The following is a 54,680-nucleotide window of genomic DNA, read 5'->3' on the forward strand; positions in this document are numbered from 1 at the left end:
CAATCATAAACAACTCCTAACTCAGCTAACTTATTGGGTAAAACAGACAAAACATTAGTCTTAGCTAGGACAGCCCCATAAAAATAGTACATTGCCACACATGCCTGAAGCACGGCTTTGTATGTGTTTCACGTGAAACATTTTGGTAGGATTCTCGCTCTTTGTTTCACGTGAAACTGGCTTGCAATTCTTTCTTGCTCCTAGTATGAAAAAAAGAACTTCTCACAAGGAGCAGTAGCTTGTCCAGAATCATCGCTGTTGCCAACCAGAAAGGCGGTGTGGGAAAAACCACGACTTCCATCAACCTTTCTGCCTCACTGGCAGTCATGGAAAACCGTGTCCTCTTGGTGGATTGTGATCCTCAGGCAAATTCAACCAGTTCTCTGGGATTCGATCAACAAAAGTTGAGCTGCAATCTCTATACGGCACTGTGTGGAACTTCCACCCTGGAAAACACGTTGCTGCCCACGGCGATGCCCTACCTTTCGCTTATTCCCTCTACGACGGATCTTGTGGGCATAGAAATAGAACTTGTGGACAAAATGGCACGAGAATTTTATCTCGCCGATTTGCTGAATAAAATCACCGATCAGTATGACTATGTTATCCTTGATTGCCCGCCATCGCTCGGGCTTATCACCATCAACACACTTTGTGCGGCACACGAGATTCTCATTCCTCTCCAGTGTGAATTTTTTGCACTGGAAGGTATCGTCAAGCTCCTGCATACCTATGAACAGGTGCGCAAGCGCCTGAACAGGGAATTGCGGATACTTGGCGTTCTCCTTACCATGTACGATTCCCGCAATAAACTTGCGCGGCAGGTTAAGGCTGAAGCCGAACGCTGTTTTCCGCAGCATATGTTTGAGACTATCATTCCCCGCAATGTGAGGCTTTCGGAAGCGCCAAGCCACGGCAAGTCCATTCTGCATTACGACATCAAATCCAAAGGTGCGGAGGCCTATCTTAATCTGGCCCGTGAGGTCGTCAAAAAGACGGCGCAGATTTGACAGATTTGGCTTTCACCTTACGAGGTAGTTATGAATATTCCTGAACGCGGCCTTGGCCGGGGACTTGGTTCCCTGCTCAGCTCGATGTCCGAGATGCCTTCCGGAGATAAAGCGAAACTCGCGCTTAGTCAGCTTGTTCCCGGCAAGCACCAGCCTCGAAAATATTTTGATGAAGCAACGCTTAATGATCTTGCCGCCTCCATCAAAAAGCAAGGAGTTGTTCAGCCCCTGCTCGTCCGTCTGCTTCCAGGATTGCCTCAGCGCTACGAGATAGTGGCCGGAGAACGCCGCTGGCGTGCTGCTCGTATGGCAGGACTGACTGAAGTTCCGGTCATTATTACAGAATATACCGATAGAGAAGCCATGACCGTGGCCCTCATCGAAAATCTTCAACGGGAAAATCTTAATCCCCTGGAGGAGGCCGAAGCCTTTCATTCTCTTAAGGAAACATTCGGACTCAGTCAGGAAGAATTGGCCGAACAACTGGGAAAAAGCCGCTCTGCCGTGGCCAATGCGCTGCGTCTGCTTCAGCTCCCGACGGCCATGAAAGAAGGGCTGCTTCGCCAGGAGATCACCGCAGGACACGCTCGCGCACTACTCGCCGTTACCGATGCGAAGCTTCGGGAACAACTCTATAACGCGATTTCTACGCATCATCTGTCCGTGCGTGAGGCAGAAGCCGCAGCAGACACCATAAAGCGTACCGGTCGACTCCCGGAACGTCTGCTCCCCGCACCTCCTTCCCCAGCACCCCGTTTACCCCGTCCTCAGTTTTTGAGAGAGCTGCAAAAAAGACTTCGCACCTCCAGTGGTACGAGGGCGACTATTTCCGGAGACGGCAGCAAGGGGAAAATACAGATTCCCTATACATCACAGGAAGAGCTGGAACGTATTCTCCGTATGATGGGTATCTCTCAATAAACCTCTTACAGAAGCATGTGTTGATATTGACTCGTGACTAGAGTGAAGGCTCGGAAAAGATTGCCTGGTCAGTCATGGCAAACAAGATGCTGGCAAAGTCCTTCAGAGCACTTCACCAACGCTTTTGGGAGGGAGCTTCGCCTAAGTTCGTCTCCACGATACACCGCCCTTCAGTCAGAGCTGATCAGGGCAGCGTGTGGCTGTATCCGATCCGTCAAGGGCGCGGCGTGAGCGCCGCAGATAGCGAGCAGGGCGTGCGCAATCTGGCTTTGCCTGTTCAAGCATGGCTGCGGCCAGCTCTCGGGGCGGGCGGTTGCGGAGTCAATCGGTGGGGTAAGGGGCTGTAGGTTGAAACATCATGCTTCACACCAGCGTTTCCAGCTTATCGAGCAGGGCTTCGCTGAGGCCTCCACCGGACATGGGGGATCCGAAGAGCGTTTGCCGCTGATCCACGAGAAGTTCGCGCGGGAGCATTCCCGGAGCGGAATCCGCCAGCGTATCGGACAGCCTGCGGGCCAGAAGCCAGCTTCGCGCCCCCTGAGAAAAGAGCTGAAACGCACGTTGAAAGTCGGAACGAAGAGTTTTCCACAGTCTGAGACGGCGGTCATCCGGTTCCAGGCCAAGGGTCATGGACAGCGCGAGATTCAGACTGTTGAACTGTACGCCGGGAACGCCGGAGCGCCAACCCCATAGCCAGGAACTGCGGGGAAAGAGCAGCCCCAGTCCGGCGGCTAGCCGTATGAGCATTTTCAGCTCATCGCGCGCCTCAAGCAGGACGGGGTCTTCCCAAAGCACAGGCGTTGCTTCGGGGTGAAGGGCGGGCAGTTCCGTCTGTTCACAGGGGCAGCCCCACGCCCGCAGGATGTGAAGAAACCAGCGGTCTGCGGGATTGGTGTTTTCGCCATCCTCGCCTGGGGTTTCAAGATGACTGTAGCTCAGAAGCCAGCTTCCCCGGCCGGTCTGTCCGGCAATGGCACAAGGGTGTCCGTCCAGAAGCGAGGGACGCAGCGTGACATCATACAACGTCTTCCATTCGGCGAGAATGTCAGCAGGCATGGCGGAAAAGGGCATGTCGGCTACATAGAGATCCGGCCCTGCGGCGCGGTAGCGGGCCAGAACCTGCACGTCATCATGATTCTCAGGCTCGTCGAATCGGCCGGGCCACCATACCGGCAGAAGCGCCTTCCCGCCGGCCATCGCCGCAGGTATGAGGGGATGTTCCGAGGCTATCTCGCAGAGCAGACTGCCGGAGACAAGATGCTGGAGGCGGTCGGCCATATCCGCGCGCTTCCAGCCGCAGAGTTCCAGCCCGCCCTTTAAGGCCAGTCCCGCGCCGCCGCAGAAGCCGAGGTAATGCCCGCCCTCGTGAACGAAACGGCGTACGGACGCCATTCCAGCCTGTCCCAGGGCCTGGGCTTTGCGTCGGGCCGGGCCGCCTGGAACGATAAGCAACTTGCAAGACAAGCCGTTCTGGGCTATGTCTAAACCCTTGAGGACACGGAAGGGAACGCCCGTCGATGTCACGGCGTGCAGCAAAAGATAGCCCCATACATGGGAGGCATCCCAGAGAATGTCGATCATGTTTCCCTCCGTTTCCTATGCATACGCACAAGCCGCAGGTTCGGCAAGTACGGGAGGCCTGAAGGCGGCGCTTTCAGGGCGTCCCTTTTTCCCAAGTTATCGTATCTGGAGATCGTGATGCTGTCCAAAGCTTATGAACCGCAGGAAGTGGAAGCGCACTGGCGGAAGCACTGGGAAGAGAACAGGACATTCACCCCTGACATGTCTGCTCCCGGCGACCCTTATTCCATCGTCATTCCGCCGCCTAACGTGACGGGCATACTCCATATCGGCCACGCGTTGAACCAGACCCTGCAGGATATTCTCTGCCGCCACGCCCGCCAGAAGGGGAAGAAGGTTCTGTGGATTCCCGGCACCGACCATGCGGGCATCTCCACGCAGAACGTGGTGGAACGCGCCCTGGCAAAAGAGGGTAAGACTCGTCACGATCTGGGCCGTGAAGCCTTCATCGAGCGCGTGTGGCAGTGGAAGAAGGAATACGGCGCGCGCATTCTTGAGCAGATCAAGGAACTGGGCGCTTCCGTGGACTGGACCCGTGAAGCCTTCACCATGAACGACGACCTGGCCCGTGCGGTGCGCAAGGTCTTTGTACAGCTCTACAAGGAAGGGTTGATCTACAAGGGGAAGTATATCGTGAACTGGTGTCCGCGCTGCCATACTGCGCTGGCCGATGATGAAGTGGATCACATTGACAGCAAGGGTACGCTCTGGCATGTGCGCTATGACTTCGCCGACGGCTCCGGCTCCGTGACCATCGCCACCACCCGTCCCGAAACCATCCTGGGCGACACCGCCGTGTGCGTCCATCCCGAAGATGAGCGCTATGCCGGACTGGTAGGAAAAAAGCTCATCGTTCCCATCGTGAACCGCGAAGTCCCGCTCATCGCCGACCGCTATGTTGACCGCGAATTCGGCACAGGCTGCCTGAAGGTCACGCCCTGCCATGACCCCAATGACTGGAACCTGGGCCACACTCACGGGCTGGAATTCATTCAGGTCATCGACGACAACGGCAACATGTGCCTCGATCCCGTGTGCGGCCGTTACGCCGGCATGAGCCGCGAGGAATGCCGCAAAGCCATCGTGGAAGACCTGCGCGAAAGCGGCCAGCTTGTGGCGGAAGAACCGCTGGCGCACAGTGTGGGCTGCTGCTACCGCTGCAAGACCGTCATTGAGCCGTATGTGTCCACTCAGTGGTTTGTAGCTACCAGCAAACTGGCCCCGGCCGCTCGCGCCGTCGTGCCGGATGAAATCAGAATTTATCCCGAAAGCTGGGTCAAGACCTATTACAACTGGCTGGACAATATCCGCGACTGGTGCATCAGCCGCCAGATCTGGTGGGGGCATCGCATTCCGGCGTGGACCTGCCCTGAATGCGGCGAACTTATTGTTTCCGAGGAAGACCCCGTGTCCTGCCCCAAATGCGGCTGCACGAATCTGGAACAGGATCCTGACGTTCTGGATACCTGGTTCTCTTCCGCGCTCTGGCCTTTCTCCACAATGGGCTGGCCGGAAAACACCGAAGAGCTCAAAACCTTCTATCCCACGAATGTTCTGGTCACGGCCTTCGATATCCTGTTCTTCTGGGTGGCCCGCATGATTATGATGGGCCAGCACTTCATGGGGGAGGTTCCCTTCCGTGAAGTGTACATCCATGCTCTGGTGCGCGACGCACAGGGCCGCAAAATGTCCAAGTCTCTGGGCAACGGCATCAATCCGCTGGACATGATCCACAAATACGGCGCCGACGCTCTGCGCTTCACACTGGCCGCCTTCGCCGCCATGGGCCGCGACATACGCATGTCCGAGGAGCGCATCGAAGGCTATCGCCATTTCGTGAACAAGATCTGGAACGCCTCCCGCTTCGCCCTGATGAATCTCCCCGAAGATCGCGAACCCGTCAGTGTTGATCTTGGCACGGTGAAGGGGCTGTACCACCGCTGGATCCTCAACCGCCTCGAAGAAGTCAAGGCGGAAGAGGACGCTGCGCTTGAGAGCTATCGCTTCAACGACGCCGCCCAGTGCGTGTACAAGTTCCTGTGGAACGAGTTCTGCGACTGGTATCTGGAACTCATCAAGGCTGACATGCGCGAAGAAGGCCGGGGCAGGGAAGAGGCCCAGTTTGTGCTCTATACGGTGCTGAAGGAAATTCTGCTGCTCCTGCATCCCATGATTCCCTTCGTCACTGCGGAAGTCTGGAGCGCTCTGCCGGGACACGCAGGTTCAGATATTGCCACCCAGCTCTACCCTCCCGTCCGTGAGGAATGCCGCAAGCCCGGTGATTCCGATGACATGGTCTTCCTTCAGGAGACTATCAGTGCCATACGCACCATCCGTGCCGAACTGGACATCAAGCCTTCCTGCCGACTTTCCGTGGTACTGCGTCCGGCCTCTGAAGAGCAGGCCGCCCTGCTGGAACGCGGACGCGGCTTCTTTGAGCTGGCCCGTCTGGAAAAGCTCACCATCGACGCCGCGGCCCACGCGCCCAAGGCTTCGGCCAGCAACGTCGTGCGTGGCTGCGAAGTCATTGTCCTGCTGGACGGCGCGGTGGATTTTCAGGCGGAACTGGCCCGACTGGACAAGGAAATCGGCAAGGTGGACAAGGATCTTGCGGCTCTCAGCGGCAAACTGTCCAACGCCGGCTTCCTGAATCATGCCCCTGCCGAGCTGGTGGAATCCGAAAAGGCACGGCAGGCCGATCTGCTGGACAAGAAGGCCAAGATGCTCACCCTTCAGGCCCGCTTCAAGGAAGCCCTGGCATAAGAGGATATACTCCTGAACAGCAAAGGCCGGTGCGTGTGCGCCGGTCTTTTTCATGGCTACAGCATATTCACGGGGTCGAGGTCGAGGGAGATGCGCAGATCCCGCGGGAGCGGGGAGATGTCACGCAGGGCGAGGGAATAGGTCTGGCGTATGCTCTGCCAGTCCTGCGCCTTGATGAGGCACTGGAAGCGCAGGCGTCCCTGAAGCCGGGCGAGAGGGGCGGGCGCGGGGCCGAGGACGGTGAGTCCCGCCGTGCGTCCGTGGCGGCGCAGGGCAGCGGCAAAGGCCTGAACACGGCTTTGATCATCTTTGCGGTCGAAGGGGAAGCTCAGGCGCGTGAGGGCGAGTTTGACGAAGGGAGGGTAGAGGCGCTTCTGTCTCAGTTCCAGCTCGTGCGCGTAGAAGCCCTCGTAGTCCGCATTCTTGACGAAGTTCCAGCAGTAATGGCCGATATCCCGTGTCTGGATGAGGACGCGGCCCGGCTTTTCTCCGCGTCCGGCCCTTCCCGAAGACTGCACCAGAAGCTGAAACGTCCGTTCCGCCGAACGGTAGTCGGGCAGATTAAGCCCCATGTCACCATCGGCAACGATGACCAGCGTAACCTGCGGGAAATGGTGTCCCTTGGAGAGCATCTGCGTTCCCACCAGTACTTGTGCTTCCTGATGTGCGAAGGCGGAAAGTATCTCTTCCATGCGTCCCGTGCGGCTTGTGCTGTCTCTGTCCAGCCGCAGAACCCGTCCCCCGGGAGGCAGGACACCGGCCAGTTCCTGACTGGCGAGGGTCTCTTCCAGTTTTTCCGTCCCGTCTCCCATAGGCAGGAAATGGACGCCGCCGCAGCGCAAGCAGGGCGAGGGAAAGGGGCGCGTGTAGCCGCAGTAGTGGCAGACCATCTGCTCGCGCCGCTTGTGGTAGGTGAGGGCTATATCGCAGTTCGGGCAGCGGGCCACCGTACCGCAGTCTAGGCAGTAGAGCAGCGGAGAATAGCCGCGTCGGTTGAGCATGATGACGGCCTGTTCTCCGCGCTCCACGGTTTCCCGCAGGACGGCGAGGGCGCGTTCGGAAAGAAGCTGTGCGGCGGGACTGTTCTTGATGTCCACGAATTCGATTTCCGGCAGTGAGCCGCCGCCTGCACGGTGGGGGAGCCTTGCCAACGGGAAGACTCCCTGCTGTGCGGTGTAGAAGGTCTTGATGTCCGGCGTGGCCGAACCCAGCACCAGCAGGGCGCGATGACGGCGTGCGCGCTCCCAGGCTACTTCCTTGGCCTGATAGGGGAAGTGGTCTTCCTGCTTGAACGAACTGTCGTGCTCTTCGTCGAGAACTATGGCTCCCAGATGCGGCAACGGCAGGAAGACCGCCGAGCGCGTCCCCACGATGAGGCAGGGCTCACGGCGGCGGGCCAAGCTGCGGAAGGTACGTTCCCGCAGAGGCTGGTTCTGATAGCCGTGATAAAAGAAGACTGGCAGGTTCGGGAAGCGCTGCTTGGCATCCCGCCGCAGTTTGAGGGCGATGGCCACTTCCGGTGCCAGAAGGAGGGTTGAGCGCCCGCGCAGGAAGCAGGCGTGGGCGAGTTCCAGATACACGGCGGTCTTGCCGCTGCCCGTCACGCCGAAGAGCAGCCGGGCGAAGGGGACGTGTTCCCCGTGTTCGAGCCTGTCCAGAGCATCGAGGAAACCGTCCAGCGCGGCCTGCTGTTCGGGCGAGAGACGGAACGGAGTTTCCGGCGGCGGAAGCAGTTCTTCGTCGGATTCGGCTTCGTCTGTTCCAGAGCTTTCAGGACACAGTTTCACGAGTTTGGCGCGCACGAGAGAGGAGAGCGTGGCGGCACTTCCGGGGAGAGCTTCGCGCAGGCGGCGGCGGGACACAGATCCGTGCTGGAGCAGCCAGTCCAGCAGTTCCCGCTGTTTTGCGGCATTGGGGCGTACAGGCCACGGCGGGTCGCAGCAGAGTTCGCAATGCTCGCGTTCGGCGGCGTCCTCGGCCAGCATCAGGACTTCGGCACGTCCGGCCAGAAAGTCCGCCGCCAGAGCCTCGCGTTCTTCCTCAGGCATTGAAGGGATGTCCCGCAGCGCGAAAAGCCGGGGTTTGCGCCCTTTGCCGTCCTGCTCGGAGAGATACTGGCGGACGCGGATATTTGCGGTCACGCGCAGCCCTTTGGGCAGGAGGTTGCCCAGAATTTGTCCGGGAGAGGCGTATTGCCGGGCCGCAAGCTGGAGCACGGTTTCCATGTAGTCCCGAGAGAGCAGGGGAGTGAGTTCCAGCGGCCAGGTCAGAGGCCGCAGAACGATGTCCTCAGCGGCTCCTGCCAGCGCTCGCGAGTCGTCATCGGGAAAGACGGCCGTGATGACTCCAGCGCGGATGGCTCCGTTTCCCAGAGGGACGGCAACGCGCAGCCCCGGCGTCCAGAGTGCGTCTCCGAAGCTGGAAGGCGCGCTGTAGGTCAGCGTGGCATACGGGGGAGAACAGAGGGCGACACGGCAGAGCATGGTTCTGTCATAACCGGGGGCGGGCGTCCGCGCAAGGGCGCTTTTTGCGGGCTATCCCTTGAAGACGAAAAAGGCCCCGGCCACGATAAGTCCGAAACCGACGGCGTGGTTCCAGCTCAGACTTTCGCCGAGATAGATCGTGGAGAAGAGACCGAAAACGGTCAGGGAGACAACTTCCTGAATGGTCTTGAGTTCGGCGGCGGAAAAGTAGCCGTAGCCGATGCGGTTGGCCGGAACCTGAAGGCAGTATTCGAAAAAGGCAATGCCCCAGCTGATGATAATGGCCCCGATGAAGGTCAGGGAATGGTGGCGGAGATGTCCGTACCAGGCATAGGTCATGAAGATGTTCGAGCCGATGAGCAGCAGCACAGTGACGAGTGGCACGGGGAGATGAAAGGGCATGAAGCCTCCTTCCCGGCGGGACGGGAGGGATGAGAAGAAAAAAGGGGAGCGGAACTCCCCTTTTACGACATTTCGCCGGCAGTGTTCAGAGGTTGAATTCCTTGTGCAGGACGTTGACCGCCAGTTCAAGGTCGGCATCGTCCACGAGGCAGGAGATCTTCACTTCCGAGGTGCTGATCATGATCAGGTTGACTCCGGCCTTGTACAGGGCGTTGAACACGCGCCCGGCGGCTCCGCTGTGGTTGCGCATACCGACGCCCACCACGGAGACCTTGGAGATGTTCTGCGCGCTTTCGATGTGGCTGCATTCCACATTGGCCTTGCCGAGAGTGTCCAGCGTACGCTTGAGATCCTTGCGGGACACGGTGAACGCCATGTCGGTCACACCGTCACGGCTGGCGGTCTGGATGATCATGTCCACCACGATGCCGGCTTCACCGAGCGGAGAGAAGATGCTGGCGGCGATGCCGGGGCGGTCGCGCACGTCACAGAGAGTAACTCTGGCCTGATCCTTGTCGAAAGCGATGCCCGAAACGAGCACGGACTCCATCATACTGTCCTCCTTGGTGAGCAGCGTTCCGGGATCGTTCGAAAACGTGGAACGAACACGAACAGGAACATTGTATTTTTCAGCAATCTCCACGGAGCGGATCTGAAGCACCTTGGCACCCATGGAAGCCATTTCCAGCATTTCATCGTAGCTTATGCGATCGACCTTGTGCGCGTCCTTGCACAGGCGGGGATCCGTAGTGTAGACGCCGTCAACATCGGTGTAGATGTCGCAGAGTGTGCCTTCGCCCAGCGCCGCGGCCAGGGCAACGGCTGAAGTATCGGAACCGCCGCGGCCCAGCGTGGTGAGGCGCATGTCGCGGGTACGGCCCTGGAATCCGGCCACCACCAGTACGTCATAGGTTTCGAGAGCCTTGCGCAGAGATGCGGCGTCGATCTCGTCGATGCGGGCGTTGCCAAAGGCATCGTCGCTGATGAGCGGGATCTGGAAGCCGAGGAAGGAACGGGCCTTGATGCCCGCGTCCTTGAGGAGCATGGCGAACAGCGCCACAGATTCCTGTTCGCCGGTGGTGAGCAGAACATCCAGTTCTGCAAGGTCGGGTTCGTCCGACCACTGATAGGCCCGTTCCAGCAGACTGTTGGTCTGTCCATAGCGGGCGGAGAGGACCACGACTACCTTGTAGCCTTCTTCGTGGGCGGCGAGCACCTTGGCGCGCACCTTTTTCATGCACTCCAGGTCGGCAACGGAGGATCCTCCAAATTTTTGCACAAGAATACGCATACTTCTCATCCTTAACTCAGGGGAGAGTTCAGGTCTTGTCAGACGGAAAACGGTTTTCGAGCCGGGGCATGAGTTCGCGCAGAAGCTGCCGCGCACATTCCCCAGTGGCGTCAATGACAGCCAGCCGCCTACTTTTCCATGATTTTTCAGAATTGTCCAGATGTTCAGGGTTGCTATCTTCGCACGGGATCAGGTGCAGGTCGAGGCGTTCTCTGGCGTAGAGCGTTTCGGGCAGGCGTTCCGGCCATTCCAGAAGCAGAAGCGGATCGCCATCTTCCATGAGTTCGTCCATCTCTTCCATGAGGGATGTGCCTTCGGGCAGGCGGTAGAGGTCGGCGTGGAGCACGGCAGGACAGGTGGGATACACGTTGCACAGGGTGAAGCTTGGACTGGCCACTTCCGCAGATTCACTCCCCGGGAGGGCGCGCACAAAGCCGCGGGTGAGCGTGGTTTTTCCGCCGCCCAGTCCGGCGAAGAGGTACAGGCTGCGCACCGGAGAATCCTTCATGGCTTCGGCGAGCATGGCGCCAAGCGTCATGGTGTCTTCGGCACTTTCCAGAATCAGAGCCATGTGCCTTCTCCTTTCGAGCGTTCCATGTCTGCTAGTCCGGCAGAACCGAGGACGCAGGGCAGAGCGTCGGCGATATGTTGAGGCGTATTGCCGCGTTCGGGGAAGGCGTTCGCAAGGTGCATACCCGCAAAGGCGTGGCCCCACACGGCGAGGACGGTGGCCAGCGGCGCAGGCAGACCACGGGCCAGAAGCGCACCAATAAGTCCTGCGAGAACGTCACCGGAGCCGGCCACGGCAAGCTGCGGCACGTCCCAGGGGCTGATGACGGAAGGGCCTCCGGGGACGGCGATGAGCGTGCCCTTGCCCTTGAGTACCCAGACCGCCGGAGCCAGCGCGGAAAGGCGGCGCAGAGCGGCGAAGCGGTCAGCCTGGACATCCCCGGCGCTTATGCCGAGAAGCGCTGCGGCTTCGCCCGGATGGGGCGTGAGTACATCGCAGGGGCGCAGAGCCGCAAAGAGTTCCGGGCGGCGCGAGAGCGCGTACAGGGCATCGGCATCAATGACCGTGGGCGGGCGTTTTTCTGAAGCCGCGGGATCCAGTATTGCGGCGGCAAGTTCCTGCGTTTCCCCATCACGCCCCAGTCCCGGCCCGAAGACCACGGCTCGTGCGCCGCGCATGGCGTCACGCAGGGTTTCGGCGTGCCTTGCCTCCCAGCTTGGAGCCGGGCCGTTTTCCCCGGGCAGAGGATACGCGATGGCGGCGGGTTGAAGCACACGCAGCGCGCTGAGAACCGGTTCGGGAGCGGCCACTCCCACCAGTCCCGCTCCGGCGCGCAGTGCAGCCTGCGCCGCAAGGCAGGGCGCGCCCGTGTAGGCGGCACTGCCTCCTATAATGAGTACCCTTCCAGCCTCGCCCTTGTGCGCAGGGCCGGGATGGCGGCACACGGGAGGGGCGCTTTCGGGCGCAGGCGCACCGTGCCGGATGGTACAGGAGCCGTCGGGCCTGCGCTGAGCGGGCGCAATCCATGTGAGAAACGAGGGCGGAGCGGTGTGCTGTACGGCTGTGGGAATACCGATGGGGACGACTTCGAGAATGCCGGTGAAGGCTTCGGCCTCCGGGAGAAGCAGGCCCGGCTTGGCCGCCTGAAAGGTCACGGTGACATGGGCGCGCACGGCGTCAGGGCAGGGACGGCCCTGAAGAGCGTCCAGGCCGGAGGGAACATCAATGGCGAGCAGAAGGCGCGGAGAGAGCCGGTTGAGCCTTTCCACCAGACGGCGTTCCCGTTCTCTCAGAAGGCCGTGGAAGCCCGTGCCGAGCAGTCCGTCAACGATGATGTCCGGCTGGGAAGGGACGCGGCTGTCCCCGGCTTCCCAGGCATCGGAAGAAATTGCGGGCACTCCCAGGCGCAGGGCTGTGTTCAGCCAGAGGGCCGCGGCCCCGGTGTAGGCCTCGGGCGCCCGGGTACAGACCAGCACGGGGCGTGCCCCGGCGTCCAGAAGGTGGCGGGCCATGCAGAAGGCGTCGCCGCCGTTGTTTCCTCCTCCGGCCAGAAGCAGAACATCCAGCCCGGCAACGGAACCGGCGTGAAGGTACAAGACGCTCATGGCGGCACGGGCTGCGTTTTCCATGAGCGCTTCTTCAGGGATACCCAGCTGAATGGACGCGGCGTCCCATGCGGACATTTCTTCCGGTGCGGGTACAGGGATGAACATGTCTTGCTCCTTGTCAGGATTCCAGAATGACCACGGCTCCGGCGTGATCCCTTTCGTGAGAGATGGAGACGTGCCAGCGCACTGCGCCGAGTTTTCGGGCAGCGTCCAGCGCCGCGCCGTGGAAATTGAGTTCCGGGCGGCCTGAAGGCAGGGACAGAATTTCCACGTCCTGAAAGAATACGCCCTGTGAAAAGCCCGTGCCAAGAGCCTTTACCGCGGCTTCCTTGGCGGCGAAACGTCCCGCTGTGTAGGTCACTGCGGCTTCCAGCGAGGGCAGGGCGGCCAGTTCTTCCGGCGTGAGGATGCGGTGCAGAAAACGCTCTCCGAAGCGTTCCAGCGCGGAACGGACGCGGGCGAGGGAAGTGAGGTCAAAGCCGATGCCGACGATCATGGAGACTCCGTCAGTGCAAGAGGTTCCAGAGCATTTCGCAGGCCGTCACATAGAGAAAGACGGCGAAAAATTTGCGCAGGGCGGGCACGGACACCGTATGCGCCACGCGCACGCCGAGGGGAGCGAAAAAGACACTGGAACAGGCAATGCCCACTGTGGCGGGCAGGTGGATATAACCCAGCGCGTCTCCGGGCAGTCCGGGTTCTCCCCAGCCCACGGCGATGAAGCCGAGCGTTCCGGCCACGGCGATGGGCCAGCTCAGCGCTGCGGACGTCCCCACGGCCTGCCGCATGTCCACACCGCACCAGCGCAGAAAGGGAACAGACATACTCCCGCCGCCCAACCCGACAAGACTGGACACGCCCCCGATGGTGAAGCCCGCTCCGGCCAGCGCGCAGCGCCCCGGCATAGAGCTGCGGGGGCGGGGATAGAGGTCAAAGAGCATCTGCGTGGCAATGCAGAGCAGAAAGACCACGAAGAAGCCGCGCAGTCCGCCGGTAGACAGGCGCGAGGCCAGCCATGCGGCGCAGACCGAGCCGAGGACTATGGCCGGAGCCAGCCCCTTCACATAGTCCCAGCGGACACTGCCGCGGCGGGCGTGAGAACGGGTACTTGAAACGGCGGTGAACAGTATGCTGGAAAGCGACGTTCCGATGGCGAGGTGCATGATCATGCCGGGCGCAATGTCGCCATGCAGCCGGAAGATCATGTTGAGCAGGGGCACAACGACCAGCCCTCCGCCGATGCCGATAAGCCCTGACAGAAAGCCCGCCGTGGCGCCGCAAAGAAGATACAGGAAAAGGAGCGTGAGCATGGTGGCGGCCGGAACAGGCGTGTGTGGGGCGGCGGAAGCCGCCCCGTGCGTCATGCGAGGATATGGGGGCCGACGCTGTCTATGCCGGCGCAGCCCGTGAGGGCCAGAGCCGAGGTCAGACCGTTGCGGAGTTCCTCAATGTAGGAGACCACGCCTTCACGTCCGCCGCCAATGGCGGCAACGGAGAAGGGCCGCCCGATGAGTACGGCCTGGGCGCCCAGAGCAAGCATCTTGAGCACGTCCGTGCCGGAGCGGACGCCGCCGTCCACGAGGACGGGGATACGGCCGTTCACGGCAGCGGCGATGCCAGGCAGCACGTCCGCCGTGCCGGGGGTTCCGTCCAGAACGCGGCCGCCATGGTTGGATACCACCAGCGCGTCCACACCGGCGTCCACGGCGATGCGGGCGTCTTCCACCGTCATGACGCCTTTAATCATGAACTTCGTGCCGTGCTTGTGGACAAAGCCTGCAATATCGGCAAGTTCCGCGCCGCTTTTTGGGGAGATGGGATGCCCCTGAAGACGGAGTGTAATGAGTCCGGCTGCGTCCACGTCCATGCCCAGCACGGGGCAGCCCGTGGCGAGGGCGGCTTCCAGACGCGCCCAGAGAAAATCGCCTTCCCAGGGCTTGACGAAGGGAATGCCCTGACCATCGCTGGCGCGGATGGCGGCTGAGGCGCTTTCCAGAATGAGAGAGGAAACGCCGTCCCCGCCGCAGCCCACGATACCGGCCTGATGGCAGCCGCAGATGACGGCGTCGGCGTAGGCGGCTTCGTCCACGGGGTTCTGGGGCGGTGTTCCCATGTTGAAGGAGACGCCGCCGATGGGCGCGGCCAGCACGGGCAGGGCGAGCCTGAGTCCCAGCACTTCGGTTTCAGTGCTGGGCTGAGCGGCGTCATGCAGGCAGCGCATGGCGAGTTTTACCCGATCCAGAGCTTCGATATTGGCCCGGAAGGAAGAGCCGGTTCCGAGACCGCCCATGCCGGGGACGCGGCCGGAGCAGGTGCGTCCGTCGCAGCGGGGGCAGACGCTGCAATGGCCCTGCATACGTTCGCGGGCTACGGTTCTGAAGGTCTTTTCCATGAACGTGTTCTCCTGTGCGCGTGAGAGGCGAAGTCCGTCTTGTCAGGCGCGGTTGAGTTCGATTTCGGCGGACGCCTTTTCCACGGAGGCCTTGTAGCTTTCGCGTTCGGCCCTGATGAGTTCTGCCACCGCGGGATCGTGCAGAGCGAGGATCTGGGCGGCGAGCCACGCGGCGTTCTTGGCGCCGTCAATGGCTACCGTGGCCACGGGAAAGCCCGTGGGCATCTGGACGGTGGCGTAGAGAGCGTCCACGCCGTTCAGGGCGGAGCCGCCCATGGGAATGCCGATGACCGGCTTGATGGTGCGGGCGGCCACGGCTCCGGCCAGGTGCGCAGCCATGCCCGCGGCGCAGATGTAGACCTGGCAGCCGTCCTCTTCCAGCTCCCGCATGAGCTGTTCCGTGCGTTCTGGGGTACGGTGGGCGGAGGTCACGGTGTAGCGGTAGGAGATACCGAGTTTTTTCAGCACGTCGGCGCAGCCGTTGACCACGGGGGCGTCCGAGGCCGAGCCGATGAAGAGAGCAACCTGAGTCATGTCTGTCCTGCCTGATCTTGGAGGTGGAAGGAGGCCGGGCCTCCCGTGAAAAGGTGTCTTATGCCAGGCCGAGGCGCTTCAGGCCCTTGAGACCGATGTCGCGGCGGATCTGGCTGTTTTCCATGGAGAGCCGTGACATGCCGGCGTAGGCGCGGGCCTGGGCTTCCCGCAGGTCGTCTCCGAGGGCGGTGACGCAGAGCACGCGCCCGCCGTTCGCAAGGATGCGGCCCGCTTCGGCCTTTGTGCCTGCCTGAAAGACCTGCACTCCGTCCAGGGCTTCGGCGTCCGCAATGCCGGAGATGGGCATACCCTTGGGGTAGGAGCCGGGGTAGCCCCTGGCGGTGAGCACCACGCCCAGGGCAGAGCGCGTTTCGATGTTCAGGGAGATGTCGTCAAGACGGCCCTCGATGCAGGCCAGCATGATGTCCGCAAGGTCGTTCTTCAGGCGCATGAGCAGGGGCTGACATTCGGGGTCGCCGAAGCGCACGTTGTATTCCAGCACCTTGGGTCCGTCTTCGGTCATCATGAGACCAGCGTACAGTATGCCCTTGAAGGGCGTGCCTCGCCGTGCCATTTCTGCAAGAATGGGGCGCGTCACGACGTCGGCCAGGGCCTCAAGCCTGGAGTCGGGCACGACGGGTGCGGGGCTGTAGGCACCCATGCCGCCGGTATTCGGGCCTTTGTCGCCATCGAACACGGCCTTGTGATCCTGAGCCGAGGGCAGAGGCAGGGCGGTCTTGCCGTCGCAGAAGCTGAGCAGCGAGACTTCCTCGCCGCGCAGAAATTCTTCGATGACCACGGTCGTTCCGGCCTTGCCGAAGGCGTTGCCTTCAAACATGAGATCCAGAGCCTGACGCACTTCGGCATCGGTCATGGCCACAATGACGCCCTTGCCCGCGGCGAGGCCATCGGCCTTGACCACCAGCGGCGCGCCGTGTTCGGAAGCAAAGGCTTCGGCTGAGGCTCTGTCCGTGAACACGCCCGCGGCCGCCGTGGGCACACCCGCCGCGCGCATGACTTCCTTGGCAAAGGCCTTGCTGCCCTCCAGGCGGGCGCAGGCCGCGGAAGGCCCGAAGCAGGGTATGCCCGCTTCGGTCATGGCGTCCACAACGCCCAGCGTCAGGGGCAGTTCAGGGCCGGGAACAACGAGGTCAATGCGCTTTTCTCTGGCAAAGGCCAGCAGTCCGGGGATGTCGTCGTCCCGGATGGGGACGTTGACGGCGATGGCCGCCGTGCCGCCGTTGCCCGGGGCCACATAGAGTTCCTCCACGTCCGGACGCTGCTTCAGCTTCCAGGCCAGTGCGTGTTCGCGTCCGCCCGATCCGATGATAAGTATACGCATGATCGCTCCTAAGGTTTTGCCGGAGTCCGGCGGCCTTGACTACTTCATGAACAGCATTTCCTGATAGCTCGGCAGCGGCCAGAGGTCGTCGGCCACCAGCGTTTCCAGCTTGTCGGCCTGAGCGCGCAGAGCGTCCATGTCCGGCAGAATCACCTCAAGGCAGGTTTTCGCTGTCTTGAGCAGTGCGCTTTCTTCCGGCATCCATTCAACCTCTGCCATGTGCTCTTCCAGTGTGCGCAGACCGGCTTCAAACGATGCGATGACGGCAGCCAGTTCCTCCAGCGCGGTGCTGTCCGCGGGGACGGCGAGAGCACGGCAGGAGGCGATGGACGAGGCCAGCTCCTGACGGTAGCGCACGGCGGCGGGATAGATCTGGGTGCGGGCCATGTGCGCGGCGAGACTGGCTTCCGTGTGTATGGTCTTGATGTACTGTTCGAGCTGTATGTCCTCGCGGGCCTTGAGTTCCTGACGGGAGAAGATCTGATACTTCTCGCAGAGTTCCACCACTTCGGGAGAGGAGAACACGGGCACGGCGTCGGGCGTGGCGGGATAGTTCGGCAGGTGACGGCGTTCGGCCTCCCTCTGCCAGATTTCAGAATAGCCGTTGCCGTTGAAGATCACCGCGCTGTCTTCTTCCATGACGTGTTCGATGAACTTCTGCACGGCGGCTCCGAGCCTTGCCTGGTCGCCCTGCATATGTTCTTCAAGGAAGGTGGCCGCGTAGTCCAGAGATTCGGCCAGCATGGTATTCATCACAACCAGCGAGTCGGCCGCGGACATGGAGGAGCCGAGGGCGCGGAATTCGAAGCGGTTGCCCACGAAGGCGAAGGGGCTGGTGCGGTTGCGGTCGCCGGGGTCAGCGGGCAGGGGCGGAAGCGTGTCCACGCCCACGTTCATCATGCGCTTGCCCGTGGAGCCTGTGACGTGCCCCACGCGGAACTGTTCGAGAATGTCGGTGAGCTGGTCGCCGAGGAACAGGGACATGATGGCCGGCGGCGCTTCGTTCGCACCCAGACGGCGGTCGTTGGATGCGGAGCTGACCACGGCGCGCAGGAAGCCGGCGTGCCGGTGCAGCGCGCGGATGACAGCGCAGAGGAAGACCAGGAACTGGGCGTTTTCGTGGGGGTTGTCGCCCGGGGCGAAGAGGTTGCCCACTTCGGGGCTGCCGATGGAGTAGTTGAGGTGCTTGCCCGAACCGTTGATGCAGTCGAAAGGCTTTTCGTGCAGCAGGCAGGACATGCCGTGACGCCGGGCGGTCTTGCGCAGCACCGTCATGACGAGCTGGTTGTGGTCGCAGGACAGGTTGCCGGTTTCGTAGGTGGGGGCGATTTCGTACTGGCTGGGGGCCACTTCGTTGTGGCGGGTCTTCACGGGCACGCCGAGGCGGTAGAGTTGGCGTTCCACATCGGCCATGAATGCCAGTACGCGGCTGGGGATGACACCGTAATACTGGTCTTCAAACTCCTGTCCCTTGGGCGGATGCGCCCCGAAGAGCGCACGTCCGGCGATGAGCAGGTCGGGGCGGGCCGAAACGAAGGTGCCGTCGATGAGGAAGTATTCCTGCTCCAGTCCGCCGCTGGACAGAATGGGCATGGTGGGTTCCACCCCGAACAGGCGCAGTACGCGGGAAGCCTGCTGACTGAGCGCCTGCGTGGAGCGTAGGATGGGGGTCTTCTTGTCGAGGGCTATGCCCGTCCAGGACAGAAACACCGTGGGAATGCACAGCACCATGCCCGAAGGAATTTCCATGAGGTAGGCGGGGCTGGTCACGTCCCAGGCCGTATAGCCGCGGGCTTCAAAGGTGGAACGCAATCCGCCGGATGGGAAGCTGGAACCGTCGGCCTCGCCCTGCACCAGTGCGCTGCCGCTGAATTCCGCCAGTGCGCCGCCTTTGCCGTCGGGTTCGAGGAAGCTGTCGTGCTTTTCCGCGGTGAGTCCGGTCAGGGGATAGAAGACGTGGGTATAGTGGTCGGCCCCGCGTTCTATGGCCCAGGCCTTCATGGCGTTGGCCACGGCGTCGGCCACGGCGGGGTCGAGCCTCATGCCCAGATCGATGGTCTTGCGCAGGGATTTGTAGACGGCCTTGGGCAGGTAGCGGCGCATGGCCTTGTCATCGAAGACGTTGCAGCCGAAATACGTTGTGGGATCGGTGGGAGAGCCGTCGTCCGGGCGTCCTGCGGAAAGTTCGGCGTTGCGCCGGTGGGTAGCCACGGAAAGGACGGCGTGGCTGCGTGCGTTGGCAGAGGGCATGGATACTCCTTGAAGCGGAAGCGGCGGGTGATCGGGGGCTGGGCCTCGTGCCGGGGAGAGGGCCAGCGCGGAACATACGGAAATTCGGTCAGTTTATGGCGGTCACGGTCAGGGCAAAGGTGAGGTTTTTTCCGGCCAGCGGGTGATTGGCGTCGAGCACGATGTTCTTGTCGTTGATTTCAGCCACGCGGACTTCCAGTTCGCCCTGGTCGGTGGCGACGTGCAGGAGCATTCCCAGTTCGGGCTTGACGGCTGCGGGTACGCGCTCCAGAGGAACGGGGAAGAGCAGCTCCTCGTGATGAGGCCCGTAGGCTTCATCGGCGGGAATGGTCACGCTGAAGGAATCGCCGGTTTCATGTCCCATGACGGCCTTGTCAAAGCCGGGGATGACCTGGCCGGAACCCACCTTGAAGGAGAGGGGGCTGCCTTCGCGGGAGCGGTCGAATTCCGAGCCGTCGTCCAGCGTACCTATGTAGTGCACGGAAACGGTGTCGCCTTGTTTGATGGGCATGAGAGAACCTCATGGGCTGTAAGGTTTAGGGAGCGGTCATGAGAGAACGCGTGGCAGGGGCCGGAAGCGTGTTCTTTCATTGACGCCGCCGTCATGGGAAGATACGGTAACACAGAGACGCTTCAACTCCAAGTCTATTTCTTCATCCATTCCGGCCCGGGTGCTCAGGTCGTTGTGCAGGGCGGCCGTGTGCCGGGCGCATACCTCAGGCGGGGGCAGAATGCCGGATTCTCCACAAGAACGCGACAGACCGGGCCAGATAAGCCTTTTGGGAACGGCCAGTACCATGGGGCTGCACATGGTCTCCGGCCCTGTCGTGGGCGGAGGCCTGGGCTGGCTTGTGGATCACTGGCTGGGTTCGTGGCCGGTAGGCTCGGGCATAGGGCTGCTTCTGGGCATGGCGGCGGGCTTCCGCAACGTGTGGATCGATGCCCGCTACTTGGCCAGAGTGAACGCCGAAGCCGACGCCGAGGCCCGTGAAAGGGAGGCTCAGACGGCCCGCCCCAAGTCCGTGCAGAAGCCGCGCCGTTCGCTGGTTCCCGACAGTGCATCCCTCAGAGAGCAGGAACGGAGCGCAGAGGCGGCAGAAGAGGACGCGCTTCGGGAAGACGAGGACCTTGCGGCGCTTCTGGCCTCGCTTCAGGCGGGCACGGCCGCACCGGCGGAGAGCCGTGCCGCGGGCGCGAAGGACGGCGGGCAAGATGTTCGTTCTTGAACGGATCGAGCGTCATCTCTGGCGGCGGGGCTTTGTTCAGGCGCCTCTGCGCCGGGCCATGCGAAATCTTTTTTGTTTTTCCTGGGCGCTGTTTTTTGCGGGGCTGCTTCTCCTGCCTGTGACGGACACGGTTTTTTGGACTGGGGGTGCTGCGCTTCTATCCTGCTGGAATTTTTATACTCTTTCCAGATTTGTCCAAAACTCGCTGCCCGCTTCCCTGCCCGCAGAAGACAAAAACGGGGCGCGGACGGCGCAGGTTTTGAAAAAGGCTTTGCGCCTCAGGTCGTATTTGAGACTTTTCATTACTGGAATTTTAATGTATATATCGCTGGTTGCGTTCCATGCTGATCCGGCTGCGCTTGCCGCAGGTCTGTCGGCGTCGATCGTTATCATACCGATTTCCTTGGTGTTTCGGCATTAGTCATGCGGAACATCTCCGCTTGAGGAGGCTTATTATGGCAGCGTCAGGTCTGGCTCATCCCCTGCTTCTTTCGACCGTTCTCCACATGGATCAGATTTCGGTCGGCGGTATGACCATCGATACGAAATATGTGTTCTTCACCTGGCTGGGCATGGCCATACTTCTGGCTGCCGGACTGTTCCTGCGCAGGAATCTGTCCATGGTTCCCGGAAGGGTTCAGCTCTTCTTTGAAGCACTGGTGGACGGGCTGGAAACGTTCATTGTAAACAACATGGGCGAAAAGGGCCGCCGTTTCGTGCCTCTTCTGGCGGCGATCTTCATCTATGTGCTTACCATGAACCTGCTGGGCCTTGTGCCCGGCTGCGACGCGCCCACGGCCAACCTGAACACCACCATATCCGTTGCGCTCTGCGTCTTCATTTACTATAACTACATAGGGCTTCGCACCTGGGGAGCCGGGTACATCCACCACTTCACGGGTTCGACCAAGGCGCTCATCCCGCTGATGTTTCCCATTGAAATCATTTCGCACCTGGCCCGCCCGCTGTCCATGTCTCTGCGTCTTTTCGGCAACATCTTCGGCGAGGAAATGACGCTCATCATCTTCTTCGGCTTCGGAACCAGCCTCTATGTGGGCGTACTCATCGGCACCGTGCCGCTGTACTTCCTGTTCCTGCTGGGCAAGGTGCTTCAGGCGTTCATTTTGTTCATCCTGTCCATGATTTATATTCAGGGCGCCATGGAACACGCCCATTAATTCGGACTCACTATCCTGGGGGAATGGCCCGTCGGGCCTCAACACTATACCAAACGGAGTTCTGCTATGCGTAAGACCCTTCTTACCACTCTGACCACGCTTATGTTCCTGGCCATGGCCACCATCGCCTTTGCTGCTGATGGTGACGCTGCAAGCGGCTTCGGCCTCGCTGCCGCCGGCATCACTCTGGGTATCGGCCTTGCCGCCGCCGGCGGCGGTATCGGTCAGGGCCTCGCCATCCGCGGCGCCTGCGAAGGCACCGCCCGCAACCCTGATGCCTCCGGCAAGATCTCTCAGGCTCTTATCCTGGGTCTGGCCTTCGTCGAATCCCTGGTCATCTACGCGCTGCTCGTGGCTCTGATCCTGCTCTTTGTGAAGATGTAAGTTTCTTTTTCATTAAGGGTGGACGAGGCAAGCCTCGTCCGCCTTCCATGTTTTCAGGCAAAGCCATGAATCAGCCTCCCAAGTACGAACATATCCCCCGCGCTACCATCCAGCGCCTGGCCACCTATCTGCAAGTCCTTGAAGCTATGGACAAGGACGGAGTCCAGGTCATTTCTTCGGAACCTCTGGCGAGGGTGTGCGATGTGAACGCCTCGCAGGTGCGCAAGGATCTGGCCTATTTCGGCGAATTTGGCGTGCGCGGCGTTGGCTACTATGTTTCCTACCTGCGGGACATCATCAAGGGTTGCCTGTATGCGGATCTCAAGTGGAAGGCCGCGCTTGTGGGCGTAGGCAATATGGGCCGCGCCCTGCTCAACTATCCCGAATTTCGGAGTAACAACTTCAACATCGTGGGAGCGTTCGACTGCGATCCCTTCAAAATCGGTGAAAGGCTCTACGGGCTTGAAGTCTACTGCACCAAGTCGCTCATGGAAAAAGTCCCGGAACTGGGCATTGAGATCGGCATCATCACCGTGCCCCCGGAACGTGCCCAGCGCGCGGCCACACAGCTTGTGGACGCGGGCATCAAGGGCATACTGAACTACTCGGCGGCGCGTATTTCCGTCCCCGACCACGTGTTTGTGGAATACATCAACTTTTTCCATCAGGTCTATTCACTGACGTTCAATATCGTCTCGCAGAAGCGCTGAAGCCTGCGCGCGGCAGTTCATCGGCCCCCGCTCTAGGTTTTTTTGTTCTCTGAATTTTTTTTGCCCTCTCGGGGATTTTTTCCTTTCTTTCCTGCTTTTCTCTCCCACGCTTGCGCCTCCGCTCCACGGTGTCAAAAATTTTTTCAGGCATTGTGCCGGTACAGCTCCTCCCTTCCAGGGTTACGACGCAGATTCCGAGAGGGGTGCAACGGCAAGCCCGGGAAGGCTTGACGCCTGCACCTTTATGGTGGTGTGTATCTTCTTGGGAGTCCGCATAATTCCCCGGCGGTCTAGACGGGGAAAAGACACTGCCGCCGGAAACGCCGAAAAAGGACGAGAAAAAGCGAGGCAAAACGCAGGAACGTCAGAAGGGGCGCGGCAACGGGATCGGTAAGCTGCCGCAGCAGAAGGCAGACCTGAGAAAAAGCGGGAGGTGAGGTGTAAAGTCCTCCTTCCATGCCGCGGAGAGAAGTGTTTGCCGTTTTCTTTGCGCTATTACCTGAGCTTCCTTTTTTGTTACGCGCGGAAAAGAGGAGCGCACAAGTTCCGCCTTCTTAAAAAATAACTTCCTTCCCCACCATGCGGAAGAAATGTGCGCTGTGCGACCGCGAAACATCAGGCGGCTCTCCCCTATGGCTTCCCCCGATGGCTTCACGTGGCGGCTCCACTTTTCGGAAAGGCGGGGTGTCTTTGCCTCTTGGAAACATCAGGCTGGGGTTTCACTGGCGGCGACCGAAAAAATAAAAAAATTTGCACGAAATCTCAAAATTTAACGCTTTATTTACATTTCAATTATATTTTCTTATGATTTGAGGGGTGAAAGTTCGGTCATGGAAAAAGAGGGATTTTCCATGTGTTCATCTTTAACCAACTTTTTGTCAGAGGAATGAGACAATGAAAAAGCTTACTACGCTTCTTTTGGCCGCCGGACTTGTGTTTGCCGCGTCCGCTCCTGCTTCCGCCGTGGATGTCAAGGTGGACGGCGCCTACACCTTCGACTATCAGATTGGTGAAAAGCTCGCCAAGAAGGGTGCTGACAACAACTTTGACGGCGCTGGACAGCGTCTGCGTCTGGGCCTGAGCCTTGCCGCTTCCGAGAACCTGTCCGGCTATATCCAGTTCCAGGACGATCAGGTCTGGGGCGCTTCCCCCAATAAGCATGGCGACATGGAAATCCGTCTGCGCCAGGCCTACATCGACTGGATCATCCCTCAGACCAGCGTCAAGGTGCGCATGGGCCGTCAGCAGCTCGGTCTGCCTACGGATGCCATCGGCAACTGGAACGCCATCATGACCACCCCCTGGGGCGGCCGTGACGCCATCACCCTTTCCGCTCCCGTGGCCGATTTCATGAACGTCACCGCTTTTTGGAACCGCGTGGACGCCGATGGCGTTGCCGGTGAAGACGTGTCCGTGCCCAATACCGATGCCTTCGGTGCTGTGGTTGACCTGAAGTTCGACGGCCTGACCGTGTCTCCCTATGTCATGTACGCCAACATGGACAAGGGTGTGGCTGCTGACGGGGATACTATTACTGGTATTGATAAGGACGCCGACCTTAGCAAGAGCGTTAAGGATAAGGACGTTACCTACAACGCTGCGCAGAACACCTATGGCGGCAACGGTGCGAAGGACACTGCCACGACGTGGACCGGTGACGGAGACGCCCATCAGGATCAATATGACGCCAACGCCTACTGGGTGGGCTTCAGCTCCACGCTGAGCTATTTCGATCCCTTCACCCTGAAGCTGTCCGCTGCCTACGGTGCCAAGAACTACGAAGGCGATGGCGCTCCCGAGACCCGTCAGGGCTGGTATGTGCAGGGCAAGGCTTCCTACAAGACCGCCTACGGCACTCCCGTGCTGGGCGCTTGGTACGCCTCCGGTGACGATGCCAATGACTATGGACGTCAGGGCTGGATCCCCACGCTGGGCGGACGTTTCGGCGCTACCCACCTGGTGAACCCCGCCACCGCCGCGGCCGTGGCTTCCATGCCTGGTCAGCGTAACAACGTTGCCGGCACCTGGGGCATTCAGGCCGGTATCGAGAACGTGTCCTTCCTGCAGGATCTCTCCCATACCTTCCTCGTGACCATGTACAAGGGTACCAACAGCGCCGGCAATACCTTTGCACAGTCCAAGGTCGCCTGGGAATACCTGACCTACGAAGACACCCTGGTTGAATTCGACCTGCTCAATACCTACAAGATCTACAAGAACCTGAGCGCCACCCTCGAACTCGGCTACATCATCGCCGACATCGACGAAGCTGCTCATGGTGACCAGAAGTATGAGAGCGGCGCCTGGCGTACCGGCCTCACTTTCGTGTACTCCTTCTAATCCCATGCGGGCTTAGCCCGCCTGGAATGCCTTTTGGGGACTCCCGCAAGGGAGTCCCCCTTTTAGTTAATACGCTGGAGTAGGCTGGGAAGAAGTTGCCACCTATAGCCAGGTCCACCTGAAGAGAGAGTTTACGGAACAGGCTTCCATCGGCTTTGCCGTTTTGCCTATTATGTCCACCACGTCTTTCCCCATAAGAGAGGGACTGCAAACCTCAAGGGAATCTTTGCTAAAAACGCCCTGCCGGAAAGCGTGGCTTTCCAGGGCAAAACGCCCCGTCCCTGCCCCATGTTTTCTGGGCGCTGGCCTTGTTCGGCAAACGTGGAACGCGGGCGTACAGCGTGCTTTGCGTCTCAGATGGCTTTCGACCGGCTCCGCTTGACAAGAACGGGCGGCGAACTCTAGGTTTTGAAAAAGGCGGAGGCGCTGCTTTCGGGCTTTCGCAGAGTTTTCGGTCCGCATGGGCGGCTGCTCTTGGCCGGAACGGAGGAGAACAACCATGACACAGAAATTTTCAGAGCCGCGTACCATCGGCATCGTGGGCGGGCTTGGCCCCTTTGCCGGTGTGGATCTCGTGCGCAAGATCATCAGGTGGACGAAGGCCAGCAGGGATCAGGAACATTTGCCGCTGATGCTCTACTCCTTCCCCGGCTGGATACCCGACCGCTCCGGTTTTCTCTTGGACCGCAGCCTGCCGAACCCGGGCGAGGCCATCGGCGAGATCATGGCGAGGCTTGCCCAAAGCGGCGCCGAGGTCATCGGTATGCCCTGCAACACGGCGCACAGCCCCCTTATTCTCGGGCCGGCGTTGGAACGCCTGCGGGCTTCCGGGCCGGAGGTGGAGTTTGTTTCCATCATCGAAAGCGCGGTGGCCCATGTGAACAAACTCTGCCCGCAGGGCGGACGTATCGGCCTCATGGGAACGCTGGGAACCATGCGCACACGCCTTTATCAGGACGCACTGGAAAAGGCCGGACACCAGCCCGTCACGCTTGACGATGCGGGCTGCGCCCTGATCCAGCAGGCCATCAGCGATCAGAACTTCGGCGTCAAGGCCTGCTCCGACCCCGTGACGCCCAAGGCCCGGCAGCTCCTTCTGGACGCCGCCCGCCGCCTTATCGAGGAAAAGCAGGTGTCGGCAGTGCTTCTGGGCTGTACGGAGATTCCCGTGGCCATCACCGAAGCCGTGTTGTGGGATACTCCCGTGGTGGACGTGACCACGGTTCTGGCGCAGGAACTCATCCGCGCAAGCTGCCCGGAACGCCTCCGCGAACGCCTTGAGGCGTAGGGTAAAGAGGATAAGAGGGGGCAAAGCCCTCCGTTGACAGTCTTCCTTGACACAAGGAGTCTTGGGGAGCAAACTTAGGAAAAATTTCTCGAACTCCTCAGGCTAGTGTCATGCTCTTACGACGTGTTTTTCCTGCCGCCCTCGCCGGTCTGGCGCTGCTCTGTTCGGCACAGACTTCCTGCGCCCTGCCTGAAAGCAGCGTTGCCCAGTCTCCCGTGCCGGAGCTGCCCGCGCCCAGGCTCGCGCCTGCGAAAGGCCCCGCGGTCAACCTCTGTCCCACGGTCATGTCTCTGGGGGAAAACGTGTCCGGCATCGCCCGGGAACAGCTCGGTGTGCGCTACCGCAGGGGCGGCTCGTCTCCGCGTTCGGGGTTCGACTGCTCCGGCTTCGTGTACTGGGTCTTTGCCAGGCACGGCGTTCGGGTTCCCCGGGATTCGGTACGGCAGTCCTCCGCCGGGCATAAGGTGGAGAAAAAGGATCTGCTTCCCGGAGACATTCTCGTCTTCCGTATTCCCCGCACTCCCAACGGACGGCACACCGCCATCTATATCGGCAAGGGGCGTTTCATCCACAGCCCTACCTCTGGTTCCCGTGTGCGTGTTGAATCCCTCAGTGACAGCTACTGGCGGAAGCACTACTACACCGCCCGCCGTGTACTCAAGGCCCCGCCGTGCGAACTCGACATCTACTCCGACCCGAACTATGTAAACTCTCAGCTCCTCACCGGAGACATCTCCGCCTCTCCCGAAGGCCCTACCTCCCGCTGAATGCCGTCCTTTCCCCCTGCCGCCGCTCCAGCACCGCCGTATTTTATCCACAGCAGCGTCTCCCTTCCTACCGGATAGAAAACGAGCAGGCTCCGTTTCCAAAAGCGGCCCTTCAAGGACTAGATTGAGAAGGAAAACGCGCCTGCATTTAATGAAAAAAGCACAGCGCTGCCCCGTCCTTTCTCATGTCAAAGAAAAGGCTTTTACAGGCCCATGGCTACAGCCTTGCGCAGCACTTCTTCCATTCTTACCTGCCAGCCTTTGCCTCCGCTGCGGAAGTGTTCCACCAGGTCGGCGTCAAATCTGGCGGTGAACTGTATCTTTGGGCGCACCGACTTGGGGCGGCCGCGGCGCGGTGAAAGCAGTGCGTCCACCGTTTCCGGCGGAAACAGCTCAGCGAGGGCTTCACGTCCCACCTTGCCGCGGAAGGGCACAGTGCTGCCGGACGGCGGCACAGTATCGGGATCGGACAGGGCCGCTGCCGTGATTTCCTCATCGGTCATGTCCCGGCCGGCTCCGGGAAGGCGCGGAAGTTCCGCTAGTTCCTCGGGGGAATAAGCGGCCACGTCTCTGCCGTTCTCTTTAGAGCGTCTCATACCTTTCCTCCTCGCGGCTGTTTGCTTTTCGGCAGCTGATAACACGCATGTTCCGGCCCCGCGGCGTGAACACGAGACACATAAGACGGGCGTCATCGCGCGGGACAAGGGCTGCATAGCGAGGTTCGCCGTAGTCACGGCGCGTATCCGGCTCGATATGGGCACGGCTCCAGTCAAGCCTGTCCACGTCGGCAAAGTCTTCGCCGTGCTTTTCCAGATTGATTCTGCGCTTGTTTTCGTCCCACTCGTACTGCATGAATTTTTATAACAACAAAAATAAGAAACGCCAATATTTGTCGTTACAAAAAGGAGTGGCGGGGAGTGCTGGCAAAGGCGGCGTCTTTGGCCGATGCTGCCTGCGGACATGGTTATGCCGCCGGAGTGGTGGTAGCCCGTGATGCGGCGGAGGCGCACGAAGCGCACACTTCGCCGATGGTCTTAGTGTTGTTCATGGCGGGTTCTTCCTTTTTTTCTCATCCGCTGGCGTGTTTTCAAGCGCTTCCCGTGCGGACAGAGGTTCCACGCCAATGAAACGAGCCGCCTCCGTTTCCGGAAGCGGCCCGTCAAAGACTGGACTGAGAAGGAAAACAGCGCCTACATTTCAGGAGGCAGTTCGTTGAGCTGGGCCTGAGTGAAGACCGGCCCGTCCAGGCAGACGTACTTGCCGCCCAGGTTGCAGCGCCCGCAGATGCCGATGCCGCACTTCATGCGCCGTTCCAGGGTGGTCACGATGTTCTCGTCCTTGAAGCCGAGTTCACGGAAGGCCGCCAGCGTGAACTTGATCATGATGGGCGGCCCGCAGAGCACGGCGATGGAGTTGTCCGGGCTGGGAGCCAGCTCCTTGAGTACCGTGGGGATCATGCCGACCCTGTGGGGCCAGTTCGGAGCCTCGCGGTCAATGGTCAGCGTGGTGTGCAGGACATCGCTTTCCAGCCAGGCCGGAAGATCGGCTTTGTATGCCATATCTTCAGGGGACTTAGCGCCGTACAGCAGACTGAGCTTGCCGTAGTCGGAGGCATGTTCCATGACGTGCAGCATGATGGTGCGGATGGGAGCCATGCCGATGCCGCCGCCCACGAAAACGATGTTTTTGCCTTTCCACTGCTCACAGGGGAAGGAATTGCCCAAGGGAGCGCGGACGCCCACCTGGTCTCCCGGGTGGAGCTTGTGTATGGCCGAAGTCACTTCGCCGGCTCTCATGACGGAGAACTGGATGTACTCGCGGCAGGAAGGCGGCGTATTGATGACGAACGTGGACTCGCCCACGCCGAACACGGAAAGCTGCCCCACCTGACCGGGCCGGTAGGTAAAGCGCTCCCACGCTTCCTCGTTGTCAAAGCGCACACGGAAGGACTTGATGGTCGGGGATTCCGTGATCACTTCCAGAACGGTAGCGACTTCAGGCAGGTAAGGATTCTTGCTGCAGCCGCAGGTATGTTCGCTCATAGTCTCTCCTTACCTCTTTTTGGACTTGCTCTTGGCCGGAGTTTTTGGGGCAGCGGGCGCATCAGCGGGAGCCTTCGGTGTCTCCGCAGTTTTTTCCGCAGGAGCCGCCGGCGCTTCGGCGGGCTTTTTTCCCTCCATGCCTTCCATCGCCGCCGTCACCATATGCCGGATATCCAGGGAGACCGGACAGCTGATCACGCAGCGGCCGCAGCCCACGCAGGAGAAGAAGCCGTCGTAGCGTTCGGGATAGAAGCTGAACTTGTGGCTGACGCGGTTGCGCATACGCTGGCTTTTGTCCGGGCGGGGATTGTGTCCGCTGGTTTCCAGCGTGAACAGCGGCGTCATGCAGGAATCCCAGCTCCGCAGACGGCGTCCATTCAGCTGCGAGCCTTCATCGGTGATGGTGAAGCACTGGCAGGTGGGGCAGAGATAGGTGCAGGCCCCGCAGGACAGGCACTTCACGGTCTCACGCGTCCAGAAGGCCGTGTCCGTGAAACGGGCGGCAATTTTGGCGGCTGCCTCACTGAGATTGGGCGCCGGGGCCAGCGCTTCTGCGGTTGCCTTATGTGCCGCAGCCACAGCCTCGGCCTTGTCCGAGCCGTCGGCAAAGGCCGCGCCTTCCACAAGAGCCTTGCCTTTTTCCGTCAGAATATCCAGGACAAAGCCGCCTTCCACGGCCGTAAACAGGATGTCCGAGCCTTCGCCGTCAGCGGGATGGCTCCCCACCCAGTGGCAGAAGCAGGTGGCGAACACGGACGGACAGGCCTGCGTCACGATGGTTGTGGCCTCGCGGCGTGCGCCGTAATAGGGATCCTTGAACGGGCCGTGCAGATACGGACGGTCGAGAACTACAAAGCCGCGGGCGTCGCAGGGACGGCAGCCGAAGAGGACGGTAGGTTCTGCCTTGCAGGGATTCTCCACTGTGGTCGTGACCTTGGAGGGATCCTGTTCGTCTTTCACGGATTTGAAGGCGACCAGTGTCTCGCACTGGGGCAGAACGGCCTGCTTGGGCGACGAGGTGGAACGGCGGAGAAGCGCGTTCACTCCGGCGGCAGAGAGCTGTTCGGCCGTTCTGGGGCGATAGACCACGGAAGGGCCTTCCTGGCAGGGAACCAGCACGCGCTGGCCGGAAGCCAGACCTGCGAGCCAGGCGGTCAACTCGGCGGGTGTTGCGAAAAGGAGACTGCTCATGCCAGATCACGCTCCTTGATAGTCGTTTCTTCCACCTGATAGGTGAGCAGCGGCGGCGTGGCGTTCACATCGAGACCGGCGCCGTAGCTGAAGATCTTCTGAATGGTGCGTCCGAACTGCTGCTTGAGCGCAAATACGGGGATGTCCATGGGGCAGGCTCGTTCGCATTCCGTGCAGCCCGTGCAGCGCCCGGCCAGATGCTGGGCGTGGATGAGCTGGAAGAACAGCTTCTGCTGTACGGTGTCTTCCTGCGTGACCCATTCGGGATCGCGGGAATCGGACACGCAGTGGTCACGGCAGACACACATGGGGCAGGCACCCCGGCAGGCATGGCAGGCGATGCAGCGTTCCATCTGGCCTTTCCAGAAACCCATGCGCTCTTCAAGAGACAGGGAATCGAGGAAACGCAGTCCGGGCAGGCGGCCATCCTGGGGGGCTTCAGGCTCAGTGGTGGGAGTGCCCGCAAACGCATCGGAGATCACGGCGTTGGGTTTGGTACAGAGGCGGCACTTGTCCTGGGCGACTTCGGCCATCGTCATTTCAATGGTCTGGCCTCCGGCCGTGACCGTGATCTTGTTGCCGCGGCAGGCACAGCTCTCAATGGCCGCGCCTTCGGGGAGCTTCGCCAGAATGCGGGACAGGTTCACGGTGCCGTTGCAGCCCATGCCGAAAATCTGCACTTCGTCGCGGGAGATCAGCCCTTCGGAGAGCAGTTCCACCACGCCCTTGCTGTCGCAACCCTTGACCACCACGCCAATCTTGCGGCCCTTGTACTGAGGCAGGAACACGGCGAGGTTCTGGACGTTGAAGGGGCCCCAGATCAGGGAATCCACTTCTTCGGGGGTAGTCATGAACACAGGCTCGGCATGGATGGCGTCAAAGCCCTTCTTCCAGCCCAGCACTCCTTCCAGCCCCTGAGCGAGGGCGTCCTTGATGGCCTGTTTCAGTTCGGGCAGCGCGGGGTGTTCGCCGCAGCCCAGAGGCCGCAGGGACTCCAGCAGCTCCACAGGCATGTCGTAGCGCGCGGGCACGTCTTCCCACCTGGGAGCCGGGCCAAGGGCGTGGATGCGGGCCGTGAAGTTGGTCACGACATCCTTCCAGCGCTGGCCTTCGGATGCCGACACCCAAGTATATTCGAAGCGTTCGGGGTCGATGCCGATGACGGGCAGGAACTGCTTGAGCAGTTCGAGGCGGCGGCGGGCGTAGAAGTTGCCGGAGGAATAGTGGCAGTCACGCGGATGGCAGCCGGAAACCAGCACACCATCGGCCCCGTTCATCAGTGCTTTGAGCACGAAGAGCGGGTTCACGCGGCCGGAACAGGGGACGCGGATGATGCGCAGGTCGGTAGGCTGTACGGCGCGGGCGGTACCGGCCGTGTCGGCGCCGCCGTAAGAGCACCAGTTACAAAGGAAACCGACGATACGGAGCTCTTTGCCGGCTAACACTGACATAGGGCATTCACCTCCGCGAGGATCTGATTGTCCGTGAAGTGGGCTACCTGAATGGCACCCTGCGGGCAGGTGGCCGTGCAGAGGCCGCAGCCCTGGCACACGGTCTCGATGACGTGGGCCTTCTTCGCTCCGCGCACGTCCACTTCTTCAATGGCCTGATAGGGGCAGACCTTGATGCACTTGCCGCAGCCCACACAGCGCTTGATATCCACCAGAGAGATCTGGGGATCGTTTTCGAGCTTAGGCTTGGAGAACAGCGCCATGACCTTGGCGGCGGCTGCGCTGCCCTGCGCCACGGAAGCGGGAATGTCCTTGGCTCCCTGGCACACGCCGGCGAGGTAGACACCGGCCGTGTTGGTCTCCACGGGGCGCAGCTTCACATGGCTTTCCATGAAGAAACCGAAGTGGTCATAGGAAATGCGCAGGATCTCGGCGAGGTGGCCCGCGCCGTGGGAGCCTTCCACGCCGACGGCCAGAACGACCATGTCGGCGTCTACTTCCACCTGTTTTCCGAGCAGCGTATCAGCCCCGCGCACGATATAGCCGACCTTGCCGTCGGGACGAACCGTGGGCTGGATGGCGGAAACGCGGCCGCGGACGTACTGGACGCCGTACTCTTCCTGAGCGCGGCGGGTGAACTCATCGTACATCTTGCCCGGAGCGCGGATATCCATATAGAAGACGTAGGCTTCGGCATCGGGCAGATGATCCTTGGTCATGATGGCCTGTTTCGCCGTGTACATGCAGCAGAAGCCGGAACAGTACGGGCGGCCGATGGAGCAGTCACGCGAGCCAACGCACTGGATGAATACGATGTTCCTGGGTTCCATGCCGTCGGAGGGGCGATGGATATGCCCGGCCGTGGGGCCGGAAGCGGACATCATGCGCTCGTACTGAAGGCTGGTGATGACATCGGGATAGGTTCCGCCGCCGTATTCCTTGAGCACGGTCCAGTCCATGAGGTCATAGCCGGTGGCCGCGATGACGGCACCCACCTTTTCCTCAACGATCTCGTCCGCCATGTCGTATACAATGGCCCCCGTGGGGCAGACCTTGGCGCAGACGCCGCACTTGCCTTCCTTAATCTTGCGGCAGTAGTCCGGATTGATGGTGGCCTTCTTGGGAATGGCCTGCGGGAAGGGAATGTTGATGGCCCGGCAGGTGCTGATGTTCTCGTTGAAGGCATCGGGCACGTTCTTCGTGGGGCACTTCTCGGTGCAGGTTCCGCAGCCCGTGCACTTGTCCCAGTCAACGTAGGTGGCGCGCCTGCGGATCTTCACGGTGAAGTTGCCCACGAAGCCGGAAATACTCTCCACTTCGGAATGGGCGTAAAGCGTGATGTTGGGGTTCTGGGCCACGTCCACCATCTTGGGAGCCAGCACGCAGCTTGAACAGTCGATGGTGGGGAAGGTTTTGTCCAGTTTGGCCATCTTGCCGCCGATGGTGCTCTCACGTTCGACCATAACCACGCCGATGCCGGCGTCCGCAGCGTCCAGCGCCGCCTGAATACCGGCCACGCCGCCGCCGATGACCAGCACGCGCTTGGTCACGTCGAACTGTTTGGCGTAGAGCGGCGCATCGCGGCGCAGCTTCTCCACGGCCAGACGCACCAGCTCGGCCGCCTTGTTGGTGTTGGCTTCACGGTCGCGGCCGATCCAGGAGACGTGCTCGCGGATATTGGCCATTTCAAACATGTAGCGGTTCAGTCCGGCGCGTTCCACCGTGCGGCGGAAGGTAGGCTCGTGCATACGCGGAGAGCAGGAAGCCACCACCACGCCGTCCAGTCCATGCTTCTTGATGGCCTGAACGATGTTTTCCTGTCCGGGTTCCGAACAGGTGTACATGGTATCTTCGGCGAACACGACATCGGGGTAGGTCAGCGCGATCCTGGCGACGGCTGCGGTGTCCACCGTGGCTTCGATATTGCTGCCGCAGTGACAGACGAATACACCGATTTTCATGATGCGGCTCCTGCGGTCTTCAGGGCTTCCGCCATGCGGGCTTCACGCCGCGCGGCGATCTTGTCCAGAAGGGGATAGGGATTGACTGCCAGCTTGTCCAGACGCATGGCCTCCCTGGAGAGGCCAAAGGCGTAGGCGATCATCTGGGTGTAATAGAACACGGGCAGGCCGAAGAAGGCTTTTCCGGAGATGCGGGCCGCCTGACGCTGGCGCAGATCCAGATTCATGTGGCAGAGGGGGCAGGCCGTGATCACGGCCTCGGCTCCCACGGCACGCGCGGTATCGAGGATGCGGCCGCTGAGCGAACCCGGGATATTCACGTCCGGGATACCCATGGCCGCACCGCAGCACTCCGTCTTCAGTGCAAAGGGCAGGACTTCGGCGCCCAGAGCCTTCATGACGTTGTCAAGAGAAACGGGGTTCTCCGGATCGTCGAACTGCGCTACCTTTGCGGGACGGCTGAGCAGGCAGCCGTAGTAGGTGACCACCTTGAGGCCTTCCAGCGGGTAGGTGACACGCCGGGCGATGGCGTCCACGCCCACGTTCTCCACGATGGCCTGAAGTACGGAGTACGTCTCCATAAGATCGGCCCCGCCGTCTGCATTGGCCGGAGTGGGAGCGTCAAGAAGTTCATCGGTCTTGGCCTTGAACTCGGCGTTCTGCATACGCCAGCGGGCCATCTTGAGATTGGAGGAGCAGCTCGGGCAGGGGGAAATCACGCAGTCCGCGCCCGTTTTGGCGGCCTGAAGCAGGTTGCGCGCGGACAGGGCGGCGGAAAGTTCGTGGCTTACGGAATGGGCAGGCGTGGAACCGCAGCAGTTCCAGTCCTCAATCTCCACGAGATCCATGTTCAGCGCATTGCACACGGCGCGGGTGGAGGCTTCGTACTCCACGGAAGTGCCGTGCCCTGAGCAGCCGGGATAGTAGGCGTATTTCATGGCTCAGCTCCTCTTTTCCGCGTAGCGCTTGAAAATGCGGGCGACTTCTTCACGGCCGTGGATCACGGAAGGCACGAAGGGCATCTTGTTTTTTCTGAGCGCCATCGGAGCAATTTCCAGATTGCCCCAGCCGCGCAGCGTGCGGGCCATGTAGTCGGCCATGACGCCGAGTTCGTACGAGCGGCCTGTATATTTCACGGTATCGAGGAAGGCCTTCCAGAAGGACTCGATGGGACGATCCTGCACCCAGCCCTCACGCCGGGCCATCATGCGCAGTGTCTCCATGACGGCAGCCACGTCGATGTCGTTCGGGCAGCGGGCACTGCACGTCGAGCACGACAGGCACAGCCACAGCGAGCGGTTCTTCAGAGCCTCTTCCTTGAGGCCGAGCTGCACGGCGCGCATGATCTGACTGACCTGCCGGTCATAGACCTGAGCGCCGGGACAGCCTGCCGTACAGTTGCCGCACTGGTAGCACAGCGACAGGTTCTGGCCGCTTTCTTTCTCGACCTGGCGCTTGAACGCCGGATCGCGGGCTTTATCAAGCCTGATAGTATTCATAAAAGACTCCCCTTGAAGAATCCGCGGCAAAAGAACGACACGAACCTGACAAAAGCGCAGCGCCGCGGGATTTTTCAGTATCGCATACAAGGGACGGCATATATCCCTTTAGTTTAAAGTTCAGTACATCATACTTCCGGCGGCAAGTCCAGCGTTTCCGGCGGTACGCGCCCGAAAAGAAGGAGTTTCGGCCGATCGGCGGGAAAGGCGTCGTGAAGCCGCGGAGACACCCTTTCCATGCGGTTGAAAACCGAGGATGTTTTTGGAGTTGATACCGCTGGCAAAATCTATGGAATGAAGGAAATGGTTGACGGGGATGAGACACTTTTGTTGTTCATCTTACTTCCTTTATGGTTTGAGACCTCGGCCTTTAGGCCGATATAGCCCCACCCCGCCCTGAAGGGCTTTGCTACATTATTGCTCAGAAAGATAGGCGTATGCTTTCTTATTTCCAGACGTCCCGGGCGTGGGATTGGGCATGAGCACGGACAAGCAGCCAAAGTCCGGCGGCCAGAAGCGGCAGGCACAGAAGCTGCCCCATCGTCAGCCAGCCGCCAAGAAGGTAGCCGAGCTGAGCGTCAGGCACACGGAAGAATTCCACAAAAATACGGCTCACGGCGTAGAGCACGCCAAAAAGACCGGCCACCGCGCCCCGGGGCCGGGGCTTCGACGAATATATCCAAAGGATGAGGAAGGTGCACACGCCTTCGAGTCCGGCTTCATAGAGCTGGGAAGGATGGCGGGGGAGCGGGCCGCCGCCGGGGAAGACCATGCCCAGGGAAAGTTCCGTGACCTTGCCCCAGAGTTCGCCGTTGATAAAATTGCCGATGCGTCCGAAAAACAGTCCGGTGGGGACGAGCGGCGCCACGAAGTCCAGAATGTCCACCAGTCCGCGGCCATGACGGCGTCCCCAGATCAGGCTGGCAGTGACCACGCCCAACAGTCCGCCATGGAAGGACATGCCGCCGTTCCAGACACGCAGGATTTCCAGGGGGTCACGCAGGTAGACCGAAAAGTCGTAGAACAGCACATAACCAAGCCGCGCCCCCAGAATGACGCCGAGCATCACCCAGACAACGAAATCGTCCACCTGCTCCTTCGTCCAGGAACTCCACGGGCGGGACGCACGCTGGCGGCCGAGCAGCCAGCCTGCGAGAAAGGCAAAGACGTACATCAACCCGTACCAGTGAAGCTGGACGGGACCAATGGACAGGGCAACGGGGTCTATGGACGGGTACTGCATGTTCTTTCCTCTGACCGCGCCTTCTAGCATAAAAGCCCTTTTCCCGCCAGAGGGGCGAACTCTCCCCACAAGGCGGAAAAACAGCTTTACGCGGCAGAACCTCTGGGGTACATCCACGGATATCCCCTCTCGTTTGGAGCCACGGCATGATCGCGAAAAAAAAGACCTTTCCGGCTCTGTCCGCGGGAATCTGCCTCGCGGGACTGCTCTTCTGCCTCTGGGTGCTGTTTTCCGGCGGCGAGGCACTCTGCCTCACGAATGGCTGTACGCTGTTCCAGGATCTCCAGATAGCCGGAGTGTCCCTTTGGCATCTTGGCGCCGTGCTGTTCGCTCTACTGCTCCTGTGCTGCCTCGCCCGTCTTATGCCCGCAGCCCGGCTCCTGGCTCTGGCGGCCGTACTCGCCGACACGGTTCTGCTTGGCATTATGCTCTTCACCGCCCCCTGCGTGAACTGCCTCCTTGTGGGGCTGCTCATCGCCCTTGCCTGCCTGAGCCTGCACCGCAGCACCCCCCGCCGCCCCGCACTGCTCTGGCTCTGGCTGCTCCTTTTCCTGTTCAGTCTCGGCAGCGTTGTCCACGACCTTGCCGAACCGTGGTCACCGCAGGCAGAAGGTCCTGCGTCCGTCCACATCTACTTTTCTCCGAGCTGTCAGGCCTGCCGTACACTGACCGCGCAGGCGGAACGCCTGAACCAGGCGCGCTGGTATCCCGTGCCGGAAAACCGCCGCGACATCTGGGTAATCCGCACCATGCTGGAAAAGATGAACGGCGGTATGCCTCTGGCGCAGGCCGCAGCCGAAGCCCTTGCAGCCGTACCCGAAGGCCCGGCTTTTGACGAAGCTCGGGAATACCGCCTCGGACTGCTGCGCCCGGAACTTCTGCTGCTCCAGTTCCGGCTATGGAAAAATCAGGCCCATGTGCTCGCCTCTGGTTCAAAACGCCTGCCGTTCCTGGAATTTGCAGGTCTGCCTGTGGCGCTTCTTCCGCGGGAGGAACATGTGTCCCAGGCCCTTCCCAAAGAGCATGAGCGCTCCGCACTGCCCTCTGGTCTCGATCTGGATGTGGCCGGTTTCTGCGGCGGCGAAGAGTCCTGTGCCGATCCTGCTCCCGCCAGGCCGCAGGGCGGACTCCACGAACTTCTGGACGAGAGCGGGCTTTACCGCCCCTAGAGGATGCGCCTTTTGCGGGAATGCGTCCTGCTACGGCCGAAAAAGGCCGCTTTTCTCGAGCGGCGTACTTGAAGCTTGCAGAAAATTAAGCTAGTGTTTACAAACATACAGCCCGATCCTGCGGGCATATGTTTCCCATCGCTTCGCTCCGCAGGCTTTTTTTCGTTTGAACCGGCCTCCGTACGGCCCAAAACGCAGGCGTACATGAACATTACGGAACTGTGCAGCAGCCGGAAGCAGGCCCTCGTTGAACGCTGGGTCAACAGCTTCTTCGCCAGCTATCCTCTGGACAGCAAGGGCTTTCTGCGTACCCGGCGCGACCGCTTCGCGAATCCCGTCGGCGAGACCACCCGCATGGCTGCGGAGGTGCTCTTTGACGCCGCGGCCGGAGCGGACGCTGATCCGAACACGGTCAGGCAGGCACTGCACGATCTCCTCTGGATACGCGCCGTGCAGGACATGCCGCCCTCCAAGGCTGTGGGTGCGCTGTACCTGCTCAAGGACGAGCTGCGCAGAGACGTGCTTCCTGCCTGGCTGGATGCGGTCTCCGAACGGAAACAGGCTTTGAGCGAATACCTTGCCGTGGAATCCCGGATTGATACGCTGGGACTCATGGCGCTGGACATGTACTCGGATGCCCGCGAGCGCGTGTTCAGGATCCGCGTGGAAGAAATCAAGCACAGTCAGTCACAGCTCATTCGACTGGCCGGGCTTCGGAGGGAGCAGGCCGTGCCCGCTCCTGAAACTGAAAATCGAGGGGTAGAGGAATGACCATCGCATTTGCGGCCACTCTGCTCATCCTTTGCGTGGGATGGGCGGGGTCAGCACTTGGCCTGCAGTACCTGTTCGGCGTGATCTTACCGCTGGTGGCAGGCGCTGTGTTCATCATCGGTTTCATCTGGAAGATCGTCCGCTGGGCCAAGTCGCCCGTGCCGTTCGCCATCCCCACGGTGGCAGGACAGCAGCGTTCCCTGGACTGGATCAAACCCAGCCGCCTGGAATGCCCCTGGACCACCCCGGCCGTCGCCGGGCGCATGGTTCTGGAAGCGTTCACCTTCCGTTCCCTGTTCCGCAATACCAGAGCGGAGCGCACCACCATCGGCGGCACGCCGCGTGTCACCTATTTTTCCAATAAATGGCTGTGGGTTTTCGCACTGCTGTTCCATTACAGTATGCTGGTGATCATCATCCGTCACGCCCGCTTCTTCCTCGACCCCGTACCGGCCTGCATCGCCGTCGTGGAATTTCTGGACGGCGTGTTCCAGGTGGGTGCTCCCCGCTTCTACATGACCGATGCCTTCATCCTCGGTGCGCTGGCCTTCCTGTTCCTGCGCCGCGCCCTTTCCGAGCGCCTGCGCTATATCTCCCTGCCTGCCGACTACTTTGCCCTGTTCCTGCTCATCGCCATTGCCGGTTCCGGCATCTGTATGCGCTACATCAGCAAGGTGGATGTCAATCAGGTCAAGGAAGTGCTCATGGGTCTTGCCACCCTTCAGCCCGTGGATCCCACCGGCATCGGTTCCATCTTCTTCGTCCATGTGACGCTGGTCAGCGCGCTGCTCATCTACTTCCCCTTCTCCAAGCTGATGCACATGGGCGGCGTCTTCATGAGTCCCACACGCAACATGAAGTGCAACACCCGTGAAGAACGGCATGTGAACCCCTGGAATCCGCCCAAGCACTATCACACCTATGCCGAATACGAAGACGATTTCCGCGACGCCATGGTGGAAGCCGGCATCCCTGTAGACAAGCAGCCCGAAACCACGGCGGAAGCCTAAGGAGTTACTGGTCATGGCAAAAATGCCCACACCCGAAGAATTGCTGGCGGCCACGCCCGCTGCCTTCCCCAAGGATGGCTGGATGGACACCAAGCCGGATTACCATCCCGGCAGCTTCTGCTACCCCGCCAAGACGGATATTTTGAAGGGCCTCGGTTTCGAGCGCGCCCACGACTGGGCCCCCGACAATGAAGACTGGGAACTGCCCAGCAACTGGGAACAGATCCTGTACAATTCTCTTCAGGACGCTCTGAACAAACACCGCTCCCTCAAGGTGTTCATGGATTGCTGTGTACGCTGCGGCGCCTGCGCCGACAAGTGCCACTTCTTCATCGGCACCAACGATCCCAAGAACATGCCCGTGCTGCGCGCCGAGCTGCTCCGTTCCGTCTACCGCAAGGACTTCACCACGGCGGGACGGCTCCTCGGCAAGCTCGCAGGGGCACGCACGCTGGACAAGAACGTCATCAAGGAATGGTTCATCTACTTCTACCAGTGCACGGAGTGCCGCCGCTGCTCGCTGTTCTGTCCCTACGGCATCGACACCGCTGAAATCACCGTCATCGTGCGTCAGATGCTGCTTGACCTCGGCATCGGCATCCACTGGATCATGAACTCCGTATCCGACTGTAACCGCACGGGTAACCACCTGGGTATCCAGCCCCACTCCATGCGCGAAATCGTGGAGTTCCTGTGTGACGACGTCGAGACCATCACCGGCATCCGCGTTGATCCGCCGTGGAATGAGAAGGGGCATGAAGTCATCTTCATCACGCCCTCCGGCGACTATTTCGCCGACCCCGGCATCTACACCTTCATGGGCTATCTCATGCTCTTCCATGAGATTGGACTGGACTACACCCTGTCCACCTACGCTTCCGAAGGCGGCAACTTCGGCTCATTCGTCTCCTTCGACCTTGCCAAGCGCCTCAACGCCAAGATGTATGCCGAGGCCGAACGCCTGGGCTGCAAGTGGATCCTCGGCGGTGAATGCGGCCACATGTGGCGCGTGGTGAACCAGTACATGGCCACTTACAACGGGCCGACGCCTCCCAAGATGGAACAGCCTGTGTCGCCCATCACCGGCACGGTGTTCAAGAACGCCGCTGCCACCAAGATGGTACACATCGCCGAGTTCACCGCCGACCTCATCAAGCACAACAAGCTGAACCTGCGGCCACAGCGCAACGACCACATCATCACGACCTGGCACGACTCCTGCAACCCTGCCCGCGCCATGGGCATCTTTGAAGAACCGCGCTATGTGCTGAAGAATGTGTGCAACCATTTCGTGGAAATGCCCGAACACACCATCCGTGAAGAAACCTTCTGCTGCGGTTCCGGCTCCGGTCTGAACGCGGAGGAAATCATGGATCAGCGTCTGTGCGGCGGATTCCCCCGTGCCAACGCCCTGCGCTATGTACACGACACGAAGGATGTCAACTGGATGGCCTGCATGTGCGCCCTCGACCGCGCAGCCCTGCCTCCGCTGGTGGACTACTGGGTTCCCGGCGTCACGGTCAGCGGACTGCACGAACTTGTGGCCAACGCTCTGGTGATGAAGGGCGAGATTCCCCGCACCATGGATCTGCGTCAGGAAGATCTGCCCTTCCCCGATGAAGACCCTGCCGCCTCGGAGGAAGCATAAATGTTTAATGCGAAATATGTCATCCCCGGCATCATCGTCTTTGCCGGGCTGTTCACCGCGCCTTTCTGGATCAATATGCTTTCCCCGAAGCACGAAAAGGTCGTCGTGGAGCTGCCTGCTCACCCCGTTACCTTCTTCGGCGAAGAGCGCTCCCAGTGTATCGAGCCTCGCGAATGGATGGCCGCCAACCACATGGAACTGCTCATTGAGTGGCGCGACTCCGCCCTGCGTGAGAACAAGCGCATCTACACCGCCACGGACGGGAAAAAATGGGAGACCAGCCTTCAGAACACCTGTATGGCCTGCCACAGCAACAAGACCGAGTTCTGCGACAAGTGCCACGATGCCAACAGCGTGAATCCGTACTGCTGGGATTGCCACGTCATACCCCAGGGGAACAACAATGAATTCTAGTAGACGCTATTTTCTCAAGGTCGCCAGCCTTTCCACCTTCGCCCTCGCTGCAGGCGCGGCCGGGACGAAAGCCGCCGGCGCCGAGTATGAGGCCTATCCCGAAGGTCTGAAGGCCAAACGCTGGGCCATGGTCATCGACACCCGCCGCTTCCAGAATCCCGAATCCATGCGGCCCATCATCGAAGCCTGTCACAAGGCGCACAACGTGCCCACCATTCCCGGACCCAAGGAAGTGAAATGGATCTGGGACGACACCTTCGAACACGCCTTCGCCGATGACCCCTCGCCGCTTCTGCCCCGCGGCATCGAGGAACGCCGCTTCTTCCTGATGTGCAACCACTGCACCAACCCCTCCTGTGTGCGTGTGTGTCCCGCCGGGGCTACCTACACCACCCAGGGCGGCCTCGTGGCCATCGACTATCACCGCTGCGTGGGCTGCCGCTTCTGCATGGCCGCCTGCCCCTACGGTTCCCGCAGCTTCAACTTCCAGGATCCCCGCCCCTTCATCAAGGAGCTGAACGCGGCCTACCCCACCCGTATGCGCGGCGTGGTGGAGAAATGCACCTTCTGCGCCGAACGCCTGGAAAAAGGACTCATGCCTGCCTGCGTTGAGGCCTCAAACGGCGCCATCCTGTTCGGCGACCTCAATGATCCGGACTCCGTGGTTCGTCAGGCTCTGGCCAGGAACTTCAGCATCCGCCGCAAGCCCAGTCTGGGCACTGATCCCGGCGTGTACTACATTATCTAGGAGGAGGCCATGCTCGAAAAAGTTCTCAAGGGGTCGCCCAAGTATTATCTGTGGCTCCTCTTCCTGCTGGCAGTCATCGGCTACGCCTTTATTGTCTATGTGTTCCAGCTCATTTACGGACTTCAGCTCACCGGTCTGACCCGCAACACCTCCTGGGGCTTCTACATCGCCCAGTTCACCTATCTGGTGGGTGTTGCCGCAGCAGCCGTGATGCTTGTTCTGCCCGCAACGTTCCATCACTACCATCCCTATCACCGCGTCATTGTCTTCGCCGAATTTCTGGCCATCGGCGCGGTGATCATGTGTATGCTCTTCATCGTGGTGGATATGGGGCAGCCGCAGCGCGTGCTCAACGTCATTCTGCACCCCACGCCGAACTCCGTGATGTTCTGGGACTGCACCGTGCTCTGCGGCTATCTGCTGCTGAACGCCGTCATCGGCTGGACGTCGCTGGAACATGAAAGCCGCCATGTGCCTGTGCCGGGCTGGGTCAAGGTCCTGGTGGTCATCTCCATCTTCTGGGCCTTCTCCATCCACACCGTGACCGCCTTCCTGTACGCCGGTCTGCCCGGCCGCCACTACTGGCTGTCTGCCATCATGGCCGCCCGCTTCCTGGCTTCCGCCTTCTGCGCGGGACCCTCACTGCTGCTCCTGGGGCTGCTGCTCCTGAAGCGGCTTACCGGCTTCGACCCCGGCAAGGCCGTGGTCAAGTCCCTGTCCATCACCATCGCGTACGCCATGGGCCTGAACATGTTCTTCTACGTTCTGGAACTGTTCACCGCGTTCTACAGCGGCATCCCCGGCCACGCCCATCCCATCGTGTTCATCTTCCAGGGACACGAAGGCCTGAGTGTCTGGGTGAACGGCTGGATGTGGACGGCGGTGGCACTTGCCTTCATCAGCATTTTCCTGCTGGCAATTCCCAAGTTCCGCAACAACCTGAAGATTCTGCCCTGGGCTCTGGTCATGCTGATCATCGCCTCCTGGATCGACAAGGGGCTTGGACTGCTCATCGGCGGCTTCGCTCCCACGCCCTATGAGACCTATGAAGTCTACACGCCGACGTTCTGGGAAGTCTCCGTGGGGCTCGGCATCTTCGCCGTCGGCGCACTCGTGATCTCCATACTCTGGAAGATTGCCCTCGAAATGAAACGCGAAGGCGGCGAACCGTTCGCGCTTCCCGAATAGGTTTCCCGTTCTTCCTTTCCCATCAGCAGGCGCCCGGCGGAAACTCTCCGCCGGGCGTTTCCTTCAGGGCGTAGAAGCAGAACCCGAAAGCGCGTCTCAGCCCACAGGCTGAACGCCGCCTTGACGCCGCGGGAGCCACCGCGTATAAAAAGGATAAGGAAAAACCGCGTCCCGCAGAGCCTCTTCAACAAGGACATTCTCATGGCGCTCCACATCATCGACCATCCCCTCGTCCGGCACAAGCTGGGGCTGCTCCGCAAGGAAAGCACGTCCACCAGCGAATTTCGTATGCTCTCCAAAGAGATTGCACGTCTGCTCGCCTACGAAGCCACCAAGAACCTGCCTACGGAAAAGAAGACCGTCATGGGCTGGGCCGGGCCGGTGGAGGTGGATCGCATCTCGGGCAAGAAGATCACCATCGTGCCCATACTGCGCGCCGGACTGGGACTCATGGACGGCGTGCTGGACATGATCCCCGGGGCCAGAATCAGCGTACTCGGCTTGTACCGTAATGAAAAAACGCTGGAGCCGGTGGAATACTACAAAAAACTGGCCAAAGGAATGGAACAGCGCATGGCCATCGTCCTTGACCCCATGCTGGCCACGGGCGGTTCCCTCATCGCCGCGCTGGACATACTCAAGCAGAGCGGCTGCCGGAATATCTGCTCCATCAACCTGGTGGCTGCGCCCGAAGGCGTCAAGGCCGTCATGGACAAACATCCGGACGTGGAGCTTTACGCCGCGGCTCTCGACAATCATCTCAACGAAAACGGCTACATCATCCCCGGCCTCGGCGATGCCGGAGACCGTATTTTCGGCACCAAGTAAGCTGCGGTTTTTCCGGCAGACGGCAGCAGTCTGAAAGAAGCAGGAGGCAGAACACCTCCGGCAGGGGCACGGCATGGCGCGCTATTCATCCCTCATCAGCAACAGGCACATGGTGGCCGTCCGCTTCAGTTCCATGGGCGACGTAGCGCTCACCACAGGGGTGCTTCTCGACTGGCACAAGAAGCATGAAACCATGTTCACAGTGGTGACGCGTGCGGCATTTGCCCCCCTTTTCGACCATCACCCCGCGGTTCAGGAAGTCATCGGGCTGCTGCCGGAAGAGCTGAGCGGGCAGGTGCAGGCTCAGGTCTTTCATGCGCTTGTCCTCAAGTACAAGGATTCTCCGCTGCTGGATCTGCACCGCAATCTCCGCTCGGCCATGCTGGCACGGAGCTGGCGGGACGCCATCATCTGCTATAAAAAAATGTCCGTGGCGCGCCGGCTCTTTCTCTGGAGCCGCGGCCGCCTGTACGGTGAGGCCCTGCGCGCCCTGAACGTGCCCCAGCGCTACGCCATCGGCCTGTACAACGAAAAGGAAGTTCCGCCCGCCGAAGAACTTCGCCCCCGCATCTTCCTTTCCTCCGAGGAACGAGAACGGGCGGCTTCCGCACTGGCTTCTCTGCACGCCTCAGGGCCGCTGGTGGCTTTGCATCCCTTCGCCACGCACACCGCAAAGACCTGGTCCATGGAAATCTGGCTCCGCTTCGCCGCCCTGCTGGACGCCGCAGGCATTCCCTTTTTCTGGGTGGGGCTGGGCGAGGGACTTCCCGCCGCGGAGAATGGCCGCAGCTTCATCGGCAAGACAGATCTGCGGCAGCTCTGCGGGCTTTTGGAACAGGCCGCCGTCCTCGTCACGGGGGATTCAGGACCCATGCACCTGGCCACCGCCGTGGGAACGCCCGTGCTGGCGCTGTTCGGCCCAACCTGCAGGGAATGGGGCTTTTTCCCGTCCGGGCCAAAAGATACCGTGATTCAGCTCGATATGCCCTGCCGCCCCTGTTCACTTCACGGGGCAGGGACATGCTCCCGGGGCAGTGTCTGTATGACGGGCATACTCCCGGAACAGGTCCTGGAAACGCTTAAAACCATGCTCTGAGGCTTTCTCCCGGCATTCGTACGGTTCTTTTTAGGCGTTCACGAACTATGTGATTTTTTTGTCATTTTAGAGGGCGGCGCATTTCTCTCTGTTGACCTGTCTTTATCACCATGCTATGGTAAGAAAAGCTCCTTTCAGAGGAGACGCGCTCTCCGCCCCGTGCCGGTGCGGCCCGCGTTTTTCTGAAAGCCGTTCGGCAATCCGCCGGAATCCTGCCGCGCCATGGTTCCGCCGTGACCAGGTCTTTCATATCTGTGCCAGGAGGCTCGTATATGCAAATCTCCATCGGACTGGGGAAGGAAAGCGTCGAAGAACGCCTCGAACTTCACGGCGTATCACGCCGCGACTTCCTCAAATTCTGTTCCAGTGCGGCCATCGCCATGGGCATGGGTCCGGCCTTCGCGCCCGCCATCGCCAAGGCGCTCACGGCTCCCGGCCGTCCCGCCGTCATCTATCTGCACGATGCGGAATGTACCGGCTGCACCGAAGCTCTGCTGCGCTCCAGCAAGCCCTACATCGACGAGATCATCCTCGACACAATTTCCATCGATTACCAGGAGACCATCATGGCCGCTGCCGGTGAAGCCGCTGAAGAAGCGCTGCATCAGGCCATGAAGAACCCCAATGGCTACCTCTGTATCGTGGAAGGCGCCATCCCCACGGCCATGGACGGACTCTACGGCACCATAGGCGGGCGCACCATGTACGAGATCAACAAGGAAGTGCTCCCCGGAGCCAAGGCCGTCATCGCCTACGGTACCTGCGCCAGCTTCGGCGGCGTTCCTGCGGCAGCACCCAATCCCACGGCCTGCAAGGGCGTTAACGACTGCTTCGCCGATCTCGGCATCAAGGCCATCAACATCCCCGGCTGCCCGCCCAATCCGCTCAACCTCATCGGTGCGATTGCGGCCATACTTGCGGGAACGAAACTGGAACTGGACGCGCTGAACCGTCCCAGGGCCTTCTTCGGACACACCATCCATGAACAGTGCGAGCGTCTGCCGCACTTTGAGGCCGGAGAGTTCGCCCCCTCCTTTGACTCTGAAGAAGCCCGTCACGGCTGGTGTCTGTACAAACTGGGCTGCAAGGGGCCGACGACGTATAACAACTGCCCCAAGGCCCGATTCAACGACGTGAGCTGGCCGGTGGCCGCAGGCCACCCCTGTATCGGCTGTTCCGAACCGAATTTCTGGGACAACATGACCCCCTTCTATAAAAACTGACGAGAACCACCATGAGCGAAAAAACTACTCCCCAAAGTTCGTATACCGGGCCCATCGTGGTGGACCCTCTCACCCGTATCGAAGGCCATCTGCGTATTGAGGTCGAGGTCGAGAACGGGCGCGTCAAGGATGCCCGCAGCTGTTCCACTCTGTTCCGCGGGCTTGAGACCATTCTCAAGGGGCGCGATCCCCGCGATGCCCAGTTCTTCACCGGGCGTACCTGTGGCGTGTGTACCTACACCCATTCCCTGGCGTCTACCCGTGCTCTGGAAGACGCCATGCAGATCGAGATTCCCCGCAACGCTTCGCTGATCCGCAATCTCGTGCTGGGTATGCAGAACATTCACGACCACGTCGTGCATTTCTACCACCTCCATGCCCTGGACTTCGTGGATGTCGCCGCCGCACTTCAGGCGGATCCGGCCAAGGCCGCTAAACTCAACGCCACCATTTCGCCGCGCCCCACAAGCGAGGAAGAGCTGCGCGCCGTTCAGGCCAAGGTCAAAGCTCTCGTCGAGAGCGGACAGCTCGGGCCCTTCACCAATGCGTACTTCCTCGGCGGGCATCCGGCCTACTATCTGGATCCCGAAGCCAACCTTGTTGCCACGGCGCACTACTTGCAGGCTCTGCGCGTACAGATGGATATCGCACGCGCCACGGCTGTTTTCGGCGGCAAGAACCCGCATCCCCAGTTCCTCATCGCCGGAGGCGTCACCTGCTACAACGCCCTGCGGTCTGATGTCATCGCCTCCTTCACCGAACTGTACAAAAAGGCCAAAGACTTCGTGGAACAAGTCTACATCCCCGATTTGCTCCTCGTGGCCGGAGCGTACAAGGATTGGGCCTCCATCGGCGGCGGACTGGCCGACTACATGGACTTCGGCGAATTTCCCGTCAGGGAACGCGATATTGAAGCGCGCTGGCTCAAGCCCGGCGTTATCTACAACCGCGACCTTGCCCACCCCCTGCTCTTCGACCACACCAAAATTGCCGAGCATGTGCGTCACAGCTGGTATGAAGGTGACCAGGCCCGCTATCCCTATCAGGGCGCAACGCAGCCCCAGTTCACCCAGATGGGCGACACCGACCGCTACTCCTGGATGAAGGCTCCCCGTTACGATGGTCACGCCGTGGAGACCGGCCCCCTGGCCCAGATGCTCCTTGCCTATGCTCAAGGTAATGAACTTGTCAAAGCCACTGTGGATACAGTGCTCAAGGCCCTGAACGTCGGCCCTGAAGCGCTGTTCTCCACGTTGGGGCGTACCGCCGCCCGCGGCGTGGAGACTCTCGTCGTGGCCCATGGCGTTGGCGAATGGATAAAGGAACTGGAAGACAACCTGGCCAGGGGTGACAACAAAATCTGCGTCAATGCCGAAGTTCCCAGGAGCGCAGAAGGAGTGGGCTTTGTCCACGCGCCGCGCGGCGGCCTGTCCCACTGGATTGTCATCGAAAATGGCAAGATTGCCAATTTCCAGCTTGTGGTGCCTTCGACCTGGAACCTTGGTCCCCGCTGCGCCGAAGGCAAGCTGAGTGCGGTGGAAGCCTCACTTATCGGAACGCCCGTGGCCGACCCCAAGCGCCCTGTGGAAATTCTGCGCACGGTGCATTCCTTTGACCCGTGCATCGCCTGCGGTGTGCATGTCATCGACGGCACAACTAACCGCAGCTATGATTTTAAGGTCCTGTAAGCAGAACTCGTTTTCCTTCTAAAGCAGGAGAGGCGCCTGCCGCCTCCCCTGCTTTTTATCTTTTTATAAGGCAGAGCATGGAACGTATTCTCATTCTCGGCGTGGGCAACATCCTTTTCACCGACGAGGGCATCGGCATCAAGGCTTTGGAAGGGCTGCTCCAGCGCTGGGACTTCCCGCAAAACGTGCGCCTCATCGACGGCGGAACCCTCGGCATGGGGCTTATGGACGCACTCATGGACAGTGACCGCGTCTATGTGCTGGACGCCGTCCTGGGCGGCGGCGCACCGGGGAGCGTGTACCGCCTCACAGACGAAAATCTGCGCAAGAGTCTCAGCTTCCGCGATTCTCTGCATCAGACCGACCTTGTGGACACGCTGCTCTGCTGCGAGTTACTCGGCCATCGGCCGGAAGGCGTTGTGTACGGTATGGAGCCTGCCGACTATCAAAGCATGGCCGTGGGGCTGTCCCCGGTATGTACGGCCAGCCTGCCCCGCCTCTGCGATGAGCTCGTCAAGGAACTGCGAGGTCTGGGCCTCTCCATCTCTGAAAAAGACGCCGCAGCGGACGGTTTGTCCTGAGTCCGTTCACGGCTCGCCGGGCAAAGCGCACCACGGTTTTCCGGCCGTTCGCAAGCTCCGCCCTTCGTCTGTCCAGCGGATCTCGATGCCGCCCAGCTCCGATGTGCTGAAAAGCGGCAGGGCGCGCCGAGCCATCTCCTCCCGTACCTTGGCACTGGGAAAACCGTAGCGGTTGAACGTGCCCGCGGAGGCCAGCACCAGTTCTGGCGTTACGGCGTCATAAAACTTCTTCTGAAACCCCGATGCCGCCCCGTGGTGCGGCAGCACGAGAGCTTCGGCGTACAGCGTTCTTCCTTGTGAGGCGAGGCGTCCCAGTTCCGGAGTGGACAGGTCTCCGCACAATATCGCAAGGCCATGGCCATCCCGGACAAGCCGCAGAACAAGCGAGCCATCGTTATCGGAAAGTTTTTCTTCGGGCGGCACTTCGGCCATACGTTCAGGCGCGAGGACTTCCAAGACTGTTCCAGAGCTCAGAGGGATACAATCGCCGGCTTCCACAATACGTTCAGGGATACCGCGGGCCAGCGCAATTTTGCGCAGTCTGCACGCCTCGCCGCTGTTGGCGCGGGCTGCGGATACCTTTGACCAGTATAGTGTCCCCACATCGAAGTGCTCCATGATCCAGCAAAGACCCCGGATGTGATCCGCATCGTTGTGGCTGACGACAACGGCGTCCAGACGAGGCAGTCGGCCATCTGTCAGAGCTAGGGCCACGATACTGCGCCCGACGTCGAAAAACGGCGAGGCAGAACCTCCGCCGTCCACCAAAACACGGCCTCCCGGATACCCCGCAAGCACAGCCTGCCCCTGCCCCACGTCCAGCACGGAAAGCGTCACGCGCCGCTCCAGCCGTGCGGCCAGATCGTCAATAAACATGGGCAGCTGCCCGCCCAGCAGCAGGATAAGCCCCGCCGCAGCCCAGCGTGCCAGAGTTTTCCGGACTTTCCCTGACGGCAGCCTACCAGCGCACAGTGCCGCAGCCAGGAGTACGGCATACCCCAGAGAAGTGACGGCGGAAGGCCGCAGACATTGCAGGAACGGGATGAAGCCGTGACTGTCCAGGACGCCGAGCAGTTCCACCATGGCATCGGCAGGCCATGCCGCTACTGCCAGAAGCAGTCCTGCGGGAAAAGACAGACCGAGGAGGAGCGCGGTCAGTCCCAGGGCCGCACAGGGAAGAATGACGAACGCCATGACTGGCAGCCAGAGAACGTTCAGCCAGAAGCATGGCCCAACGACTCCAAAAACCGTGATCAGTATGGGCAGAACCGCAGCCTGCGCTGCCAGGGAAATCAGCAGCGTCACCACAAGCCAGCAGAAAACGGAACGGGGAAGTCTGTACCGGAGAGGCATTTCCGCAGAAGGTGCAAGACGCCGATACACGCGCACGGTGAGAGGAACGGCGAGAATGATACCCGCCACCGCCGTCACCGAAAGCTGAGCGGAGAGATCGAAAAGTGCTGGCGGCCAGCAGAGAAAAAGCAGGAACACTGCGACAAAGAGCACGTCCAGAGAAGTAAAAGGACGGCGGCGCAGGAGAAGTGTTGCAGCGGCGAACATCATAAGCGCAGCACGAATGATGGACAGTGGCGCTCCTCCCAGAAAAAGATACCCCAGGGCAAAGGGGATACCTGCCGCCACCATGAGCATACGCCGGGGCTGGACGAGAAACAGCCGCTGCCACAGGAGCGAAAGCAGGAACACGAACACGACGCCGGCGGTGGAAGCCAGCGCCAGATGCTGACCGGACAAGGCCAGAGAATGGACGAGGCCCGCGCGGGTAAACAGCTCCACCGTATGGGGAGAAAGGCCGGAGCGGTCGCCGAAGAGCAAAGCCAGCAGCATGGCCCTGCCCTGTGACATATCCGTCTGTTCGGGAATGCCCCACGAACCCGACTCTCCAGCGCTCGAACCAGGCGTACCGTTCTCCACGACCGGCGAACGCAGGGCGGCATACAAAGCATCGCGCCATGTCCAGCGCAGCTGGTACGCCTTGTCAGAGAGACTGCTGCCGTTCTGCAGTTCCAGAAATTCTGGCCCCTGCCGATCGCGTTTCACCCGGGCGCTGCGCCAGACGTTGCGATCTCCCCAGTACCGCTCTATACCCTGCACACCGAAATTGCTGTTGCTGCCGGATGGATGGAGCCGCATCACGCCGGACAATTTCTGTCCCGCAATGGGACAGCCGGCCGCGTCCAGCAGTTTTTTATCCAGAGTCAGCGTTACCAGACCAGGCAGAGCGGCTTCGCCGTACGCGCTCGCCGTCTGTCCGGCGGGACGCAGACCTTCCAGAAGCACACGCATCCGCCCTCCGGGAAGACCGGTGGCGGAAACAACCGTTCCTTCCGCAAGTACGGGAACCCGTGGCTGACACGCCCACGCGGGCATATCGGGCGCCTTGGGCAGACGCAGTGCCATCAGGGCCGCGCCCGCAAGAAACGCCAGGATCAGGAAGAACACACGGCGCAGCGTCACACGGCGGAGAAAGCAGCAGAGCAGAAAAGCCGTCAGACCGAATGCGGGATAACGCAGGGTACTGCCTCCGGCCAGCGCCGAGAGCAGCAGAACCTGCCAGAAGAACAGCGAGGGCGGAGTATTCTCTTTCGGGCCTGTACGCGCGTCCATGGCAGGGCGATGTCAGTCCACGTCCTTCACCCGTGCGATCTGCGCACCGACGGCAGCGAGCTTTTCCACAAGATGCTCGTAGCCACGATCCACATGATACACGCGCTGCACTCTGGTCGTGCCCTGAGCCGCAAGCCCGGCAAGAACGAGGGCCGCGCCCGCCCGAAGATCCGAAGCCATGACCGGTGCCCCGGTCAGTGTGCGGCCGCCGCGCACCATTGCGGACGAGCCGGAAATCCGGATATCTGCGCCCATGCGCACCAGTTCCTGGACGTGCATGAAACGGTTTTCGAAAATATTCTCCTGCACCAGTCCCGAACCCTGCGCGCAGCACATCAGCACCATGAACTGAGACTGCATGTCCGTGGGGAAGCCAGGATGCGGCTGAGTGCTGATGTCCACGCCCAGCAGTCCATCGCCGCCGGTTCTTGCCAGTACGCCGTCCGCGCGCTCCTCAATGCTCATGCCGGCTTCGCGGAGTTTTCCAAGAACGGCGTCCATGGCGTTGACAGGACAATCCCGCAGGAGCAGTTCGCCGCCCGTAACGGCCGCCGCGATGAGAAACGTTCCGGCTTCAATACGGTCGGGCATGATGCGGTAACGGCAGCCGTGCAGACTGTCCACGCCCTGCACACGGATCACCGAGCTTCCCTGCCCTTCGATCTGAGCGCCGCACTGCACAAGAAAATCCGCAAGATCCACGATTTCTGGCTCTCGAGCGCAGTTCTCAAGTACGGATTCGCCGCGGGCGAGACAGGCCGCCATGAGGACGTTTTCCGTGCCGCCCACGGTGGGGAAGTCAAACTGGAGCTTCGCACCCTTCAGACCTGTGGGGCAGTGCCCATGAATATAGCCGTTCTTCAGGTCGAACTGCGCGCCCATCTTTTCCAGTGCGGACAGGTGCTGATCCACGGGCCGCGCGCCAATGGCGCAACCGCCGGGCAGGGAAACCAGCGCTTCGCCCTTGCGCGCCAGCAGCGGCCCCAGGCAAAGCACGGAAGCGCGCATGGTCTTCACGAGGTCATAGGGCGCCTCGATGCCCAGCTCACCGTTCTCCACCTCCACCGTGCCGTCCTTCAGCACCGCGGGACGGCCAAGGAGGTTCAGCAGCTTGATGGTGGTATGGATGTCCCTGAGATCGGGCACGTTGGTATAGGTCACGCGGCTGTCTACAGCGATGGCGGCCATGAGTATGGGCAGGGCCGCATTTTTCGAGCCGCTCACCTGAACAATGCCCTTCAGGGGCGTTCCCCCTTCGATGATGAAGCTGTCCACGTCTTCCTCCGAGGCAGGCAGAAACTGCTTGACCTTTCACTGTGAATACGCTAAATACTCTCTTCACACGGCGAATGTAGCTCAGTTGGAAGAGTACCTGATTGTGGCTCAGGGTGTCGCAGGTTCGAACCCTGTCATTCGCCCCATTTTTCGGCCCCTGAAAAGGGGCTTTTTTCTTGCCCTGCACTCACAGCTCCAGCGCCAGTCCCACGGGGCAGTGATCGGAGCCGTAGACGTCGTTCTCGATCCAGGCGTCGCGGACATGGTTTCGCAGTTCCTGCGAGACAAAGAAATAATCCAGCCGCCACCCGATATTGCGTTCGCGGGCACGGGTCTTGTACGACCACCAGGTGTATGCGCCCGGCTCCTGACCATGCACATGGCGGAAGGTATCCACATAGCCCGCCTCGGTGAAGCGATCCATCCAGGCGCGTTCTACCGGGAGAAAACCCGTATTCTGCTCATTCTCCCTGGGCCTGGCAAGGTCGATCTCGCGATGCGAGATGTTGAAGTCTCCGCAGACCACCACGGGCTTGTCCTGGCGCAGATCCTCCGCATACTCGAAAAAGGCGTCGAAGAAGCCCATTTTATAGGGAACGCGCTTGAACACTCCCTTTCCCAGCTCCTCGCCGCCGTTGGGAAAGTAGATGTTGAAGAAGTGCAGCTCGGGAAATTCCAGATGCAGGGTGCGCCCTTCTCCCTGATAGTCGGGATCGGGCAGCTCGTATTCCACATTCAGGGGCTGACGGCGGCTGAACACCGCGACGCCCGAATAGCCCTTCTTTACGGTGGAAGCCGCCCACCAGGAATGCCAGCCCTGCGGCTCACGCCGTGCTTCGGGAATCTGTTCGGGAGACGCCTTGGTCTCCTGAAGGCCGACCACATCGGCCTGAGTGCGGGAAAACCAGTCCCAGTCCGGCTTGGCGCTCAGCGAGCGAAAGCCGTTGACGTTCCACGAGGCAAAACGCATGACCGCCATAAGTCCCTTCCTTTTCTGCCCTGAAGGTACGCGACTCCGCCCGCAAGCTCAAGTAAAACCTTCGTTCGAAGGGTATATTGCCGTCAGCATCCGGCAGCACGGTAAGAGGGCGAAACCTGAATGCGGCAGGCCTCACAGCAGGTACAGTCATGGCGCAGCCTGGCAGTGTGCGTCCGCACGTTTTCTGCTTGCGATTTTTTTCGATTCAGATACGCTTTCTGCCAAAAAGGGAGAAATCATGGCGAAAAGACTCTGTGCACTGCTGATCCTTTGTCTTGTCCTGGTGCTGAGTGCTCCTGCCTTCGCAGGCCATGTGCGCTCGGACGGCCGCGGCGGCTATCGTATGCCGGACGGCAGTCACGTCCGTTCAGACGGTCAGGGCGGATACCGTATGCCCGATGGAAGCCATATCCGCTCGGACGGACGGGGAGGTTATCGTATGCCGGACGGAAGCCATGTGCGTTCGGATGGCCAGGGCGGTTATCGCATGCCTGACGGCAGTCACGTTCGTTCGGACGGCCGCGGTGGATACCGTATGCCCGACGGGAGTCATATTCGTTCGGATGGGCACGGCGGCTATCGGACTCCTGACTAGGATTCTTTCTTTCTGTGCTGTCACCTACGCCTTGCCCGGCTCTGTTCCCCCATAGCACCCTATTCACAGGCTTTAACCTGGTTTCAGAATCTTAACTGAATGCTTCAGCAGACGTCATGTATGGCGGTCTGAAAAGTATCTTCCTCGCCCTACGATGTCATTATGATGTCATGCTGACGCGGTCGGAAACCACCACGGGCGGCCAGGAAAACGTCATCTCTTCAAAACAGCGCAAAATACTGCCCTGCAGCGTCATTGCCTGCGAGGATTTGGCGCTGCCCCCAAACAGCACTCGCACTCTGAGCAGGTTGAATAAATTTTCAGAGTTATTTCAGTAAGTTCGCGTTATTGCAACATGAAAGAGTTTTATCATTATTAAGGTGATACTCTCTCCTTTTAGAGAGTATCACTTTAATAATGATAAAAGTTCTTCGATCTTGCCGTTAACGCGAAATCGCTGAAACAACGCCAGAGA

At 60.6% G+C, this 54,680-nt stretch carries 49 protein-coding genes and 1 tRNA gene; 25 read left to right on the plus strand and 25 right to left on the minus strand.

Annotated features, from left to right (window positions below):
- Nucleotides 1-239 precede the first annotated feature (239 nt).
- Together Q0Z94_RS01125 and Q0Z94_RS01130 are read left to right on the plus strand one after the other, a co-directional pair.
- Nucleotides 240-1,010, plus strand: a complete 771-nt coding sequence (locus tag Q0Z94_RS01125; RefSeq protein ID WP_298066330.1) for an AAA family ATPase — start codon at nucleotides 240-242, stop codon at nucleotides 1,008-1,010.
- A 30-nt stretch (nucleotides 1,011-1,040) separates the two neighbouring features.
- A complete protein-coding gene (locus tag Q0Z94_RS01130) occupies nucleotides 1,041-1,931 on the plus strand; it encodes a ParB/RepB/Spo0J family partition protein (RefSeq protein ID WP_298066333.1) in 891 nt (296 codons plus the stop codon).
- Nucleotides 1,932-2,294: 363 nt separating this feature from the next.
- Here the strand turns inward: Q0Z94_RS01130 and Q0Z94_RS01135 are convergent, their stop codons facing one another.
- On the minus strand, nucleotides 2,295-3,512 hold the full coding sequence (locus Q0Z94_RS01135) for a BPL-N domain-containing protein (RefSeq protein WP_298066339.1): 1,218 nt from the start codon (nucleotides 3,510-3,512) through the stop codon (nucleotides 2,295-2,297).
- A gap of 117 nt (nucleotides 3,513-3,629) precedes the next feature.
- On the opposite strand from Q0Z94_RS01135, the gene Q0Z94_RS01140 reads away from it, so the two are divergent.
- Nucleotides 3,630-6,275: a valine--tRNA ligase gene (locus Q0Z94_RS01140; protein WP_298066354.1), complete on the plus strand. Its 2,646-nt coding sequence runs from the start codon at nucleotides 3,630-3,632 to the stop codon at nucleotides 6,273-6,275.
- A 56-nt stretch (nucleotides 6,276-6,331) separates the two neighbouring features.
- Here the strand turns inward: Q0Z94_RS01140 and priA are convergent, their stop codons facing one another.
- From priA to Q0Z94_RS01200, 12 genes are all read right to left on the minus strand, one after another.
- Nucleotides 6,332-8,758: a primosomal protein N' gene (gene priA, locus Q0Z94_RS01145; RefSeq protein ID WP_298066360.1), complete on the minus strand. Its 2,427-nt coding sequence runs from the start codon at nucleotides 8,756-8,758 to the stop codon at nucleotides 6,332-6,334.
- 51 nt (nucleotides 8,759-8,809) lie between these two features.
- Complete coding sequence (locus tag Q0Z94_RS01150) at nucleotides 8,810-9,160, minus strand: DMT family protein (RefSeq protein ID WP_298066364.1); 351 nt, start codon at nucleotides 9,158-9,160, stop codon at nucleotides 8,810-8,812.
- A gap of 85 nt (nucleotides 9,161-9,245) precedes the next feature.
- Entirely contained in the window at nucleotides 9,246-10,451 is a 1,206-nt protein-coding gene (locus tag Q0Z94_RS01155) for an aspartate kinase (protein WP_298066371.1), read from the minus strand.
- A gap of 28 nt (nucleotides 10,452-10,479) precedes the next feature.
- Nucleotides 10,480-11,022 (minus strand): tRNA (adenosine(37)-N6)-threonylcarbamoyltransferase complex ATPase subunit type 1 TsaE, encoded by a 543-nt coding sequence (locus Q0Z94_RS01160; RefSeq protein WP_298066376.1) that lies wholly within the window; start codon nucleotides 11,020-11,022, stop codon nucleotides 10,480-10,482.
- Entirely contained in the window at nucleotides 11,013-12,674 is a 1,662-nt protein-coding gene (locus Q0Z94_RS01165) for an NAD(P)H-hydrate dehydratase (protein ID WP_298066385.1), read from the minus strand. Before Q0Z94_RS01165 ends, Q0Z94_RS01160 begins: the two co-directional genes overlap by 10 nt.
- Nucleotides 12,675-12,687: 13 nt before the next feature.
- Entirely contained in the window at nucleotides 12,688-13,065 is a 378-nt protein-coding gene (locus tag Q0Z94_RS01170) for a holo-[acyl-carrier-protein] synthase (RefSeq protein WP_298066394.1), read from the minus strand.
- 10 nt (nucleotides 13,066-13,075) lie between these two features.
- Nucleotides 13,076-13,879: a sulfite exporter TauE/SafE family protein gene (locus Q0Z94_RS01175; RefSeq protein WP_298066400.1), complete on the minus strand. Its 804-nt coding sequence runs from the start codon at nucleotides 13,877-13,879 to the stop codon at nucleotides 13,076-13,078.
- Nucleotides 13,880-13,929: 50 nt separating this feature from the next.
- Entirely contained in the window at nucleotides 13,930-14,961 is a 1,032-nt protein-coding gene (locus Q0Z94_RS01180; RefSeq protein WP_298066406.1) for an alpha-hydroxy-acid oxidizing protein, read from the minus strand.
- A 42-nt stretch (nucleotides 14,962-15,003) separates the two neighbouring features.
- The gene (gene purE, locus Q0Z94_RS01185; RefSeq protein ID WP_298066431.1) at nucleotides 15,004-15,495 is read right to left on the minus strand and encodes a 5-(carboxyamino)imidazole ribonucleotide mutase; all 492 of its coding nucleotides are present in this window, start codon (nucleotides 15,493-15,495) and stop codon (nucleotides 15,004-15,006) included.
- A gap of 58 nt (nucleotides 15,496-15,553) precedes the next feature.
- Nucleotides 15,554-16,837 carry a phosphoribosylamine--glycine ligase gene (purD, locus tag Q0Z94_RS01190; protein WP_298066436.1) on the minus strand — a complete coding sequence of 428 codons (1,284 nt, stop codon included), beginning with the start codon at nucleotides 16,835-16,837 and terminating at the stop codon, nucleotides 15,554-15,556.
- A 39-nt stretch (nucleotides 16,838-16,876) separates the two neighbouring features.
- Nucleotides 16,877-19,087, minus strand: a complete 2,211-nt coding sequence (locus Q0Z94_RS01195) for a glutamine synthetase III (RefSeq protein ID WP_298066442.1) — start codon at nucleotides 19,085-19,087, stop codon at nucleotides 16,877-16,879.
- A gap of 88 nt (nucleotides 19,088-19,175) precedes the next feature.
- Nucleotides 19,176-19,598 (minus strand): peptidylprolyl isomerase, encoded by a 423-nt coding sequence (locus Q0Z94_RS01200; protein ID WP_298066446.1) that lies wholly within the window; start codon nucleotides 19,596-19,598, stop codon nucleotides 19,176-19,178.
- Between the two features lie 220 nt (nucleotides 19,599-19,818).
- On the opposite strand from Q0Z94_RS01200, the gene Q0Z94_RS01205 reads away from it, so the two are divergent.
- The 8 genes from Q0Z94_RS01205 (at nucleotide 19,819) to Q0Z94_RS01240 (ending at nucleotide 26,980) form a co-directional block, all read left to right on the plus strand.
- The gene (locus tag Q0Z94_RS01205; RefSeq protein WP_298066449.1) at nucleotides 19,819-20,313 is read left to right on the plus strand and encodes an AtpZ/AtpI family protein; all 495 of its coding nucleotides are present in this window, start codon (nucleotides 19,819-19,821) and stop codon (nucleotides 20,311-20,313) included.
- Nucleotides 20,300-20,734, plus strand: a complete 435-nt coding sequence (locus Q0Z94_RS01210) for a hypothetical protein (protein WP_298066451.1) — start codon at nucleotides 20,300-20,302, stop codon at nucleotides 20,732-20,734. The genes Q0Z94_RS01205 and Q0Z94_RS01210 overlap by 14 nt, the downstream gene beginning before the upstream one ends.
- Nucleotides 20,735-20,768: 34 nt before the next feature.
- On the plus strand, nucleotides 20,769-21,491 hold the full coding sequence (gene atpB, locus Q0Z94_RS01215) for a F0F1 ATP synthase subunit A (protein WP_298066455.1): 723 nt from the start codon (nucleotides 20,769-20,771) through the stop codon (nucleotides 21,489-21,491).
- A 66-nt stretch (nucleotides 21,492-21,557) separates the two neighbouring features.
- Nucleotides 21,558-21,875, plus strand: a complete 318-nt coding sequence (locus Q0Z94_RS01220; RefSeq protein ID WP_298066463.1) for a F0F1 ATP synthase subunit C — start codon at nucleotides 21,558-21,560, stop codon at nucleotides 21,873-21,875.
- Between the two features lie 65 nt (nucleotides 21,876-21,940).
- Nucleotides 21,941-22,585, plus strand: a complete 645-nt coding sequence (locus Q0Z94_RS01225; protein WP_298066470.1) for a redox-sensing transcriptional repressor Rex — start codon at nucleotides 21,941-21,943, stop codon at nucleotides 22,583-22,585.
- Nucleotides 22,586-23,479: 894 nt separating this feature from the next.
- Entirely contained in the window at nucleotides 23,480-24,925 is a 1,446-nt protein-coding gene (locus tag Q0Z94_RS01230) for an outer membrane homotrimeric porin (RefSeq protein ID WP_298066475.1), read from the plus strand.
- A 499-nt stretch (nucleotides 24,926-25,424) separates the two neighbouring features.
- On the plus strand, nucleotides 25,425-26,213 hold the full coding sequence (locus Q0Z94_RS01235; protein ID WP_298066481.1) for an amino acid racemase: 789 nt from the start codon (nucleotides 25,425-25,427) through the stop codon (nucleotides 26,211-26,213).
- A 110-nt stretch (nucleotides 26,214-26,323) separates the two neighbouring features.
- Nucleotides 26,324-26,980, plus strand: a complete 657-nt coding sequence (locus Q0Z94_RS01240) for a C40 family peptidase (RefSeq protein ID WP_298066496.1) — start codon at nucleotides 26,324-26,326, stop codon at nucleotides 26,978-26,980.
- A 203-nt stretch (nucleotides 26,981-27,183) separates the two neighbouring features.
- Here the strand turns inward: Q0Z94_RS01240 and Q0Z94_RS01245 are convergent, their stop codons facing one another.
- The 9 genes from Q0Z94_RS01245 to lgt all read right to left on the minus strand — a co-directional run bounded on the left by Q0Z94_RS01245 (nucleotide 27,184) and on the right by lgt (nucleotide 36,367).
- The gene (locus Q0Z94_RS01245) at nucleotides 27,184-27,576 is read right to left on the minus strand and encodes a BrnA antitoxin family protein (RefSeq protein WP_298066505.1); all 393 of its coding nucleotides are present in this window, start codon (nucleotides 27,574-27,576) and stop codon (nucleotides 27,184-27,186) included.
- A complete protein-coding gene (locus Q0Z94_RS01250; RefSeq protein WP_298066515.1) occupies nucleotides 27,563-27,832 on the minus strand; it encodes a BrnT family toxin in 270 nt (89 codons plus the stop codon). The genes Q0Z94_RS01245 and Q0Z94_RS01250 overlap by 14 nt, the downstream gene beginning before the upstream one ends.
- Before the next feature lie 338 nt (nucleotides 27,833-28,170).
- Nucleotides 28,171-29,022 (minus strand): FAD/NAD(P)-binding protein, encoded by an 852-nt coding sequence (locus Q0Z94_RS01255; RefSeq protein ID WP_298066519.1) that lies wholly within the window; start codon nucleotides 29,020-29,022, stop codon nucleotides 28,171-28,173.
- A 9-nt stretch (nucleotides 29,023-29,031) separates the two neighbouring features.
- Nucleotides 29,032-30,213: a 4Fe-4S dicluster domain-containing protein gene (locus Q0Z94_RS01260; RefSeq protein WP_298066526.1), complete on the minus strand. Its 1,182-nt coding sequence runs from the start codon at nucleotides 30,211-30,213 to the stop codon at nucleotides 29,032-29,034.
- Nucleotides 30,210-31,664 (minus strand): hydrogenase iron-sulfur subunit, encoded by a 1,455-nt coding sequence (locus Q0Z94_RS01265; RefSeq protein WP_298066531.1) that lies wholly within the window; start codon nucleotides 31,662-31,664, stop codon nucleotides 30,210-30,212. Before Q0Z94_RS01265 ends, Q0Z94_RS01260 begins: the two co-directional genes overlap by 4 nt.
- Nucleotides 31,652-33,625: a CoB--CoM heterodisulfide reductase iron-sulfur subunit A family protein gene (locus tag Q0Z94_RS01270; protein WP_298066538.1), complete on the minus strand. Its 1,974-nt coding sequence runs from the start codon at nucleotides 33,623-33,625 to the stop codon at nucleotides 31,652-31,654. Before Q0Z94_RS01270 ends, Q0Z94_RS01265 begins: the two co-directional genes overlap by 13 nt.
- Nucleotides 33,622-34,563 (minus strand): CoB--CoM heterodisulfide reductase iron-sulfur subunit B family protein, encoded by a 942-nt coding sequence (locus Q0Z94_RS01275; RefSeq protein WP_298066541.1) that lies wholly within the window; start codon nucleotides 34,561-34,563, stop codon nucleotides 33,622-33,624. The genes Q0Z94_RS01270 and Q0Z94_RS01275 overlap by 4 nt, the downstream gene beginning before the upstream one ends.
- A 3-nt stretch (nucleotides 34,564-34,566) precedes the next feature.
- Nucleotides 34,567-35,124 (minus strand): 4Fe-4S dicluster domain-containing protein, encoded by a 558-nt coding sequence (locus tag Q0Z94_RS01280; RefSeq protein WP_298066544.1) that lies wholly within the window; start codon nucleotides 35,122-35,124, stop codon nucleotides 34,567-34,569.
- 445 nt (nucleotides 35,125-35,569) lie between these two features.
- Nucleotides 35,570-36,367 (minus strand): prolipoprotein diacylglyceryl transferase, encoded by a 798-nt coding sequence (lgt, locus tag Q0Z94_RS01285; protein ID WP_298066563.1) that lies wholly within the window; start codon nucleotides 36,365-36,367, stop codon nucleotides 35,570-35,572.
- A 146-nt stretch (nucleotides 36,368-36,513) separates the two neighbouring features.
- On the opposite strand from lgt, the gene Q0Z94_RS01290 reads away from it, so the two are divergent.
- The 12 genes from Q0Z94_RS01290 (at nucleotide 36,514) to Q0Z94_RS01345 (ending at nucleotide 48,731) form a co-directional block, all read left to right on the plus strand.
- Nucleotides 36,514-37,536, plus strand: a complete 1,023-nt coding sequence (locus Q0Z94_RS01290) for a hypothetical protein (protein ID WP_298066569.1) — start codon at nucleotides 36,514-36,516, stop codon at nucleotides 37,534-37,536.
- Between the two features lie 204 nt (nucleotides 37,537-37,740).
- A complete protein-coding gene (locus tag Q0Z94_RS01295; RefSeq protein ID WP_298066573.1) occupies nucleotides 37,741-38,307 on the plus strand; it encodes an RsbRD N-terminal domain-containing protein in 567 nt (188 codons plus the stop codon).
- Nucleotides 38,304-39,317: a sulfate reduction electron transfer complex DsrMKJOP subunit DsrM gene (gene dsrM, locus Q0Z94_RS01300; RefSeq protein WP_298066577.1), complete on the plus strand. Its 1,014-nt coding sequence runs from the start codon at nucleotides 38,304-38,306 to the stop codon at nucleotides 39,315-39,317. Before Q0Z94_RS01295 ends, dsrM begins: the two co-directional genes overlap by 4 nt.
- Nucleotides 39,318-39,330: 13 nt before the next feature.
- Nucleotides 39,331-40,965, plus strand: a complete 1,635-nt coding sequence (dsrK, locus tag Q0Z94_RS01305; protein WP_298066582.1) for a sulfate reduction electron transfer complex DsrMKJOP subunit DsrK — start codon at nucleotides 39,331-39,333, stop codon at nucleotides 40,963-40,965.
- The gene (gene dsrJ, locus Q0Z94_RS01310; RefSeq protein WP_298066591.1) at nucleotides 40,966-41,379 is read left to right on the plus strand and encodes a sulfate reduction electron transfer complex DsrMKJOP subunit DsrJ; all 414 of its coding nucleotides are present in this window, start codon (nucleotides 40,966-40,968) and stop codon (nucleotides 41,377-41,379) included.
- Entirely contained in the window at nucleotides 41,369-42,127 is a 759-nt protein-coding gene (gene dsrO / locus Q0Z94_RS01315) for a sulfate reduction electron transfer complex DsrMKJOP subunit DsrO (protein ID WP_298066599.1), read from the plus strand. Before dsrJ ends, dsrO begins: the two co-directional genes overlap by 11 nt.
- A gap of 9 nt (nucleotides 42,128-42,136) precedes the next feature.
- Complete coding sequence (dsrP, locus tag Q0Z94_RS01320; protein ID WP_298066611.1) at nucleotides 42,137-43,315, plus strand: sulfate reduction electron transfer complex DsrMKJOP subunit DsrP; 1,179 nt, start codon at nucleotides 42,137-42,139, stop codon at nucleotides 43,313-43,315.
- Between the two features lie 201 nt (nucleotides 43,316-43,516).
- A complete protein-coding gene (upp, locus tag Q0Z94_RS01325) occupies nucleotides 43,517-44,143 on the plus strand; it encodes a uracil phosphoribosyltransferase (RefSeq protein ID WP_298066616.1) in 627 nt (208 codons plus the stop codon).
- Between the two features lie 73 nt (nucleotides 44,144-44,216).
- Nucleotides 44,217-45,239: a glycosyltransferase family 9 protein gene (locus Q0Z94_RS01330; protein WP_298066621.1), complete on the plus strand. Its 1,023-nt coding sequence runs from the start codon at nucleotides 44,217-44,219 to the stop codon at nucleotides 45,237-45,239.
- Nucleotides 45,240-45,511: 272 nt separating this feature from the next.
- On the plus strand, nucleotides 45,512-46,462 hold the full coding sequence (locus tag Q0Z94_RS01335; RefSeq protein WP_298066625.1) for a hydrogenase small subunit: 951 nt from the start codon (nucleotides 45,512-45,514) through the stop codon (nucleotides 46,460-46,462).
- Between the two features lie 11 nt (nucleotides 46,463-46,473).
- Nucleotides 46,474-48,150, plus strand: coding sequence for a nickel-dependent hydrogenase large subunit (locus Q0Z94_RS01340; protein ID WP_298066628.1), 1,677 nt, complete (start codon nucleotides 46,474-46,476; stop codon nucleotides 48,148-48,150).
- Nucleotides 48,151-48,227: 77 nt separating this feature from the next.
- Nucleotides 48,228-48,731: a HyaD/HybD family hydrogenase maturation endopeptidase gene (locus Q0Z94_RS01345; protein WP_298066634.1), complete on the plus strand. Its 504-nt coding sequence runs from the start codon at nucleotides 48,228-48,230 to the stop codon at nucleotides 48,729-48,731.
- Between the two features lie 6 nt (nucleotides 48,732-48,737).
- On the opposite strand, the gene Q0Z94_RS01350 is transcribed toward Q0Z94_RS01345, so the two are convergent.
- Nucleotides 48,738-51,356, minus strand: coding sequence for a ComEC/Rec2 family competence protein (locus Q0Z94_RS01350; protein WP_298066638.1), 2,619 nt, complete (start codon nucleotides 51,354-51,356; stop codon nucleotides 48,738-48,740).
- A 12-nt stretch (nucleotides 51,357-51,368) separates the two neighbouring features.
- Nucleotides 51,369-52,631 carry a UDP-N-acetylglucosamine 1-carboxyvinyltransferase gene (gene murA, locus Q0Z94_RS01355; protein ID WP_298066652.1) on the minus strand — a complete coding sequence of 421 codons (1,263 nt, stop codon included), beginning with the start codon at nucleotides 52,629-52,631 and terminating at the stop codon, nucleotides 51,369-51,371.
- A 70-nt stretch (nucleotides 52,632-52,701) separates the two neighbouring features.
- Between murA and Q0Z94_RS01360 the strand changes: the two genes are divergently transcribed.
- Nucleotides 52,702-52,777, plus strand: a tRNA-His gene (locus Q0Z94_RS01360).
- Between the two features lie 41 nt (nucleotides 52,778-52,818).
- Here Q0Z94_RS01360 and Q0Z94_RS01365 read toward each other — a convergent pair.
- Complete coding sequence (locus Q0Z94_RS01365; RefSeq protein ID WP_298066678.1) at nucleotides 52,819-53,601, minus strand: exodeoxyribonuclease III; 783 nt, start codon at nucleotides 53,599-53,601, stop codon at nucleotides 52,819-52,821.
- A gap of 247 nt (nucleotides 53,602-53,848) precedes the next feature.
- On the opposite strand from Q0Z94_RS01365, the gene Q0Z94_RS01370 reads away from it, so the two are divergent.
- Nucleotides 53,849-54,205, plus strand: coding sequence for a hypothetical protein (locus Q0Z94_RS01370; RefSeq protein ID WP_298066657.1), 357 nt, complete (start codon nucleotides 53,849-53,851; stop codon nucleotides 54,203-54,205).
- Nucleotides 54,206-54,680: the final 475 nt, after the last annotated feature.

The organism is uncultured Mailhella sp. (genome assembly GCF_947631555.1).
Taxonomy (GTDB): domain Bacteria; phylum Desulfobacterota; class Desulfovibrionia; order Desulfovibrionales; family Desulfovibrionaceae; genus Mailhella.

Bases quoted from the DNA above. Each gene is read 5' to 3' on its own strand.
- Q0Z94_RS01130 (WP_298066333.1), top strand. From the start codon at position 1,041: ATGAATATTCCTGAACGCGGCCTTGGCCGGGGACTTGGTTCCCTGCTC.
- Q0Z94_RS01135 (WP_298066339.1), bottom strand. From the start codon at position 3,512: ATGATCGACATTCTCTGGGATGCCTCCCATGTATGGGGCTATCTTTTG.
- Q0Z94_RS01140 (WP_298066354.1), top strand. From the start codon at position 3,630: ATGCTGTCCAAAGCTTATGAACCGCAGGAAGTGGAAGCGCACTGGCGG.
- priA (WP_298066360.1), bottom strand. From the start codon at position 8,758: ATGCTCTGCCGTGTCGCCCTCTGTTCTCCCCCGTATGCCACGCTGACC.
- Q0Z94_RS01150 (WP_298066364.1), bottom strand. From the start codon at position 9,160: ATGCCCTTTCATCTCCCCGTGCCACTCGTCACTGTGCTGCTGCTCATC.
- Q0Z94_RS01155 (WP_298066371.1), bottom strand. From the start codon at position 10,451: ATGCGTATTCTTGTGCAAAAATTTGGAGGATCCTCCGTTGCCGACCTG.
- Q0Z94_RS01160 (WP_298066376.1), bottom strand. From the start codon at position 11,022: ATGGCTCTGATTCTGGAAAGTGCCGAAGACACCATGACGCTTGGCGCC.
- Q0Z94_RS01165 (WP_298066385.1), bottom strand. From the start codon at position 12,674: ATGTTCATCCCTGTACCCGCACCGGAAGAAATGTCCGCATGGGACGCC.
- Q0Z94_RS01170 (WP_298066394.1), bottom strand. From the start codon at position 13,065: ATGATCGTCGGCATCGGCTTTGACCTCACTTCCCTCGCCCGCGTCCGT.
- Q0Z94_RS01175 (WP_298066400.1), bottom strand. From the start codon at position 13,879: ATGCTCACGCTCCTTTTCCTGTATCTTCTTTGCGGCGCCACGGCGGGC.
- Q0Z94_RS01180 (WP_298066406.1), bottom strand. From the start codon at position 14,961: ATGGAAAAGACCTTCAGAACCGTAGCCCGCGAACGTATGCAGGGCCAT.
- purE (WP_298066431.1), bottom strand. From the start codon at position 15,495: ATGACTCAGGTTGCTCTCTTCATCGGCTCGGCCTCGGACGCCCCCGTG.
- purD (WP_298066436.1), bottom strand. From the start codon at position 16,837: ATGCGTATACTTATCATCGGATCGGGCGGACGCGAACACGCACTGGCC.
- Q0Z94_RS01195 (WP_298066442.1), bottom strand. From the start codon at position 19,087: ATGCCCTCTGCCAACGCACGCAGCCACGCCGTCCTTTCCGTGGCTACC.
- Q0Z94_RS01200 (WP_298066446.1), bottom strand. From the start codon at position 19,598: ATGCCCATCAAACAAGGCGACACCGTTTCCGTGCACTACATAGGTACG.
- Q0Z94_RS01205 (WP_298066449.1), top strand. From the start codon at position 19,819: ATGCCGGATTCTCCACAAGAACGCGACAGACCGGGCCAGATAAGCCTT.
- Q0Z94_RS01210 (WP_298066451.1), top strand. From the start codon at position 20,300: ATGTTCGTTCTTGAACGGATCGAGCGTCATCTCTGGCGGCGGGGCTTT.
- atpB (WP_298066455.1), top strand. From the start codon at position 20,769: ATGGCAGCGTCAGGTCTGGCTCATCCCCTGCTTCTTTCGACCGTTCTC.
- Q0Z94_RS01220 (WP_298066463.1), top strand. From the start codon at position 21,558: ATGCGTAAGACCCTTCTTACCACTCTGACCACGCTTATGTTCCTGGCC.
- Q0Z94_RS01225 (WP_298066470.1), top strand. From the start codon at position 21,941: ATGAATCAGCCTCCCAAGTACGAACATATCCCCCGCGCTACCATCCAG.
- Q0Z94_RS01230 (WP_298066475.1), top strand. From the start codon at position 23,480: ATGAAAAAGCTTACTACGCTTCTTTTGGCCGCCGGACTTGTGTTTGCC.
- Q0Z94_RS01235 (WP_298066481.1), top strand. From the start codon at position 25,425: ATGACACAGAAATTTTCAGAGCCGCGTACCATCGGCATCGTGGGCGGG.
- Q0Z94_RS01240 (WP_298066496.1), top strand. From the start codon at position 26,324: ATGCTCTTACGACGTGTTTTTCCTGCCGCCCTCGCCGGTCTGGCGCTG.
- Q0Z94_RS01245 (WP_298066505.1), bottom strand. From the start codon at position 27,576: ATGAGACGCTCTAAAGAGAACGGCAGAGACGTGGCCGCTTATTCCCCC.
- Q0Z94_RS01250 (WP_298066515.1), bottom strand. From the start codon at position 27,832: ATGCAGTACGAGTGGGACGAAAACAAGCGCAGAATCAATCTGGAAAAG.
- Q0Z94_RS01255 (WP_298066519.1), bottom strand. From the start codon at position 29,022: ATGAGCGAACATACCTGCGGCTGCAGCAAGAATCCTTACCTGCCTGAA.
- Q0Z94_RS01260 (WP_298066526.1), bottom strand. From the start codon at position 30,213: ATGAGCAGTCTCCTTTTCGCAACACCCGCCGAGTTGACCGCCTGGCTC.
- Q0Z94_RS01265 (WP_298066531.1), bottom strand. From the start codon at position 31,664: ATGTCAGTGTTAGCCGGCAAAGAGCTCCGTATCGTCGGTTTCCTTTGT.
- Q0Z94_RS01270 (WP_298066538.1), bottom strand. From the start codon at position 33,625: ATGAAAATCGGTGTATTCGTCTGTCACTGCGGCAGCAATATCGAAGCC.
- Q0Z94_RS01275 (WP_298066541.1), bottom strand. From the start codon at position 34,563: ATGAAATACGCCTACTATCCCGGCTGCTCAGGGCACGGCACTTCCGTG.
- Q0Z94_RS01280 (WP_298066544.1), bottom strand. From the start codon at position 35,124: ATGAATACTATCAGGCTTGATAAAGCCCGCGATCCGGCGTTCAAGCGC.
- lgt (WP_298066563.1), bottom strand. From the start codon at position 36,367: ATGCAGTACCCGTCCATAGACCCCGTTGCCCTGTCCATTGGTCCCGTC.
- Q0Z94_RS01290 (WP_298066569.1), top strand. From the start codon at position 36,514: ATGATCGCGAAAAAAAAGACCTTTCCGGCTCTGTCCGCGGGAATCTGC.
- Q0Z94_RS01295 (WP_298066573.1), top strand. From the start codon at position 37,741: ATGAACATTACGGAACTGTGCAGCAGCCGGAAGCAGGCCCTCGTTGAA.
- dsrM (WP_298066577.1), top strand. From the start codon at position 38,304: ATGACCATCGCATTTGCGGCCACTCTGCTCATCCTTTGCGTGGGATGG.
- dsrK (WP_298066582.1), top strand. From the start codon at position 39,331: ATGGCAAAAATGCCCACACCCGAAGAATTGCTGGCGGCCACGCCCGCT.
- dsrJ (WP_298066591.1), top strand. From the start codon at position 40,966: ATGTTTAATGCGAAATATGTCATCCCCGGCATCATCGTCTTTGCCGGG.
- dsrO (WP_298066599.1), top strand. From the start codon at position 41,369: ATGAATTCTAGTAGACGCTATTTTCTCAAGGTCGCCAGCCTTTCCACC.
- dsrP (WP_298066611.1), top strand. From the start codon at position 42,137: ATGCTCGAAAAAGTTCTCAAGGGGTCGCCCAAGTATTATCTGTGGCTC.
- upp (WP_298066616.1), top strand. From the start codon at position 43,517: ATGGCGCTCCACATCATCGACCATCCCCTCGTCCGGCACAAGCTGGGG.
- Q0Z94_RS01330 (WP_298066621.1), top strand. From the start codon at position 44,217: ATGGCGCGCTATTCATCCCTCATCAGCAACAGGCACATGGTGGCCGTC.
- Q0Z94_RS01335 (WP_298066625.1), top strand. From the start codon at position 45,512: ATGCAAATCTCCATCGGACTGGGGAAGGAAAGCGTCGAAGAACGCCTC.
- Q0Z94_RS01340 (WP_298066628.1), top strand. From the start codon at position 46,474: ATGAGCGAAAAAACTACTCCCCAAAGTTCGTATACCGGGCCCATCGTG.
- Q0Z94_RS01345 (WP_298066634.1), top strand. From the start codon at position 48,228: ATGGAACGTATTCTCATTCTCGGCGTGGGCAACATCCTTTTCACCGAC.
- Q0Z94_RS01350 (WP_298066638.1), bottom strand. From the start codon at position 51,356: ATGGACGCGCGTACAGGCCCGAAAGAGAATACTCCGCCCTCGCTGTTC.
- Q0Z94_RS01365 (WP_298066678.1), bottom strand. From the start codon at position 53,601: ATGCGTTTTGCCTCGTGGAACGTCAACGGCTTTCGCTCGCTGAGCGCC.
- Q0Z94_RS01370 (WP_298066657.1), top strand. From the start codon at position 53,849: ATGGCGAAAAGACTCTGTGCACTGCTGATCCTTTGTCTTGTCCTGGTG.